A 55,846-nucleotide genomic window follows, 5' to 3' on the forward strand; every position below is an offset into this window, starting at 1 on the left:
TATTGCTGCTGCCACGCCTGCTTCGCGCTGCATGACGCCGGCTACGAATCCATCATGGTCAACTGCAACCCGGAGACGGTGTCGACCGACTACGACACCGCCGACCGGCTCTATTTCGAGCCGCTCACCGCCGAGGACGTGCTGGAGATCATCGCGAAGGAGCGCTCGAACGGCACGCTGCACGGCGTGATCGTGCAGTTCGGCGGCCAGACTCCGCTGAAGCTGGCGCGTGCGCTGGAAGCCGCCGAAGTGCCGATCCTCGGCACCTCGCCCGACGCCATCGACCTTGCCGAAGACCGCGACCGCTTCAAGCGCGTGCTCGACAAGCTGCGGCTGAAGCAGCCGAAGAACGGCATCGCCTATTCGGTCGAGCAGGCAAGACTCGTCTCCGCCGATCTCGGCCTGCCGCTGGTGGTGCGCCCGTCCTACGTGCTCGGCGGCCGCGCGATGCAGATCATCCGCGAGGAGAACCAGCTCAACGACTATCTGCTCGGCACGCTGCCCGAGCTGGTGCCGGCCGACGTCAAGGCGCGCTATCCGAACGACAAGACCGGGCAGATCAACACCGTGCTCGGCAAGAACCCGCTGCTGTTCGACCGCTATCTGTCCGACGCGACCGAGATCGACGTCGATTGCCTCTGCGACGGCAAGGACACCTTCATCGTCGGCATCATGGAGCACATCGAGGAAGCCGGCATCCATTCCGGCGACAGCGCCTGCTCGCTGCCGCCGCACTCGCTCGAGCCTGAGATGATCGAGGAGCTGGAGCGGCAGACGCGTGAGCTGGCGCTCGGCCTCGACGTCGTCGGCCTGATGAACGTGCAGTACGCGATCAAGGACGGCGAGATCTACGTGCTCGAAGTCAACCCGCGCGCCTCGCGCACGGTGCCCTTCGTCGCCAAGGTGGTCGGCACGCCTGTTGCCAAGATCGCGGCGCGCATCATGGCCGGCGAGAAGCTCGCCGACTTCAAGCTGAAGAAGGCGGACTTCAAGCATGTCGGCGTGAAGGAATCGGTGTTTCCGTTCGCACGCTTCCCCGGCGTCGACACGGTGCTCGGCCCCGAGATGCGCTCGACCGGCGAGGTCATGGGCATCGACAGCTCCTTCGCGGTGGCATTCGCCAAGAGCCAGCTCGGCGGCGGCACGCGGGTGCCGCGCAAGGGCACGGTGTTCGTCTCGGTTCGCGAGAGCGACAAGACGCGCATCGCCGAGGCCGTTCGCGAATTGCATTCGCTCGGCTTCAAGGTGCTGGCGACATCAGGTACGGCACGCTTCCTGACCGACCAGGGCATCCCGACCGAGAAGGTGAACAAGGTGCTGGAGGGACGGCCGCACATCGTCGATGCCATCACCAATGGCGACGTCCAGCTCGTCCTCAACACCACCGAAGGCCCGCAGGCGCTCGCCGACAGCCGTTCGCTGCGGCGCGCGGCCCTCTTGCATAAAGTGCCGTATTACACCACTCTTTCCGGGGCCGTGGCGGCCGCGCAGGGCATCCGCGCCTATCTGGGCGGGGACCTTGAGGTTCGTACCCTGCAGAGCTACTTTTCGGAAACCTGATCGCTAGCGGCGGCGAAGCCTCCGCTAAGTGATTGGCAATGAAGCCACAATGGCCGCAGGAACTGTCCGGCCATTGTGGCGGTTCTGTTCCGTTGCCAAGCCCATATCTGTCAGCTTCGGCGGCCCCACGCGTTGGGCTCCGGAAGACCGACGAATCAAGGTTGCGGCGCCCATCTGCGTTCTGGGGCGCACGATCGAAGGACGAGAGAGAAGATGGAAAAGGTTCCGATGACTTCGGCCGGATTTGCCGCGCTCGGGGAAGAATTGAAGAAGCGCCAGTCCGAGGACCGTCCGCGCATCATCGAGCATATCGCGGAAGCGCGTTCGCACGGCGACCTGTCGGAGAACGCGGAATATCATGCCGCGAAGGAAGAGCAGTCCCACAATGAAGGCCGCATCGCCGAGCTCGAGGACAAGCTCGCGCGCGCCGACATCATCGATATTTCCAAGCTGTCCGGCGACACCATCAAGTTCGGCGCCACCGTGACGCTGGTCGACGAGGACACCGAGAAGAAGACGGTGTGGCAGATCGTCGGCGAGGTCGAGGCCGACGCCAAGAAGGGCCGCATCTCCATCACCTCGCCGCTCGCGCGCGCGCTGATCGGCAAGAAGAAGGGTTCGACCGTCGAGGTCAACGCCCCCGGTGGCGCCAAGGCGTATGAGATCACCAAGGTGGAGTGGCGGTAAGGATTTGCCGCTGCGAGTGACGTTGAGAAAGAGGCCGCGCGGTGCGCGGCCTCTTTTGTGTCTGGGTGCTTTTAACCTCGCCCCGCTCGTCGCTGCGAGCGCAGCGCTGCGTCCGGAGCCGAGAGCGGAGCGAGCTAACGCCGCCCCTTCACATCCAGCGGCACCGCGGCCTCGTATTTCGAGTTATGCAGCACCAGCGAGGTCCGCACGTTGCGCACATGCGGCGCGGCGGTCAGGTGGGTGACGAAATCCTGGAAGGTCGCCATGTCAGGGGCGACGCATTTCAGGATGAAATCGACCTCGCCCGACAGCATCCAGCATTCCCGCACCAGAGGTTCGGCGCGGACGAACTCCTCGAAGGCGCGCAAATCCGCCTCGGCCTGGCTGGACAAGTGCACGGCGGCGAACACAGTGACGTCGAAGCCGAGCTTTCGGGCGTCCAGGAGGCCGCGATAGCCGTGGATATACCCCTCCTCCTCCAGCGCCCGGACGCGGCGCAGGCAAGGTGGCGGCGAGATGCCGACGCGCTTGGCCAGCTCGACATTGGTGATTCGACCGTCGGCCTGGATCTCGGTGAGAATCTTCAGGTCGATCTCGTCTAGGTTCCGCGACACGTGATTGGAACTCCTGGCCTTTGCGGCGGTATTGGTGGGTTTGCCGCAATCCTCATAGCCAGTCCGCAGCGATTGCGCAATTTTATTGCGCGTGCAGCGCAATCGACTTTTGTTCCCTGTTGGAAAAATCCGCCGACAGGGAATGCAATTCTTGCATAGCTCACCAGAAGGCTTAGATTAGCTCTTATATTTCAGCGCCTCCGCGAGGCCTCCCGGCACGTTCCGCGCCCGCGCTGCAAATCCCCCGTGAAAGGCGTCCATCGAAATGTCCGCTCCTGTTCATGCAAAGGTCGTGATTATTGGCTCCGGCCCCGCCGGCTACACGGCGGCGATCTACGCCGCGCGCGCGATGCTCGAGCCGATCCTGATCCAGGGCATCCAGCCGGGCGGTCAGCTCACCATCACCACAGACGTCGAGAACTATCCGGGCTTCGCCGACGTGATCCAGGGCCCGTGGCTGATGGAGCAGATGGAGAAGCAGGCGCTTCACGTCGGCACCCAGATCAAGACCGATCTGGTGGTCAAGCTCGATACCACGCAGCGGCCGTTCCGCCTCACCTGCGATAGCGGCGACGTCTATCTCGCCGACGCCGTCATCCTGGCCACCGGCGCCCAGGCGCGCTGGCTCGGGCTGCCGTCCGAAGTGAAATTCCAGGGCGGCGGCGTGTCGGCCTGCGCCACCTGCGATGGCTTCTTCTACCGCGGCAAGGAAGTCGTGGTGGTCGGCGGCGGCAATACGGCGGTCGAGGAAGCCCTGTACCTCACCAACCATGCCTCGCAGGTCACCATCGTGCACCGTCGCGATCACTTCCGCGCCGAGCGCATCCTGCAGGAGCGTCTGTTCAAGCACCCGAAGATCAAGGTGGTCTGGGACTCGGCGGTCGACGAGATCTGCGGCACCGAGAACCCGAACAAGGTCACCCATGTGCGACTGAAGAACGTCAAGACCGGTGCCTTGACCGATGTGCGGACCGACGGCGTCTTCATCGCCATCGGACACGCACCGGCGACCGAGCTCGTGAAGGGCCAGGTCAAGCTCAAGCCCTCGGGCTATGTCGAGGTCGCCCCGAACTCGACCGCGACCTCGGTGCCCGGCCTGTTCGCCGCCGGCGACGTCGCCGACGAGACCTATCGCCAGGCCGTCACGGCCGCCGGCCTCGGCTGCATGGCAGCACTCGAAGCCGAACGTTTCCTGGCCCTGCGCGCCAGCGAGCGCGCCGCAGCGGAATAAGATCATGCCTCGAACACGCGACGGATTTACGGATATGGATTGGGACAAGCTGAAGGTGTTTCACGCGGCGGCGGAAGCGGGCAGCTTCACGCATGCGGGCGAGCAGCTCGGCCTGTCGCAATCGGCGGTGTCGCGCCAGGTCTCGGCGCTGGAGCAGGAGCTCTCGGTCTCGCTGTTCCACCGCCACGCCCGCGGCCTGATCCTCACCGAGCAGGGCGACCTCCTGTTCCGCACCGCGCATGACGTGTTCATGCAGCTGCAGGCGGCGCGCGCCAAGCTGACCGACAGCCGCGAGCGGCCGAGCGGCGACCTCAAGATCACGACCACGCCCGGTGTCGGCATCAACTGGCTGATCCCGCGGCTCGGCGAATTCACCGCGCTCTATCCGGAGATCCGGATCTCGCTGATCGTCACCGACGAGGAGCTCGACCTGTCGATGCGCGAGGCGGACGTCGCGATCCGCACCCGCAAGCCGACGCAGCCGGATCTGATTCAGCGCAAGCTGTTCGCGATGGGCTTCCACGCCTATTGCTCGCCTGATTACATCAAGCGCTTCGGCACGCCGCGCACGCTCGAGGAGCTCGACTCCCACCGCATCATCACGCTCTCCGACGGCAGCTTCGCGCCGCATCTGCAGAACCGCAACTGGCTGATCGAAGCGGGACGCAACGGCTCGGGCCCGCGCGAAGCCTACTTCAAGGTCAACAACATCCTCGGCCTCGTCCGCGCCTGCCAGCAGGGCCTCGGCATCGCCGCGCTGCCGGATTATCTGATCGAAGAACAGAGCCGCCTCGTGCAGCTGTTCGGAGAATCGGATTCGATCCAGCTCGACACCTATTTCGTCTATCCCGAGGAGTTGAAGACGGTCGCGCGCGTGCAGGTGTTCCGCGACTTCGTGGTGAGCAAGGCGCAGCGCTGGCCGTCCTGATTTCCGCATGTCTGACATGCGGCCTCGGCTGTTGCTGCATGCCGCTCGTCAAGCTCATACTGCTTGCACGCTGAGCCTTCGCGTTGCGCATTTGTCCCCCTCCTCCAGTGGCGCGGGAGTTCAGTAATCCCTCTTGGAAGGTGATTGTGTCGGCCTCACGTGGCCAATACCTTAAGCCGGGCCCTCTGGGTCCGGCTTTTTTTCTGCCCTGTTCGGCCTTCGCGTTCCGCGTGTATTGACAGTTCCACGCATACCCCGCATCATTTAAGAATGATCACGAAGTCGTGCGCAATCGTCTCGAAAAAAGGCCCCCATCCCGGGGCCTCGGATTTTTGCGCGCGCTAATACAGCTTCGTCATCGCAAGCAAATCCCGAAAACCCCGCCGCCTGGACGGGGTTTTTTCATGTGCCCTCCGTCTCAGGTTTTTTTCCCGAGAAGGAGATGGAATATGACCGGACTACAGGAACATTTGCACGGGCTGTGGCTGCCGCTGGTGACGCCGTTTCAGGGCGGCGCGCTCGACGAGAGGTCGCTGCGACGGCTGACACGGCACTACTCCGGACAGGCCGTCGACGGCTTCATCCTGGGCGCCACCTCCGGCGAAGGCATGACGCTGCGCGAGGCTGAGCTCGAGCGGCTCGTCGCCATCGTGCGCGACGAGATGGCGGCGGGCCGCCGCAGCTTGCCGATCTGCCTCGGACTGTCGGGCGCGGATACGTCGCGGTTGAAGGACCGCCTCGACGAGACCGCGGACTGGCCGATCGACGGTTATCTGATCGCGAGCCCCTATTATGTGCGGCCCTCGCAGCGCGGCCTGTCAGCGCATTTCGAGGCGCTCGCCGATCACGCCGCCTGGCCGATCGCGCTCTACAACATCCCCTATCGCACCTCGGTGAACATCACCAACCAGACCATGCTGCGGCTCGCCGAGCATCCAAACATCATCGGGCTGAAGGATTGCGGCGCGAGCCGCGAGCAATCCATCGCGCTGCTGCGTGACCGGCCGAAGGGCTTTCGCGTGCTCACCGGCGAGGATGCGAACTACCTCGACGCGCTCACCGACGGCGCCGACGGCGGCATCGTGCTGTCGGCGCATGTCGAGACCGCGACGTTTGCGGCCGTGTATGCCGAGGTGAAGCGCGGCAATTACGATGCGGCGCAGACGCACTGGCACGAGGTCGCCGAGCTGACGCGGCTGTTGTTCACCGAGCCGAGCCCGGCGCCGGCGAAGTACTGGCTGTGGCGGTGCGGCCTCATCGACAGCCCCGAAGTGCGCCTGCCGATGGTCGAGATCGGCAGCGAGCTCGCAGCGACGATCGACCGCGAGATCGAGCGGCGGATGAAAGTCGCGGCATAGCCGCTTCCTCTCTTCACGCACGCGCTGCCCCTTCTCCTCTTTCTCGCCGCTAACGCGGCGAGCCACCCTCTCCCACAACAAGGGGAGAGGGAAGGCAGCGTCGTGTCCGCTCGACAACGTTTCGATTTTGGAAAGATCGACCTATGGGAATTCGTCAGTGGCTCGATGCCCTGAAGGCGGCATGGAACGGCCCGTCATGCGCGAGCGAGCTATCGGAGTGGCTGCGGCGCGATATCGGGCTGAACGCCGACGATTTGAAATCCCGTCCGCAGCACATCGACGAGATCAGAAGGAAATACAGCGGGTGGGTTTAGGCGATCGACCGATCGGCGCGGCGGGGAGTCTTCACTCCTCCCCTGGAGGCCCCCTCCAGGGGAGGGTAAGAGCCGCCGTAGTTAACCGCAGGCGAACGGCCTTCGCATCTGCCGCATGGCGCATCCACGGCTCGTTTACGCAATCGGGCCTATCGTTGCCGTTCAAGGTCTTTCGGAGGGGGAATTACCATGGGCCAACGCACCCGGCCTACGGCCGCGCGCCAATTCGCGCCCGCCGATCTCTTGCAGGGAATTCTGTTGGTGTCGTCATTCGGTTTCTGGGCGGTGATGCTCGGCCTGATGCCGGTGCTGCTGTTTCGTGTCTGGCTGGTCGGCTGACGCGCGCACCCGCGCGGATGGTTAATCCGTGGTAGCACCTGTGTTCGAATGCGCGCGAGATTGCGACGCGGAATCTTAAAACATCCCGCCTATCACTGACGTCGATTAAGCGAAGAAATCGCGGGGGCGTTTCGTGAATACTCAGAATGAAGTGGTGTCGCATTACGACGCCGGACAGCAGAGCTTTACCACCGAGGACATTCTCTGGGCCGCCGGCATCTGGTCGGTGATCCTCACCCTGTCGCCGGTCATCGTATTCTACATGCTGATGGTGGCGTAACTTTCATAGTGATCCCCCACAAACGCAAAACGCGCGACATTCGCGCGTTTTCCGTCCGGGGAATGAATTATGAAAATTATGCCGCCTGCTTGTGCATTGCGCCGGAAGCCGACGCCGTGCCGCGAATAGCCTTCACTGAACGCTCGATCGCCGCCCACAGCCTTGCGATTTCCTGGGCCGCACGGCTCTCGGCCTGATACTCGCGCGCGCCTTCGCCGTGGCTGAGCGCCATCAACAAATCAGAACGGTTGGTGATCTGGCCGCCCCACACCGGAGCGCGGAATTTCGCCAGCGCCTCACGGGCGATGGTGACGATCGGGCTTTCGGCCTCGTCGCGCTTGGCCGGCGCACCGTTGAGCACGACAGCGTAGGGCTTGCGCGCCGCGCGGCACATCTGGATGGTTTCCTGCACCGCGTTGACGTCGAACACGCCGGGCCGCGCCGGAATGACCACCATCGTCGCGTTCTTGATCGCGTCGTCGACGACGGCCGAGAGGTTTGGCGGCGTGTCGATCAACACCCATTCATAACCGTCGCGCTTGGCAGCGGAGACGATGCCGCTGACCGAGTTCACGGCAGCCTTGATCGGCGGCTCGTTGGTGCCGCGCAGCTTGTGCCACAGCGTGAGCGAGCCCTGCGGATCCGCGTCCACCAGCATGACCTGCTTGCTCGCCTTGATCTGCGCAGCAAGATGTGCGGCGAGGGTACTCTTGCCCGAGCCGCCTTTACGCGATGCGAAAACAATAACGTTCATACCCTTGGCCTCCAGATTGACCCCAGGCCGCGAAAATGAATCACCACGCTGATTCGGGAAAGAAAAATTTATCGGCAGTTGCCTTGCCGCCACGAAATAACAAGACGTGTTGGCTTTTGAGTCACACTGCTGTGAGCGACCGCGACACAAACTGCAATGAAACGCCGTTCACGCCGGTAATCGTGCGTTTTCCAGGCGGCAATGCGGGACAAAACGGCATGCAACCTCACCGCGCAAATCCTCTCGCAGCTCTCCGCCATCGAACGCGACCGTAATTGTCGCAAATGTCCGCATGGGAAGGCGAACAAAAGGAGTCCGGTGGCTGTCGCGTGGCTGATGCCCGAACATGCAAATGCCCGGGCCATCCTGCCCGGGCATGAGTTTCAGCCGAGGAACGCAGCGCCCCGCGCTCAGCCTTCGCTGGAGTTCTTCTTCCTGGCCGTCTTCGGCGCCGGCTTGGTGCTCTTCTTCGCGGACTTTGCCGGGGAGCTCTTGATGCTGGTCGGCTTGCCGGCGCGGACCTCGCCCCGCTCCGGTCCCGACCGGAAGAACGCCCGGCACTGCGGCGAGAGCTGCGACTTCTTCTGGATCATGCAGGCGGTGATGGCATCGACGTTCGGAACGAACTCGCCGCACAGCCGCATCGCATCCGGCGTGCAGGCCTGCTGCTCTTCCTGCGTGTAGGCAAAGCCGGCGCCGGGTTGGACCAGGACGGCCAAGCCAAGAGCAAGGGCAAGCGCAAGGGTAAGCGAACGGCTTGCAGCGGCCAAGGATTGCTTGAAGCGAAACGCCGGCATCGATCCCCCCAAATGTCGAGTCGGAGCGAATAGTGGGTGAACGGGCGTTCGTTGGCAACGAGGCTCGCGGCGAAAGCTCGGACGTGTGCGGTCTCGGCAACAGGCGGTCGGACTGGCACCAAGCCCGCTCAGCCCAGCGCCAGCGGCACTCTGCAGCCGTCATCACCCGCCTTGTGCGCAATTGCGCACAAGGCGGGTGATGACGGCTGTGGGCGGGGTAAGACCCGCCCTTCCAACAAAAAATGGGAAAACAACCCCATGCACAGTAGCCATGTCCCGGCAAACGCTACGGATTTCCAGGCGCTCTTACGGATTTTTCGAATCCGTTTTGACTCGTCGGGCAAAACAGGGGCATAATGCCATCGTTCGGAATTGCGCGGGGTGGTCAGCTTCCCCTTGAGGTGAGGGTCGCATGGCCACCGTGTTGATCGTCGCGCCGGTGTTCGCCCTGATCGCGGCCGGCTATGCGGCGGTGCTGTTTCGCTTCGTCACCGAGACCGCGCACAAGGGCATCTCCGAATTCGCCTTCAGCATCGCGATCCCTGCCCTGCTGTTCCGCACCATCGTCGTCTCGGAATTCCCCGACGTCAGCCCCTGGCGGATGTGGGGCAGCTATTACGGCGCACTGGCGATCACCTGGATCGCGGCGCTGGCTCTCTCAGTGCTGCTGCGCGCGCGGCGCGAGGATCGCGAGGACGGCGTCGTGTTCGCGATCGGCTCGGTCTACGGCAACATCGTGATGCTCGGCATTCCGCTCGTGCTCTCGGCGCTCGGCAACGAGGCGGCGGGGCCGATGGCGCTGATCCTGTCGGTGAACACGCCGCTGCTCTGGCTCTGCGGCATTTTGCAGATGGAGCTGGTCAGCCAAAAACGGACCGGCTCGCCGCTGTCGGTGATCCGCCCCGTGCTCGCCGACCTCGCGCGCAACCCGCTGATGCTGGCGATCGGCTTCGGCGTGGTCTGGCGCTTCACCGGCCTCGGCCTCAACCCGGTGGTCGACCGGACGGTCGAGCTGCTCGCCCAGGCGGGATCGCCGGCCGCGCTGATCGCGCTCGGCATCAACCTGTTCCGCTTCGAGGTGAAGGGCGAGAAGCTCAGCATCCTCGTGATGTGCGCGCTCAAGCTCGCGGCGATGCCCGCCGCCGCGTTCGTGCTCGCAAAGCTGCTCGGCCTGCCGCCGGTCGCAGCCGGCGTGATCGTGCTGTTCGCGGCGATGCCGACCGGCGCGAACGCCTACATCTTCGCGGCGCAGTATCAGCGGCTGGTGAACCCGGTGTCGGGCGCGGTGGCGCTGGGCACGCTGCTGGCGGCGCTGACGTTGCCGGTGGTGGTGATGGTGGTGAGGTAGGACGCCTGACGATGCCGAAACCGCTATTCGACGCGCTGGCCCACGCGCCAGCCCATCTCCCAGAAGTCCGCCTCGAGCCGGGTGGCTTCCTTGAAGATCGCAATCAGTTCGGCCTCGCGGGCCGGCGTGGCGTAGAGATCGGCGAGATGCTCCAGATGCGCCTGCGCCTTGGCAGCGACCTCCTGGTACGGCGCGCCGGCGTACTCGGCGATCCAGACGCGGTAGGCGTTCGTCGCGGCGTCCGCGCCGGGTCGCGCCGCAAGCCGCGTTGCAATCTCCGCGTACCCGATCACGCAAGGCGCCAGCGCCACCTTGAGTGCCAGCAGATCACCGCGCATTCCCGCGTCGAGCACGTAGCGTGTATAGGCCAGCATCTCGGCCGCCGGAGGAGCCTGTTCGAGGTCGGCCGGCGATAGACCCCAATCGGCACAGAGCTTCACATGCAGGTTCATCTCGACATCAAGGATGGCCGAAAGGCCGGCCGCTGCTTCCCGCATGTCGGCAAGTTTGGGCGACTTGTAGACCGCGAGCGCGTACGCGCGCGCAAACTCGATCAAGAACAGGTAGTCTTGAACGAGGTAGTGACGAAACGCAGCTTCAGGGAGCGAGCCGTCCGCCAATCCGTTCGTGAAGGGATGCTCGGTGTAAGCCCGCCACTCAACGGATGCTTCTGTCTTGAGACGCTCGAAGAAACTCACGATCTTTTTCGCCTGGCTTGCTGTTCCATGAACGTCGTTGGCTCGCTACCGATAACGCATTGCGAACCGGGGAGCTACGGGGACCGCGCACAAAATCGGCTTTGAGCGGCGTTGCGGATAGGGCCCTCCCCGCTTCGGGAGTTTGGTGCACTGTCATCGTAATCGTCGGCAATTGTGCTCGCCAAGTTGCTCGGCCTGCCGCCGGTTGCAGCGAGCGTGATCGTGCTGTTCGCGGCGACGCCGACCGGCGCGAACGCCTACATCTTCGCGGCGCAGTACCAGCGGCTGGTGAACCCGGTGTCGGGCGCGGTGGCGCTGGGGACGTTGCTGGCGGCGGTGACGTTGCCGGTGGTGGTGGCGGGGGTTAGGTAGGTCGGCCCGCCCTCTGCCCGAACAGCCGCTGGTCGTGGGGATAACGCGCCACATGCGACACGCGGATGCGCGCGGCGTCCTTGTGTCTCGGATTGATGATGTAGTTTTGCGAGAACGGCACGATGACCGATGGCACCGACACCATCGCCGTGCGTGCATCAACGAACCAAGGCCGCAACAAGCCGCGCGTCACTCTGGGATCATCAACCCAATCCGGTGATATTTTTTCGATATCGGTCAAGCCTACCGTTCCGACGGCGAGATCATCGGGCACGTCGATGCCGAGCAGCTGATAGCTGGTCGGCAGGTCCTCGACATCGATTTCCAGATGCACCATCACTTCGAGCAGCGCCGAAGCCGGATGATCCGCGGCGTAGACCACGTGCCGGCCGCGATCATGCCAGCGGCCGTCGGCCTTCAGGCCGCCGATGCCTGACAGATCGTCGAAATTGGAGATACGCCAGATCCTCACGCCAAATCCTCAGGCAAGGATGCCGTGATCGATCCTGTGCAACATCTCCTCGACGACACGCGCCCCCGCCTCCGTCGCGAGGTAGGCCAGCGGCGTTTCCCCGCGCAGTGCCTTCTTGGGCTTGCGCAGCCAGCGGTGCGCCTTCGCGGCCTCGCCGAAGACGTTCGCGGCCAGCCGATCGACCCGCGCCAACCGCACCGCCTTGTCGGTCTCCTCGACCGTCAGCGGCTCGCCATCCGACAGCCGCCGCGCCAGCGTACGCTTGGGCACGACGAGCGCGAAAATCTCGTCGTCGCTGTAGTTGGCAAGACGCTTGAGCGCAGCGGGCTCGATCCGAAACAGGCTGTTGGCGTCAATGACGACATTGAACAGCTCAGCCGAGGCCAGCTCTTCATCCGAGGCATCCCTGCTAAGCCCGAGCGACGGCGCATCGGTGACGGTGGAGAGCCCCGTGACCGCATCGAAATGCCCGCGCACGACGAGCGCGCCGGGGTGCTGTTCATAGGTCTGGTCCGGCTCGGCGGCGGACGGGCGTTCAATTGCCGCCCTGCGCGATTTGTCGGGTGGAGATTTGTGCGTCGGCTTCGATGACGGCTTGCGGTCAGGCCGCTGAGTCAGGGCTCCCGCCGCGATCGTCGTGATCTGTTTGTTGGTCAGCGAGCCGGGGGCACGAAGCCCGCGCGAGACTGTTGAACCAACGCCTTTGCCAGTCCGCTCGTTCTTTGCCATGGCAACCGCCGTAATGCCAAATGCCTAAAAAATTCGACCAAGTGGCATTTAAGCACATCGGTTGCCGGATTCAAGCGCGGCCCCGCGGATCGACAACGAGGAGTTTCGTGCACTGTCACCGCAATTCGAATTCGAAGATGCCGTCCGTCAGTTTTTGAAGGCGTTGCAAATCGCAGGAGTGGCCCTGCCTTCCGATTCGATCGAGAACATCGTCGACCTTTTCAAGAAGCGGACGTAGGGGCACGTCGCTACCTAAGTCCGCACCTCATAGGGAACGAACAATCGCGGTAGATTCCGGATGCTTGAAAAATCATTGGTACAGTTGGGTGGGCTCGAACCACCGACCTCCTGTTCCACAGACAGGCGCTCTAACCAACTGAGCTACAACTGCATCCTTGCGAGCCGCCCTCAAGGGCTGCCTGAAAAGGCCGTAAGGGGGCTGGACGGGGCGGAAACTAGGTGCAACGGCCCGGTTTGGCAAGGCCGTAACCGACCTAAAATCCGGCGGAAATCACCTTATTCCAGAACAAAACCCGGGCCTCGCGGCCCGGGTTTCTTATTTTAACCAACCGCCTGGATCAGGCGGCGGGCGGGTAGAGCTTCGAGGCGCTGGCCTTGATCGGCTCGGCGGTCTCGGCAGCGACGCGCTGGCCGATCTCGAACAGCTCCCTGGCCTGGGACTGGAAGGTCTCGAGCTGCTTGCGGGAATGGTTGGACCACAGCGAAAACGCCTCCGACGGCGACTTCACGCCGAACAGCTCCTGGGCGAAGTCGAGGTGGGCACTGCTGTTGGCCTTCATGAACTCCACCAGCTTGGCGGTGTACTCGCTCGCGCCCTTGTTGGCGGAGGTGAACACGGCTTCGACGGTGCCGTTGTGGCTCTCGGCGGCGTCCTTGAACTTGGCGTAGCTCTCACGGGCCTGCGACACGCCCTTTTCGGCGAACGCACGCATCTGCTCGGGAACCTCGAACGGGATGATCGAGGCAGAAAACGGATCAGTCGCAGCTGTCATGGTTGGTCCCTCACGCTAATGAAAAATGGAGTGAGCCTTCTGGCGCTGCCCGCCGGCCCCGACCTAGGCCTCAAATTCAGCGGGAACGAAGACTGGAAACGCGAAACAAACGAATGGCTCGTCCAGCGCCCAGGAGTATCGCTGCCTAACATGTCAACATTGTGCACCGCAATGTGATCGGGGCGGCGGCGAGAAAATTTAATCCCGGGGAGGGTGAGGTTCCCGGTCAAGGGAACCGGGGGTTGAGGTATGCCGGTGCGGAAAACGTGGAGAAGGCGGCGCTCGCTGGCGTCTTACCCTCCCCTGGAGGGGGAGGGTCGATCGCGCGAAGCGCGAGCGGGGTGGGGTGATCCCTCCACCCAGGCGGCGCATCCGGGGAGAGACTGTCACCCCACCCCGTCTCGCATCTCGCTGCGCTCGATACGAGCCGACCCTCCCCCTCCAGGGGAGGGTGCAGATCGCGTCGCCTCGGCAAGCCGGTTTGACAAGCCCCGCCAGCGAATCCTGCGGATGCAATCGATGTGCGGCTTGCGGGGTCAGCCGGATTAAGGTTATCGCGGCTTAGGGCCGGTTGCCGGGACCGGGGCCGTGGACCTGCCCGCGCCCGCGCGCGATACTAACCCTTTCTTAAGGCTGTCATTCCGGCGGCCTTGCACAATGATGCTGACAAGCGAGACTTGAAGCCGGTCGGATGACGAGTTCGGATTTCCAGTTGCGAGGCGTGGGCGATCCCCGGCTGGCCGTGCACGCGACCTCGCCGCTGCCCGCCTGGCTCTGGTCGATCGACGGCACGCGCGTGCTCTGGGCCAATCCGGTCGGCGCAAGACTGTTCGGCGCGGCCAATGCCACAGCCCTCGCGGACAGGACCTTTGGCCCGGCGGACAGCCATCGCCGTCAGGTCGCCCGGCTCGCCCGCCAGCTACCGGCGAACGGCGCCGTCAGGCTCGAACGTCTGCGCGGCTTCGGCGCCCGCCTCGGCACGCTGATGACCTGCGCCTGCGCGCGCCTCGAATTTGCCGATGGCCAGCATGGTCTGCTCGTCACCGCGATGGACCCGACGCTGCGCGCCATGCCGCTGGTCGAGCGGCTGCACCGCCTCGTCGACGGCGCCAAGGTGCCGATGGCGGCGTTCGCGCGCGACGGCCTGTTCGTCGGCGCCAGCGAAGCCGCCCATTCCCTGCTCGGCTTTCGCGATCTCGGCGATGCCGACCTCGACCAGACCCGCAGCGATGCGCTGACGAAAGGCCGCGCCGAGACGCCGATCGGCATCGGCAAGATGGTGCTGCAACGGGTCGGCGTGGGTGCCGATGTCGGCCTGGTCGCGTTGATCGAGCCTGCGGCGCCTGCCGAACCAGCGCCCGAGAGCACGCCGGATGCCGCAGCTGAAGCGCCGGTTGAATCCGCGCCGCACGCCGCGGCGATGCCGGGCGCGCCGCCGCCATCCGCAGCGGTGCCGGCCGGGATCGCATTGTTCGACGCCTTCGCCGATCCCATCGAAGAGACCGCACAGGCACCGGAGCAAGAGCCGGAGCAGGAAGCGCTCGCCCAGGCCGCCGACATCGTGCCGAAAACTCCGGTTGAAAACTTGGCCGAAGCCATCGTGTCGCCGCAGGCCGCGCCAATCACCTCACACATGGTCGAACCGCCGCCGGGCCACGCAGAGCCGCCCGCACCGCGTCAGCATCCGCTGCGCTTCCTGTGGCAGATGGATGCGGACGGTCGCTTCGTGCTCGCAACCGGCGAGTTCATCCACCTGATGGGCGCGCACACGGCCGCCGGCTTCGGCCGCCCCTGGCGCGAGATCGCCGACGAATTTGCGCTCGACCCCGAGGGCCGCGTCGCGCAGGCGCTGGCCAGCCGCGACACCTGGGCCGGGATCACCGTGAACTGGCCGGCCGATGGCGGCGAGCATCTGCCGGTCGAGCTTGCAGGCCTGCCGGTCTACGATCACGCGCGCAATTTTGCGGGCTTCAAGGGCTTTGGCGTCTGCCGCGATCTCGACGGCCTCAACCGGCTCGAGGCGCTCCGGCGCTTCGAGCAGCTCGCCGCGCCGGCCGCGCAGCGCGGCCTCTCCGCCGACGTCGTCGCGCCCGATCCCGAGCCGGAGCCCGTGGCGGAGGCCCCGCCTCCACCGAGCGAGCCGCCCGCAGCCAAGCCCGAGCCGACACCTGAAGCTGACCTGCCCGCCCCCGCCCCCGACGCGAATTCACACCCAACCGATCCGGAAACGCCAGTGGAAACGCCTCCCAATGTCGTGCCGTTCCGTCCGCCCGGCGATGTCAGATCACTCAGTGATCAGAGATCGCCGACGCTGACCCCGGTCGAGAACAGCGCGTTCAACGAGCTCGCCCGGCAATTGTCCGAGCGGCTAGAGCGCGAGCGCGAGACGATCGCAGCCGGCACGTCCGAGCCGCCGGCCGCGGAGAATGCTCCCGAGCCGCCGCTGCCCGAGCCCGAGGCGCCGCAGCCGCCGGAATGGCTGGCCGAGCCGGCGCCGCCCGCGCACGGTCACAGCGTGCGCGACCGCGCGCTGCTCGACCTGTTGCCGACGGGCATCCTGATCTACCGGCTCGACCGGCTGCTCTACGCCAACCCCGCCTTCCTCGCGCGCATGGGCTATGCCGATCTGGGCGCGCTGGAATATGCCGGCGGGCTCGATGCGCTCTATGTCGAGCCGGGCGTATCGTCGGCGAGCAGCACGTCGCAGGCCGGCACGCCTGTCACGATCAGCGCGACGGTGGCGAACGGCGAAGCGCCGCTTCCGACCACCGAAGCGCACCTGCACACGATCGACTGGGACGGCGAGAGCGCGCATGCGCTGATCTGCGCGCTGCCGCAGGCTGCAACGGTGCTCGCTGTCGCTGCGCCGCCCGTCGTCGCCGAGCCTGTTATTGCCGGAGCTGCCGTCGTCGCGGAGTCCTTCCCCTACGCGCCCACGCTCGAGCCCGAGGCCGGCGATGCCGACGCCGAGGATCTCGCCGCGATCCTCGACACCACGGCCGAGGGCATCGTCATGTTCGATGCCGAAGGCAACATCCACGCCTGCAACCGCAGCGCCGAGGCGCTGTTCGGCTATGACGGCGCAGCGCTGATGCAGCAGACCCTGATGACGCTGTTCGCGCCGGAGAGCCAGCAGATCGTCGCCGACTATCTCGAACACCTCAAGAGCCAGGACATATCGAGCCTGCTCGACCACGGCCGCGAGGTGCTGGGCCGCGAGAAGAAGGGCGGCGTCATTCCGCTCGCCATGATCATGGGCCGCACGCGGCCCGACGGCCCGAACTTCTTCGCCGTGTTCCGCGACCTCTCGCAGAGCAAGCAGGGCGAGAGCGAATTGAAGCAGGCGCGCCATCTCGCGAACGGCGCGGCGAATGCCAAGGCCGACATGCTGGCGCGGATCAGCCACGAGATCCGCACGCCGCTCAACGCCATCATCGGCTTCGCCGAGGTGATGATCTCCGAACGCTTCGGCGCGCTCGGCAACGAGCGCTACGGCGAATACATGAAGGACATCCGCGCCTCCGGCGAGCGCGTGATCACCATCATCGACGATCTGCTGGAGCTGTCGCGGATCGAGACCGGCAAGCTCGACCTCTCCTTCGCCAACCTCAACCTCAACGACCTCGTCGAAGCCTGTGTCACGGTGATGCAGCCGCAGGCCAATCGCGAGCGCATCATCATCCGCACCTCGCTCGCGCACGCGCTGCCGCAGGTGAGCGTCGACGCGCGCGCGATGCGGCAGATCACGGTGAACCTGATCTCGAACTCGATCCGGCTCGCCAGCGCCGGCGGCCAGGTCATCGTCTCGACCGCGCTGTCCGATCGCGGCGAGATTGCCTTGCGCATCCGCGACACCGGCCACGGCCTCAGCGAGCGCGAGGTCGCCGCGGCGATGGAGCCGTTCCGCACCCCGCCGCCGGGCGATGCCGCGGACAGTTCGGCGCTCAGCCTGTCATTGACCAAGGCCCTGGTCGAAGCCAACCGCGCCCGGTTCAACATCAAGAGCGCAGCCAATTCCGGCACGCTGATCGAAGTGGTGTTCGCGCCGGCGCTCGCGGGGGCGTGAGGGGTTAATCGCGGCAACGCGCGGCGGCGCTCAGGGATATCCGCGCGCCGCCGTGGATTCGCCGAACCATCGCGCCACGGCCTGAGCGACCTCCTCATGGTCGGGTGCGCCGTCACTGGCCCAGGCCACGAAGCCGTCGGGGCGCACCAGCACGGCGCTCAAGCCCAGCCGGTCGCTGACGTCATCGGTGACATAATTGACCCGATCGCTCCAGCGGCTAGCAAGCGCCTGAAGCGGTGCACGCGCGTCGAAGTCCAGCAACATGCCTTTCGCCGTCCTGAGGCGTTCACCGACCGTCGTGCCGTCAGACAATTCGAAATCGGGAACACTGCGGCCTACAAGCGGAAGGCGGCCGCCGAGATCGTAGCGGAGCGAAACGCCGCGCACGCGCTCGGCGAAATAGGTCGCGCCGTCCCGGGTCCCGATGAGATCGCGAATGATGGCCTGCAGCGCGCGCGTGCTCGGCGTCGGCCGCATGATCGCGACCTGCGCGCGCGACCAGTCGAGGATCTGCGCACCGGCAGGATGCCGCTCGCGCGAATAGCTATCGAGGAGATCCGCCGGCGCCTCGCCGCGGCTCGCAGCAGCCAGCTTCCAGCCCAGGTTCATCGCGTCGCCAAGACCGAGATTGAGGCCCTGGCCGCCCAGCGGCGAATGGACGTGAGCGGCATCGCCCGCCAGCAGCACGCGCCCCTTGCGATACGTCGTTGCCTGATGCGCCCGATCCGTCCAGGTCGCGGCAAGCCGAAGGGCGATGACGGTGACGTCCGTGCGGGAGACGCGGCGCAAGACGCTCTGCACATGCTCGCGCGTGATCGGCTCGGTTCGATGGAAGGCACCACCGTCGAAATCGACCATCGCGATCGTCCCTGATGGCGCGTAGGTGTACATGCCCGTGGGCGTATGGTTGCGACCCGGGCCAAGCTTGTCCGGGTCGGCCAGTTCGACGTCGATGGAATAGCCCGTGAATTCGGGATCGGTGCCGACGAAATCGAATCCGCTCAGCTTGCGCACCGCGCTGCGGCCGCCGTCGCAACCGACCAGCCAGCGTCCGCGGAAGGTCTCGCCAGCCGCCTGCGCCGTCACATCTTCGTCTGAAGCGGTGATGGCATTGACGCCGAAGCCGCGCCGGATCTCGACGCCCAAGCTGCATGCGCGCGCGGCCAGAACGGATTCGAGGGTTTCCATATCGACCGCGATGCTGGCATCCGCCGGCGTCGGCAAATGCCAGGGCCACTTCGCGGCATCGATGTCGTCCTGATAGAACTGAATGCCGGCGAAATGACCTGCGGGCCGGCGCGCCTGCTGCATCCAGTGGGCCGCACTCGTGATCGCACCTGAGCTTGCGCGCTGCGCGATCACGATCTCGTCCAGCAAGCCACGCCGGTAGAAGGCCTCGACTGTCGGAACCGAAAGGCCACGCAGGCCGAACGGAAGTTGCTTCAGGGCCGAATGCGGATTCCGTGATTGCTCCAGCACCAGGACCGAGAGACCCGCGCGCCGCAGTTCGCACGCGAGAAACAGGCCGACGGGGCCGGCACCGGCAATGATGACGTCGTATGGATTCGAGGATTGCAGATTCGGGGATTGGGTTTGCATGAGACGCTCCTGTGGTCGATGTTCGACCGGAGCGTTCCCTGAAACCCGAGAATCACACGGACGAACGATTGGGCGCCTGCGTGGCGTCCGACGTTCGTCGCGGGGATCTCGTGCACAAGGCCAAAGACCAGAGCTTTCGTTACCGAAAGGACTTGGGCTTACCAGACCAAGTCTGCCTTTTCCGACACGAGACGTATAGTTGCGTGACGATTGCTGCGCAACGAAAAAGGCACGGCGCTTGCGACGCCGTGCCTTTCACATTCACGTGGCCTAGATCAGCTGTAGATCTCGAACAGGCCGGCGCCGCCCTGGCCGCCGCCGATGCACATGGTCACGACGCCCCACTTGGCCTTGCGGCGCGCACCTTCCTGGAGGAGGTGACCGGTGAGACGCGCGCCGGTCATGCCGAAGGGATGGCCGATCGCGATCGAGCCGCCGTTGACGTTGTACTTGGCGGGATCGATGCCGAGCTTGTCGCGCGAGTAGAGGCACTGGCTGGCGAAGGCCTCGTTGAGCTCCCACAGATCGATGTCGTCGATCTTCAGGCCGGTGCGCTTCAGCAGCTTCGGGATCGCGAACACCGGGCCGATGCCCATCTCGTCGGGCTCGCAGCCGGCGGTCGCCCAGGCGACGAAGCGGCCGAGCGGCTTGAGGCCGCGCTTCTCGGCATCCTTGGCTTCCATCAGCACCACGGCGGCGGCGCCGTCGGAGAGCTGGCTGGCATTGCCGGCGGTGACGAACTTGCCGGGGCCCTTCACCGGCTCGAGCTTGGCGAGGCCCTCCAGCGTGGTCTCGGGCCGGTTGCACTCGTCACGGTCGACGACGTAATCGACGATCGATTCCGCCTTGGTCTGCTTGTCGACGACCTTCATCTTCGTCTTCATCGGGACGATCTCGTCCTTGTACTTGCCCGCCTGCTGGGACGCAGCCATGCGGCGCTGCGATTCCAGCGAGAACTCGTCCTGGTATTCGCGGCTGAGCTTGTAGCGCTCGGCGACGATGTCGGCGGTGTCGATCATCGCCATGAAGATATCAGGGGCGACCTTGAGCAGCTCCGGATCGATCGATTCCTTCGGCGTCCCGCCGCCCGGCATCGAGATGCTCTCGACGCCGCCCGCGACGATGCAGTCGGCGCCGTCGGAGCGGATCGAGTTGGCGGCCATCGCGATGGTCTGGAGGCCCGAGGAGCAGAAGCGGTTCACCGAGACGCCGGCCGTGGTCTTCGGCAGCCCGGCGAGCAGCGCGGCCTGGCGGCCGATGTTCGGCGCGCCGTGGGCGCAATTGCCGAGATAGCAGTCCTCGACATAGTCCTTCTCGACACCGGCGCGATCGACCGCGTGCTTGATGGCATGGGCCGCGAGCGACATCGGCGGCGTGATGTTGAACCCGCCGCGGCCGGATTTCGCGAGGCCCGTGCGCGCATAGGAAACGATGACGGCTTCACGCATTGTTTTCTCCCTTTCGACGATGGTACGGAGGCGTTGGTACGAGACGTTCTGGGCGCCATTGGTACACAAAGTCCGGCGGTCGCGGGAAAAATAAAAACGCCGCCTCCGGTGAGGGAGGCGGCGTTGTTCCGCGGGTCGGAATATGTCGATGTCTCAGAAATTCAGCGCCTTGACCTGCTTGACCTGCGGCAGGGCCTGCACCTTGGCGAGCAGCTCCGCCGGCACTGTGCCGTCGACCTCGATCAGCGCGATGGCATCGCTTCCCGGCGCGACGCGGCCGAGATGGAAGGTCGCGATGTTGATCTTGGCATCGCCCAGCAGGCTCGCGAACTTGCCGATGAAGCCCGGCTTGTCTTCGTTGGTGACGTAGATCATCGACTTGCCGAACTCGGCGTCGACGCGGATGCCCTTGACGTCGACCAGTCGCGGCTTGCCGTCATGGTACACGGTGCCGGAGACCGAGCGCTCCTGGCGCTCCGTCGCCACCGTGACGGTGATCAGGCTTTCGTAGTCGCTCTGCGCGGCGCGCACGATCTCGTCCACCACCATGCCGCGCTCCTTGGCCACGACGGGGGCGGAGACGACGTTGACCTCGCCCAGCATCGGCCGCAGCAGGCCCGACAGCACCGCGGAGGTGATCGCCTTGATCTTCATCTCGGCGACGTGGCCCTCATAGGTGATGGTGACCTTCGAGATACCGGTCTCGGTGAGCTGGCCTGCGAACGAGCCGAGCTTCTCGGCGAGCGTGATGAACGGCTTCAGCTTCGGCGCTTCTTCCGCCGTGATCGAGGGGAAGTTGACCGCATTCGAGATCGCGCCCGACAGCAAATAGTCCGACATCTGCTCGGCGACCTGGAGCGCGACGTTCTCCTGCGCTTCGGTGGTGGAGGCGCCGAGATGCGGCGTGCAGATCACGTTGGGATGGCCGAACAACACGTTCGCGTTGGCGGGCTCCTCGACGAAGACGTCGAAGGCGGCGCCGGCGATGTGCTTGGAGTTGAGCGCGTCGACCACGGCCTGCTCGTCGACGAGGCCGCCGCGCGCGCAGTTGATCAGGCGCACACCCTTCTTCATCCTGGCGATCGCGCCGGCGTCGATGATGTTTTTGGTCTTCTCGGTCAGCGGGGTGTGCAGCGTGATGAAGTCGGCGCGCTTGAGCAGATCGTCGAGCTCGACCTTCTCGACGCCGATGTCCTTGGCGCGCTCCGGCGACAGGAACGGATCGAAGGCGACGACCTTCATGCGCAGGCCGAGCGCGCGATCGGCGACGATCGAGCCGATGTTGCCGCAGCCGACGACGCCGAGCACCTTGCCGGTGATCTCGACGCCCATGAAGCGGTTCTTCTCCCACTTGCCGGCCTGGGTCGAGGCGTCGGCCTGCGGGATCTCGCGGGCGAGCGCCAGCATCAGCGTGATGGCGTGCTCGGCGGTCGTGATCGAATTGCCGAACGGCGTGTTCATCACGATGATGCCCTTCGCCGTGGCGGCGGGAATCTCGACGTTGTCGACGCCGATGCCGGCGCGGCCGATCACCTTGAGCCTGGTCGCCTTCTCAAGGATCTTGGCGGTCGCCTTGGTCGCGGAGCGGATCGCAAGGCCGTCGTAATTGCCGATGATCTCGGCAAGCTTGTCCTTGTCCTTGCCGAGGTTGGGCTGAAAATCGACCTCGACGCCGCGGTCCTTGAAGATCTGCACGGCAGCGGGAGAGAGCGCGTCGGAAATGAGAACTTTGGGCTTGGTCATGGGATGTGTCCTTCACATCCTCCCCTAGAGGGGGAGGGTCGGCGCGAAGCGCCGGGGTGGGGTGAAGCTGCAATCTCGAATTTCGCCGGTGCGCCGCGTGGAGAGATCACCCCACCCCGCCGCACCTGACGGTGCGTCGACCCTCCCCCTCCAGGGGAGGGTCAGAACATCACGCCGCCTTGGCGAGCGTGGCCTTGGTCTCGGCGAAGGCCCAGTCGATCCACTGCGTCAGGATCTCGACGTCCTTGGCCTCGACGGTGGCGCCGCACCAGATGCGCAGGCCTGCCGGCGCATCGCGGTAATACGCGAAGTCGTAGCCCGCGCCTTCCTTCTCGATCAGCGCGACCAGCTTCTTGCTGAACTCGGCCTGCGCGTCCTCGGAGAGCGAGGTGATCGCGGGATCGGTGAACTTCAGGCACACCGAGGTGTTGGAGCGGATCGCGGCGTCCTTGGCCAGGAAGTCGATCCACGGCGTCTTCGCCTTCCAGTCGGCGAGCACCTTGGTGTTGGCGTCCGCACGCGCGATCAGCGCCTTCAGGCCGCCGATCGACTTGGCCCAATTCAGCGCATCGAGATAATCCTCGACGCAGAGCATCGAGGGCGTGTTGATGGTCTCGCCGACGAAGATGCCTTCGTTGATCTTGCCGCCCTTGGTCATGCGGAAGATCTTCGGCAGCGGCCAGGCCGGCTTGTAGGTCTCGAGCCGCTCCACCGCGCGCGGGGAGAGGATCAGCATGCCATGCGCGGCCTCGCCGCCGAGCGCCTTCTGCCAGGAGAAGGTGACGACATCGAGCTTGGCCCAGTCGAGCGGCTGCGCGAACGCGGCCGAAGTGGCGTCGCAGATGGTCAGGCCTTCGCGGGTCGCGCTGATCCAGTCGGCGTTCGGCACGCGCACGCCTGAGGTGGTGCCGTTCCAGGTGAAGACGACGTCGCTCTTGGGATCGACCTTGGAGAGGTCGGGGATTTCACCATAGGCCGCGTTGAGCTTGGTGACGTCCTTGAGCTTCAATTCCTTGACGATGTCGCTGACCCAGCCCTCGCCGAAGGATTCCCAGGCGAGCGTGGTGACCGGACGTGCACCGAGCAGCGACCACAGCGCCATCTCGACCGCGCCGGTATCGGACGCCGGCACGATGCCGATGCGGTAATCGGCGGGCACCTCGAGCACTTCACGCGTCAGATCGATCGCGAGCTTGAGCTTGGTCTTGCCGACCTTCGCGCGATGCGAGCGGCCGAGCGCTGCGTCCTTGAGATTTTGGGCGTTCCAGCCGGGGCGCTTGGCGCAGGGGCCGGAGGAGAAATGCGGCACGTTCGGCCGCGAAGCGGGCTTCGCTACGGTCATGATCTACCCTTCCAGATAGTAAGCCTCCCGTTGGGGGGAGGTGTCCCGCCGCGGCTGATACGGGAATCGGGTAGACCAGTCAAGAAACTTCCGGCGGCTCACGGCGGAGTGAAGGCAATTCCGGCACGATATCGGGGGATTCCACGGCAGCGAGCGCGTTCAGCAAGTCCGTGGCATCGCTGATCAATTGCGCCGCACGGCGACGGCTGCCGACCTTCAAAATGCACTTGTCGTTGGCCTGCACAACGTAATCGTTGCCGACCTTGATCATCGAATAACTTGTCATCGAAATCCCCGAACCGACCGAGCCCGGTGTCCTGACGCTGCGTAGCACCCTTCGTTCCCCAATCAACGTGAACGACGAACGGGTAGTTTATCAGCTCTTAAGATGAACGAACGCGCGATCCGATTTCGCTGATCGCACAACGCTCGCAATGAACTGCCTCAAAACGCGCCGCCTCAAAAGCGGACAGTCATGCCGACATGGCTCGATGTGAATCCGAGTCGCTTGTAGAAGCGCTGCGCATCGACGCGCGTCTGATGCGTCAGCAGTTCGACCAGATTGCAGCCGCGCGCTTTCGCTTCCGCGACAGCCCATTGCACCAACTGCTCGCCGATGCCGCGGCTGCGACAATCGGAAGCAACGCGAACGTCTTCGAGCAGACCGCGGATACCGCCTTGCGAGCTGATGCCCGGCAGGATCGCAAGTTGCAGGCAGCCGACCACCCTGCCCTCGCTCTCGGCGACCACGAGCGTGAGATTTTGATCGCGCTCGACCCGCTCGAACGCTTCGTAATACACGGCAGGCAGCGGATCCTCGATGCGCTCGCGGGCGCGACCGAGATGATCGTCGGCCAGCATGGCGACGATCGCCGCAACGTCCTCGCGGCGCGCGGGACGGATGGAGACGGACTTGTCGTTCATGTCGGGAAACTCCAGGCTCAGCGCGCCGGCGGAAGGCCGAGCCAGGCTTCGACCTCGCCGATCCAGCGGCGGACGGCTGCATGGCGGCCAAGATCGAAACCGCCTTCATGCGCGAGGCGCGTATAGGCGAGCAGCGAGACGTCGGCGAGCGAAACCTCCTCGCCGGCGAAGAAGCGGCTCGCCGCAAGATGCTGCTCCATGCGGTCGAGCGCCGCATAGCCGCGCTTGACCTTTTCCGCGTCGAGCTCGGATGTGTCCTTGCCGAGATAGACGATCTGGAAGCGGCACACCGCGATATAGGGCTCGTGGCTGTACTGTTCCCAGAACAGCCATTCATCCATCTTGGCCGCGGCGAAGGCGTCGCGCGGAACGAGCGCACTGTCGCGCGCGAGATAGCGGATGATGGCATTGGACTGCGCCAGCGTGCGGCCGTCGTCGAAGGCGACGGTGGGCACCTGGCCGGCGCCGTTCATCTTGAGGAATTGCGGCGTGCGCGTCTCGCCCTTGCGGGTGTCGATTTCGATCCACTGGTAAGGCAGCGCGAGCTTGTCGCAGACCCACTTTACCTTCAGGCAATTGCCGGAATTCGTGTCGCCGTAGATCTGCATCGCTGCCGCCCCGCTTTGGAGCGACAGAGCATCAGGACTGACAAGGCCTGTCAATCACCCCCGGCGTACAAGATCAGAACTTGTAGCCGAGGCCGGCGCGGACGGTGTTGATGCTGGTGTCGACCGCCGAGGTAAAGCGGATGTATTCGTACTCGGCCCGCATGAACACGCCACCGACCAGGTTGATGTCGACGCCGAGGCCGGCGCTGTAGCCGTAGATCAGATGGTTGTGCTGCGCGTCGGTCGCGGAGACCGGCCCCTGCAGAACGCCGGCCGGAGTCACATAATCCTGAGCGCTCACCGTGCGAACGATATCGGCATTGCCGAGCGCGAGCCCGCCGAACATGTAGGGCAGGAAGCATCCCCATGCATAGCCGGCCCTGCCGCGAAATGTTGCCATGTCCTTGATCGCGATCGAGGACGTCGAGCTCGCCGTGACGGAGTGCACGTTGCCGTCGGACAGCTGGTTGCTACGGGCTTCACTGGCTGACGCCGATCCACCGAAGGAGCCGTGGAGATAGCTTGCTTCCAAGCCAAGCACGACGTCGTCCCACTGGGCATTGTAGCCGCCGAACACGCCGTAGCCGGTGGTGCGACGGGAAGCCTTGCCAAGGCCCAGATTCCACTGCGAGACGCCCATTTCCGACTCGATCAGGGTATCGGCCAGCAACGCCGCCATCATGTTGCTGGTCGAGCCCCTGAAATTCTCGTCGGAAGAGCCGTACCCGACCTGGCCACCGGCATAGAAGCCTTCCCAACTGACGTAGGATTTGCTCAAGCCGTCGGTGAAGCTGCCGCGCAGGATGGGAAGATCGGAGAGATCGGCCGCATGCGCGGCAGACACCGTCCCCAGCATCGCCACCGCCAACAAAAGCCTACGCATCCCGACGCTCCATCGAACTCGAACTTTTCGCTCTTGATCATGGCCCGTTAACCTTAACCAATGGTTGCGCCGACCGCTTTCGTCGCCACTCGCCATGAAAAATACGCAAAGCAAAACGGCGCGGGATGATCCCGCGCCGTTAAGAAGTCCTAAGCGATGAGGCCTGTCAGCCGATAAGGCTTGCGATCAGCCCTTGGTGACGAGCGGCGGCGGCATGTAGGCCGGCGGGCTGTTGAGATCCCAGCGCACGCCGAGCTTGACGTCGTGCGAGGTGATTTCCCTGACCCTGATCGAGGTCGGGCCCGAAGCGCTGTTGTCGAACAGGCGGTAGTTGCCGGGCGCCCCGTCGCCGAGATTCATGTAGCTGTAGGCCAGTTCGACGGTGAACCCGGGATTGACCTTGTAGGCGAGACCGGCGTGAGCGGCCCAGGCGAAGTTCCACTTTCCGTTGTCGCCGAAGTAGGCGACGCTGTTGTTGAGACCGGGGCTGTACGACACGCCATCGTCGCGGAAGCCGCTGATCTTGTTGTAGGAGCCGCCGACGCCGGCGCCGATGAACGGCGTGATGCACCACCAGGTGCCGAGGTCAACATAGGCGTTGGCCATCACGACCCACTCGGACTTGCTGCCGCTGTAATTGTTGACGCCGACGAAGCCGGGTCCAACGACGTTGTCGCTGCCGTGCAGAGTGGCTTTGCCCCGGTACTGGCCGATCACGTCCGTACGGAACCAGTTGTTGAAGCGGTAGCCAACGCCGAGATCGAACAGGGGCGAAGAGTCGAAGCCGATCCCCTCCGTCGTCTTCGAATACCCAACCGGCAGGGCGCTGTCGATGCGCTTGGCGCTCTGGTTGGTCATGCCGATGTCGCCGCGGAGATACCAGCCGCCAAAGTCGGCGGGCGGAGCCGGCGGCGCGTACATGGGAGGCGGAGCCGCGATCGGCATGTCGGCGGCAAACGCCATCGACGAGATCAGGGTAGCCGCACCCGCGGCAAGGAGAGACTTAACGCTACGCATTGGCTTCGTCCTTATGGCCGGTGAGGCAAAATACGAGCGCCTCACGTTCTGGAAACTCACGGGAGGACGATGGCACCAAATGCTTAAGCGCCACTTAACCCTAATTTTTAAGGTTGATTTTTTCTGACTACACACGCGGATGCGGTGCAAGCGTTGCAAAATTGCAGCGCCCGGAGCTCTGCCGTCCCCGCAATTGCTAACGATGTATGAAGCCGCGTTGCGGCGAAACAGGATCTGTTAACGCGCGTGCCGCGGCAGCCTGGGCAGGAACACCGCAAGCAGGCCGATCGCCGGCAGCCAGGCGCAGACCTGGTAGACGAACTCGATCGAGGTGTGATCGGCGAGCTTGCCGAGCACGGCGGCGCCGAGGCCCCCGATGCCGAACGCGACACCGAAGAACACGCCGGAGATCATGCCGAAGCGGTGCGGCACCAGCTCCTGCGCGAACACGATGATCGACGACGTCGTCGAGGAGATGATCAGGCCGATGATGACCGACAGCACCGCGCTCGCATGGAGCCCGGCATAGGGCAGCGCCAGCGTGAAGGGCAGCGCGCCCAGAATCGAGATCCAGATCACGATCTTGCGGCCGAAGCGATCGCCGAGGGGACCACCGAGAAATGCGCCGACCGCATTCGCGGCGAGGAAGATGAAGAGATAGATCTGCGCCGCCTGCGTCGACACGCCGAAACGATCGATCAGATAGAAGATGTAGTAGCTCGACAGGCTCGCGACGTAGAGCTGCTTCGAGAACAGCAGCGCCACCAGCACGGCAAGCGCGACCGCGACGCGGCGCGAGGTCGGTGCGTCGGGATGGGCCTGAACCGCCGCCGTCTTCTTCGCCTTGATCTGCGGCTCATACCAGCGGCCGATGCGCCAGAGGATGAGAATCGCGAGGAACGCGATCGAGGAGAACCAGGCGATGCTGCCCTGCCCGAACGGCACCACGATCAGCGCGGCCAGCACTGGCCCCATCGAGGTGCCGAAGCTGCCACCGAGCTGGAACACCGATTGCGCAAAGCCGTAGCGGCCGCCGGAGGCCAGCCGCGCGATCCGCGCCGATTCCGGGTGAAACACCGCTGAGCCGAGCCCGACCAGCGCGGCGGCGACGAGGATGACGAGATATTGGTGTGCGGCGCTGAGCAGCAGCAGGCCGAAGAAGGTCGAGGCCATGCCGATCGATAGCGAGTAAGGCTGCGCCTTCTTGTCGGTGTAGTGCCCGACCACCGGCTGGAGCAGCGAGGCCGTGAACTGGAAGGCCAGCGTGATCATGCCGATCTGGGTGAAGTCGAGCGCGTAGGTGTCCTTCAGGATCGGATACACCGAGGCGATCAGGGACTGCATGGTGTCGTTGAGGAAGTGCGAGAAGCTGATGCCCACAAGCACGACATAGGCCGGCCCTGCCGCTGCCGTGGCGGCGGGCGCAACGTCGCTGACGACGACGGGCTCGGTCAGCGTTTCCTCGGAGACGACGACAGGCTTGTTCAATGGGGCGATCCGGCGCGGCGAACCGCCGCATCCGTTTGTTACGATGCAAGCGGCGGTGGAACCACCGCCAATCGCCCATGGCTGGGATGCGCGGGTCCGATTTGCTGCGAAGCAACGCGGCCTGCATGGTTCGAGACGCCCGCTGTGCGGGCTCCTCACCATGAGGGTTTAGGATTTCGCCGAGAAGCACGACCTCATCCTGAGGAGCCCGCGAAAGCGGGCGTCTCGAAGGATGGCCGCAAGCTCAGGCCGCCGCATGTCCGAGCGCGGAGACGATGGTGTCGACGACGTCCTCGACCAGGAGGCGGTCCTCGCCCTCGCCCATGACGCGGATCACCGGCTCGGTGCCGGAGGAGCGGATGAGGAGGCGGCCGTGGCCGTTGAGCCGCTTCTCGCCGTCGGAGATCGCCGATTTGACGTCGGAATCGTCGAGCGGCTTGCCGCCCTTGTGGCGCACGTTCTTCAGGATCTGCGGCAGCGGATCGAAGCGGTGGCAGACTTCCGACACCGGCCGGCGCAGCTTCTGCACCACGGCCAGCACCTGGAGTGCGGCAACGAAGCCGTCGCCGGTGGTGGCGTAGTCGGACAGGATGATGTGGCCGGACTGCTCGCCGCCGAGATTGTAGCCGCCGTTCAGCATCTGCTCGAGCACGTAGCGGTCGCCGACCGGCGTGCGCACGAGATCGAGCCCGTGCCCCTTGAGGAAGCGCTCGAGCCCGAGATTGGACATCACCGTGGCGACGATGCCGGGGCGCGACAGCCGCCCGTCTTCCTTCCAGCTCTGCGCGATCACCGCGAGCAGCTGGTCGCCGTCGACGAGATGGCCGCGCTCGTCGACCAGGATGACGCGATCGGCATCGCCGTCCAGCGCGATGCCGATGTCGGCGCGCATCTCGCGCACCTTCTTCGACAGCGCTTCCGGCGAGGTCGAGCCGCATTCCTTGTTGATGTTGAAGCCGTCGGGCTCTACGCCGATCGGCACGACGTCGGCGCCCAGTTCCCACAGCGCCTCCGGCACCACCCTGTAGGCGGCGCCGTTGGCGCAATCGACCACGACGCGCAGACCATCGAGCGAGAGATCGCGCGGCAGCGTGCGCTTGGCGAATTCGATGTAGCGGTCATGCACGCCGTCGATACGGCGGGCGCGGCCGAGGCTGGCACTTTGTGCCAGCCGCTTGTCGAGGGATTCGTCGAGCAGCTGCTCGATCTGCTTCTCGACGTCGTCGGAGAGCTTGAAGCCCTGCGGGCCGAACAGCTTAATGCCATTGTCCTCGAACAGATTGTGCGAGGCCGAGATCATCACGCCGAGATCGGCGCGCATCGACTTGGTCAGCATCGCGACCGCCGGCGTCGGCATCGGGCCGACCAGCAGCACGTCCATGCCGACGGAGGTGAAGCCCGCGACCATCGCGTATTCGATCATGTAGCCGGACAGGCGCGTGTCCTTGCCGATCACGACCCGGTGGCGGTGGTCACCGCGCTGAAACGCAAGGCCTGCGGCCTGGCCGACCTTGAGCGCCAGCTCCGGCGTGATCAGTCCGTTGGCGCGGCCCCGAATCCCGTCAGTCCCGAAATATTTGCGACTCATATCGTCCCCCACGCAACAACCAGAGATCCCCTTACAACTACGGGATGCCCGAAAAGGCCCCGCATCCCTGATTTGCTGAGTTCTTATAAAGCCTTCGCGGCCAACTTGGCTTCAAGAAATATGATGAATCATTACGGAACCGGGGACAACTACCCCGGTAACTTATTGTTAACACTATATTTCCTGCTGATATAGCGGAACCTGGCGGAACCCGCCCTAGCCGGAGCGCTTCACGTGGCCGTCCTGGCGGCTCGGCGGCGGCTGGGTGACGTTGACCGGATCGGAGCCCGGGAAGGTCTCTTCCAGGCCCTCCTCCAGCGCTTCGTCGAGATCCTGCTTCTCCTTGATCTCTTCCGGCGTCGGCTCGCTGCGTGGCCTGGTCATGACGCCCTCCTCTCAAACGATTTGGCTGTGCATCCAACCATGCTAGATGACCCCTCGATCTTCCGATGCAAGACTCTTGGGTACAAGACGGGCCGGGGAAACCTTCATGAAGCACATCACCTGTATCGACGATCTTCGCACGCTGCATCAGCGCCGCGTGCCGAAGGCGTTCTTCGACTATTGCGACCGCGGCTCCTATGCCGAGGAAACGCTGCGCGCCAACCGCGAGGACATGCAGGCGATCAAGTTCCGCCAGCGCATCCTGGTCGACGTCTCCAAGCGCGATACATCGACCACGATCCTCGGCGAGCCCTCGACCATGCCGCTGATGCTCGCGCCTGTCGGCCTGCTGGGCATGCAGCATGGCGACGGCGAGATCCACGCCTGCCGCGCCGCGCAGGCCGCCGGTATCCCGTTCACGCAGTCGACGATGTCGATCTGCTCGATCGAGGACATCGCCGCCAATGTCGAGAAGCCGTTCTGGTTCCAGCTCTACGTGATGAAGGACCGCGGCTTCATCAAGGCGCTGATCGAGCGCGCGATCGCGGCGAAATGCTCGGCGCTGGTGCTGACCGTCGATCTCCAGGTGATCGGACAGCGCCATCAGGACATCAAGAACGGCATGACGGTTCCGCCGGAATGGTCGCTGTCGAAGCTGATCGATTTTGCCACCAAGCCGGCCTGGGTGTCGGGCGTGTTGCAAGGCAAGCGCCGCACCTTCGGCAATCTTGCCGGTCATCTGAAGGTCAGCGACGACATCACCTCGCTGTCGACCTGGATCAACTCGCAGTTCGACACCGCGCTGAACTGGAACGACATCGACTGGATCCGCTCGATCTGGCCCGGCAAGCTGATCCTGAAGGGCATTCTCGACGTCGAGGACGCCGAGCTCGCCGCGAAGACCGGCGCGCAGGCGATCGTGGTCTCCAACCATGGCGGCCGCCAGCTCGACGGCGCGCCGTCCTCGATCGAGGTGCTGCCCGAGATCGTCGATGCCGTCGGTGACAAGATGGAGATCATGTTCGACGGCGGCATCCGCTCCGGCCAGGACGTGATGCGCGCACTCGCGCTCGGCGCAAAGTCCTGCATGATCGGCCGCGCCTACGCCTATGGCCTGGGTGCCGGCGGCCAGGCCGGCGTCGCCAAGGCGATCGACATCATCCACAAGGAGCTGCTCACGACCATGGGCCTGTGCGGCGTTAACAGGATCGACGAGATCGACGATCATATCATCGCGGTCTAGCCACAACGGCGGTGCCGTAGGGTGGGCAAAGCGTCAGCGTGCCCACCATTTCCGTCTCGCTCGTTGAAGGATGGTGGGCACGGCGCAAGCGCGCCTTTGCCCACCCTACGAGTTCAGCGCTCAATCCCTCACATCGGCGGCGTGATGCCGTCGCGGCCGACGTTCACCCGGTTCGCTTCCAGTGAACCATCGTCCTTCTTGGCCGCGCCGAAAATGATCAGCTTGGCGCCGGGCTTGATCTCGGATTTGTCGCTGGCGACGAAGGTGACGATCGGCGTGTCCGGCGGCACCACCACCTTCTTCTCGCCGTCCTTGTACTTGACCGTGATGTTCTGGCCGTCGGTGCCCTCCACCGTCTGCGCCACGGTCGCGTTGGTCATGGTCGAGTTGGCGCGCGCATCCCAGGGACGAAAGCCTTCGGCCGCGCCGCGCTGGTTCTCGGGGAAGATGTGCACGGCGATCGCCTTCTGCGTCCCGTCGGGCTGGGGCATGCCGGTCACGCCGATATAGGATCCTTCCTTGATCTCGGCGAGCGAGGTCTTCACCACGGCGAAGACCGCGACGTTGTCGGTCATGTGCACCTTCACATCGCTGCCTTCGCGCGTCTTGATGCCCAGCGTGTTGCCGTCGACGCTCTCGATGGTGCCGCGGATGCGGACCGTCGGCGCCTGCTGCGCCGAGACCGATGAGGCGGCAATGCAGGCGGCGAATGCGGCCACGACGACACGTGGCATCAGATAGCTCAGCTTCGGCATGACGGTCCTCTCCAGGGTGGTTGCGGCGATCACTACGGCAACCCCGCATGACCACCGCTATTCCCGGCTGCAGCGTTCACATCGGCGGCGTCAGGCCATCACGGCCGACGCTGACGCGGTTGGTCTCGAACGAGCCGTCCGGCAGCTGCTTCAGGAACGCAATCACCTTGGCGCCGGCCTTCAGGTCGGATTTGTCGCCGGGCACGAAGGTCACGACCGGCGTGTTGTCGGCGACGAAAACTTTCTTCTCGCCGTCCTTGTACTTCACCAGCAGCGTATGGCCGTCATTGCCGACCACGCTCTCCGACACCGTGGCGTTGGTCATGCTGGAGTTGGGCTTGAGGTCATAGGGCCGCGAGCCCTCGCCGGTGCCGCGCATGCTTTCCGGAAATACGTGCACTTCGACCGCGTTCTGGCCACCGTCCGGCCCCGGCACGGTAGTCGCACCGACGAAGGAGCCGACCTTGATGTCGGCGAGTGAAATCTTGGTAATGCCCGACACGTTCACGTCAGGGGCGATGTGGAGCTTGACGTCCTCGCCGCTGCGCGACTTAACCTGCATGGTGTCGCCATTGACGCTCTCGATCGTGCCGCGCACGCGCGTCGGCACCGGCGCCTTCTGCGCGACGGCATAGAGGGTGGAAGCAGCCACCATCGCGACGGCGATGAGCGGGCGCATTAAAGTTACGCGTTGAATAGCCATGACGGTCTCCGATTGTCCCCACGGGGATAGAACTCCGGAGATGGTGTGCTATTCGCGATTATTCGCTCAAGTCTTTGTGAGGTCGGCCTCGACCAGCGCGCGCAGCTCGGCCGTGACTTGCGGCCGCCGGCCGAACCACAGCTCGAAGCCGCGCACCGCCTGGTGCAGGAGCATGCCGAGACCGTCGGCGGTGTTCAGGCCGCGCGCCGTTGCGGCCGCCAGCAGCGGCGTCACCAGCGGAACGTAGACGAGATCGGCGACGACCGCCCCGTCCGGCAGGCGCGCCACGTCGACATCGAGCGACGGCTGGCCGTGCATGCCGAGCGAGGTCGTGTTCACGAGAAGCTTTGCGCGCGGCAGCACGTCGTTGATGCCGTCCCAGGGGATCGGACGCACGTTCGGTCCGAACTGTCTGGCCAGCGTCTCGGCGCGCGCGATGGTGCGGTTGGCGAGGTGGATGCGCTTGATGCCGCGTTCGAGCAGGCCGAACACGACCGCGCGCGAGGAACCGCCCGCCCCGAGCACCAAGGCTTCTTCCGCCCTGTCCCAACCGGCCGCGGCGGCGTCGAGATTGCCGATGAAGCCTTCGACGTCGGTGTTGGTCGAGCGCAGCTCGCCGTCGGCAAACCACAGCGTGTTGGCAGCGCCCACGGCCCTGGCGCGCGCATCGGGGGCGGACAGCGCCAGCACGCCTTCCTTGTGCGGGATTGTGACGTTGGCGCCGACGAAGCCGCGCAGCGACAGCCGCAGCACGAAGTCTCTGAGATCATCGGGCGGAACCGCCTCGATGACATAGCCGCCCTCGATCCCGAGCGTGCGCAGCCAGTAATGATGGATCAGCGGCGAGCGCGAATGCGCGGCGGGCCATCCGATCAAGCAGGCTGCGGGAGCTTTGGACGCGGTCATCTATGCCTCGGGTCGTGGTCGAGGGCGATCCATTTCGCGTCCCGTCGGTCCTGTCAAGCAGGCGGGAGCAGCACCGCGGATCCGCTCGCGGCGGGGGCCGCCTTGATATCGGCGACCGCACGCTCGATGGTCTGCCGATAACGCGCGTGCCGCGGGCTCACACCGTGCGTGAGCAGCGCGCGGCGGACCGTGGGCGAGGCCCCGGTGATGAACAGCCGGATTCCCTGGCGGTGAGCCTTGGCGGCGACGCGGCCGAGCACGTTGGCCGCCGTCGAATCCAGGAACGGGACCGCGGCGAAATCGACCACGAAGGCCTTGCGCCCGTCGGCGACGCCGTCCAGGACGCCGCCGATCGCCGAGGCCGCACCGAAGAAGAACGCGCCCGTGATGCGGTAGACCAGCACGTCGCGATCGACCGCGAGCGCGGAATCGTAAGGAACGCGCTCGCCATTGCCGTCATCGGGACGATCGGCGGCCACGAGCGGCGTGCGCTCCTCGATGCCGGTCATCTCCGACATGCGGTGGATGAACAGCACCGCGCCGAGCGCGAAGCCGACCAGGATGCCCTCGGTCAGGTCGCGGAAGATCGTGAGCAGGAAAGTGGCGAGCAGCACGACGGCATCGCCCCAGGACGAGCGCAGCAGCGTCGCGAATTCGTGCTTCTCCGCCATGGTCCAGGCGACGACGACGAGCACGGAGGCGAGCGCGGCGAGCGGGACGTAGCTCGCGAGCGGCGCCGCGGTCAGCATGAACAGCAGCAGGAACACCGAATGCAGCATCCCCGCCAGCGGCCCGCACGCGCCGGCGCGGATGTTGGTCGCGGTGCGCGCGATCAGGCCGGTGACGCAGATGCCGCCGAACAGCGCCGAACCGATATTGGCCGCGCCTTGCGCCACCAGCTCGCAATTGGAGCGGTGACGGCGTCCGGTCATGCCGTCGGCCACCACCGCCGACAGCAGCGATTCGATCGCGGCCAGCAGCGCGAACGAGATCGCATCCGGCAGCACCGCTTTCGCCTTCGCAAGCGAGAAGGCGGGCAGCGCCGGCGAGGGCAATTCGCGGGGGATGCCGCCGAACCGGCTGCCGATGGTTTCCACCGGCAACGAGAACACCGCACACACGACGGCCGCGAACACGACCGCGACCAGGATGCCGGGCCAGGATGGCCGCCAGATCCGCAAGGCAGCGATGATGGCGATGCTCACGAGCGCAACGGCAACCGCTGACGGATTGATGGTGTGCAGGCCCCCGGCGAGCGCAATGAGCTTCGGAACGAACTCGCTGGGCTCCTTCCCCGCCAGCGTGATCCCGCCGAGATCGCGGAGCTGGCTGGCGAAGATGATCACGGCGATGCCCGCGGTGAAGCCGACCGTGACGGGATAGGGAATGAACTTGATGTAGGTGCCGATGCGCAGCAGGCCCGCGGCGATCAGGACCAGGCCCGCCATCATCGTGGCGAGGATGACGCCGTCGACGCCGTGCCGCTCCGCGGTCACCGCGACCAGCACGATGAAGGCGCCGGCGGGTCCGCCGATCTGAAACCGGCTGCCGCCGAGCAGCGAGACGATGAAGCCGCCGACGACGGCGGTGTAGAGCCCGCGATCCGGCGTCACGCCCGATGCGATCGCGATCGCCATCGATAGCGGCAGCGCGACGATCGCGACCGTGAGGCCCGCGAAGATATCAGCGCGGAAGTCGGCGGCGCCGTAGCCTTCGCGCCAGACGGTGATGAGCTTTGGCAGATACAGTTCGGTAAAGGTCGGCCGACGCAACTGATGCAGGCCGCCTGCCCGCTCGCTGGTAGTGCTCATGCTCCGCTGCCCCACAATGCTCCACTGCATCGTGCGGCCGCGATCGGACGCGACGGTGCGTTAGCTCATCTGCCTTGCGGGCACGATCATCGCAGCGATCATGCCCCGACGCGGCGCGGCGGCCCCGGTTCCTTCAAGCGAACGCCCCGCCCGCCGCTGTCGCTGCGCGCCTGCTCGCCGATCAGCTCCACCCCGGCCCGGTCGAACGCCTCGACCACCTTGATCAAGGTCTCGACCACCCCGCGAACGTTGCCGGTCGAGGCCTCCATCCGCTGGATGGTCGGGAGCGACACGCCGGCAAGCTCGGCCAAGGTTTTCTGGTCAATGCCAAGCAGCGCGCGGGCTGCCCTCATCTGGAACGACGTGATCACCGCGCCCTCACGTATCAGAGTTTATAAGTGATATTATAAACATATACAATGATGTAAAATACATCATTCGCAAGCGGACACAAGAGGGGCGCGCATCGGTCTCCTCCGTCATTGCGAGGAGCGCAGCGACGAAGCAATCCAGAATCCCACCGCGGAAAGACTCTGGATTGCTTCGCTGCGCTCGCAATGACGGGTGGCGACTAAACAAAGAACCGCGCGCGTGCAAAGGCGCCCCCTCACCACTCCCTCTCCCCGTGAAGAACGGGGAGAGGGAGTGAGAGAGTGGCGCCTTCCTGACTACGCGATGCGCTAACCGATCACGCCGCGTGCTGATGCGCGGCGATGATCTGGTCGGCGGCGCGGCCGGTGACTTCGGCCATGTGGTCGAACTGGCGGGTGAAGCTGCCGGCTCCTGCCGTGGCCGAGCGCAATTCGACGATCAATTCGCCGATCTCCGCTTCCGGCATCATGGCGCGAACGCAGTCCCAGCCGCTCCAGCCGTCACGCGTGTCGAAGCCGAGGATCTGGCCGCGCCGCGCCGACAGGATCGCGTTGATCTTGGCGGTGGCGTCGGTCGGGCAGACGATCTCGACCACGTGGATCGGCTCCAGCAGCACCGACTGGCATTGCGGCAGGCCCTCGTTGAGCCCGACCCGCGCCGCCGTGCGGAAGGCGAGGTCGGAGGAGTCGACGCTGTGATAGGAGCCGTCGGTCAGCGTCACCTGCACATCGGTGACGGGGAAGCCGAGCGGACCGCGGGTCAGTCCGTCGACAACGCCCTCTTCCACCGCACCGATATAGTTGCGCGGCACCGCGCCGCCGACGACCTTTTCGGCGAACTTGAACCCCTCGCCGCGCGGCAGCGGCTTGATGTCGAGCACGACGTCGCCGAACTGCCCGTGGCCACCGGACTGCTTCTTGTGCCGGCCGCGCTGGACGATCGGCTTGCGGATGGTCTCCTGGTAGCCGATCGCGGGCGGATGCGAGGTGATCTTGACGCCGAAGCGATCGCGCAGCCGCTCGCTCGCGACGCGCAGATGCATCTCGCCCTGGCCCCACAGCACGGTGTCGTGGGTCTGGGCGTTCATCACGATGCCGAGCGAAGGATCCTCCTCGTGCAGCCGCGCAAGCGCCTGGCCGAGCTTGACGTCGTCCTTGCGGTCGGTGGCGGCAACCGAGATCGCGAGCACCGGCGGCGTCGGCTCCGGGGCCATCAGCGCAGCCGGCGGAGACTTGCCGCTCGTGACCGTGTCGCCGGTCTTGATCGGGTCGACCTTGGCGAGCGCGACCGTGTCGCCGGCTTCGGCCGCGGCACGCTTGGTGTCGTAGGCGCCGTTGACGGCGAGGATGCCGGAGATGCGGCCGCTGCCGCCGGAGGCGGATTGCAACGTGGCTCCGTCGTCGAGATGGCCGGCAAGCAATCGCGTCAGCGACAGCTTTCCGCCGTGCTGCGAATGCAGCGTCTTGAAGACGTAGCCGAGCGCCTCCTTGCCGGCTGGCACGCCGAGACGCTTGGCGGTCTCCTCGATGCCCGGCGCCTCGTGGCGCAGCGCCTTCATCAGGCGCAGCACGCCGTTTTCGCGCGCGGCAGCGCCCAGCAGCACGGGGCAGATCTGCCCCTCGCGCAATTCGCGCGCGAGATCGTCGAACACCGCATCGCGCGGCGGCTGGATGTCCTCGAGCAGTTGCTCCATCAGCGCATCGTCGTGATCGGCGAGCTTCTCCAGCATCGAGAAGCGGGCCTCCTTCTCGCGATCGAGATTTCCGCCTTCGAGCGCGACCACTTCGGAGGCCTTGTGCTCGCGGTAGATGAACGCACGTTCCAGCGCGAGATCGACGAAGCCCTCGATCAGCTCGTCCTTCCAGATCGGGATCTGGCGCAGCACCAGCGGCACACGCGAGGCGGGCTGCAGAATTGCGAGCGTCTCGCGGATGCGCTTGTTGGCGCGGTCGATCTTGTTGAGGAACAGGAAACGCGGGATCTTCAGCTCCTCCAGCTCGCGCAGGATGATCTGAAGCTGCGGCAGCTTCTTCTCATCGGCCTCGCAGACCACGACTGCGGCATCGACCGCAGGCAGCGCGGCGCGCATGTCGTGGGCGAACTCGACGGAACCGGGACAATCGATGAAGGTGTAGCTGTCGCCCATGAAACTCGTGGTGGCGGCAGTCAGCCCGACGGTCATCTTGTGATGACGGGCCTCGGGCGTGGCATCGCCGACGGAAGTTCCGGCGTCGACGCTGCCGGCGCGGGGGATCGCGCCCGTTCGCGCCAATATTGCTTCGAGAAGTGTGGTTTTACCGCTTTGGAAAGGGCCCACCAGTGCTATGCACCGTGGACCTCGGGGACTTCTGACGTCTTGTCCCATTCGCCGCCTCCTTGGTGTGGAGCTCGGCCCATGATTGGGTCGGCAAACGCCGATGCTCTGCCCGTCCCCGAGATTTAGCAAGCATCAAAACGTCGCTGCGGTGCGTCGTTGCCGCGATCGCGTCGGACCGACGCGATCTGCACACGCGGAATTGTCAACGGCCCGGACGGAGTTCCAGGCTCTCGAGGCCGGCAGCGACGTTGAGGCCGACCTGGCCCTGCACGCTGAGTGGCTGAAGCGCGATCGAGTTGTTGGAGCCGCCGACCAGCACGTTACCGCCGAGGCCGACGCCGACCGACGCGCTGCCCTGCGCGCCCGCGTAATTGCCCGAGAGGTCGCCGGGGCCGAGCCGGTCGACCGGCGCGAACACGCCCCACGCCAGCGCCGTCTCCTGGGTGATGCCGATGTCGAGACCGACTTTGCGGATGGTCGCGACGTAGCGATCGTCCGGCAAGCCGTCGGCGCGCAGCACGCAGCCGAGATGGGTCACCGAGCCCACGATGAAGCCGACGCTGGCGCCGCCGCGGCATTCGAGCACGCCGACCCGCGCCATCCGCTGCTGCGCGCTGCTGTTGGCGACGGAGGCCACGAGGCTCGCGACAGTGAGCCCGGCGAGGAGGAGTGAGCGGCGCATGAATATCTCCGGCGATGAATGTGATGCGAGCAGAGCGGCGCGCCTGCAAGCGGTGCGCGACGTTCTATGCCACAAGAGTTTTGGGCGTGCCAGATCGCGCGCGGCAAATAAAAAGGCCCGCCGGAGCGGGCCTTTTCGATGTCTGTCGCGACAGACTTACCGCAGATTGCCGCAGAAGCGCTGGATGCGCTTGCAGGCGTCTTCGAGGTCCGAGGTCTTGGTCGCGTAGGAGATGCGGAACGCCGGACCGAGGCCGAAGGCCGAACCCTGCACCACGGCGACGCCTTCGGTCTCGAGCAGCTCGGTGACGAAGGTCTCGTCATTGTCGATCACCTTGCCCGACGGCGCGGTCTTGCCGATGGTGCCGGCGCAGGACGGATAGACGTAGAAGGCGCCCTCAGGCCGCGGGCACTCGATACCCTTGGCCTGGTTGAGCATGGAGACCACGAGGTCGCGACGCTCCTTGAACACCTTGTTGTTGGCGGGGATGAAGTCCTGCGGACCGTTCAGCGCTTCCACCGCGGCCCATTGTGCAATCGACGACGGGTTCGAGGTCGACTGCGACTGGATCGTCGACATCGCCTTGATGAGCTGCGCCGGGCCGCCGGCGTAACCAATGCGCCAGCCGGTCATGCAATAGGCCTTCGACACGCCGTTCACGGTGAGCGTGCGGTCATAGAGTTTCGGCTCGACCTGCGCGACCGTGGTGAACTGGAAGTCGTCATAGACGAGGTGCTCGTACATGTCGTCGGTCATCACCCACACATGCGGATGCTTGACCAGAACGTCGGTGAGCGCCTTCAGCTCGGTCTTGGTGTAGGCCGCGCCGGTCGGGTTCGACGGCGAGCACAGGATCACCCATTTGGTCTTCGGCGTGATCGCACGATCGAGCGCCTCGGCCTGGAGCTTGAAGCCGGTCGCGGCAGTGCAGACCACCGGCACCGGCTCGCCGCCGGCGAGCGCCACCATCTCGGGATAGCTGACCCAGTACGGCGCGGGGATGATCACCTCGTCGCCCGGATTGATGGTCGCCATCAGCGCGTTGTAGAGCACCTGCTTGCCGCCGGTGCCGACGATGATCTGGTTCGGCTTGTAGACCACGCCGTTCTCGCGCTGAAACTTGCCGATGATGGCTTCCTTCAACTCGGGAATACCGTCGACCGCGGTGTACTTGGTCTTGCCGGCTTCGATGGCGTGGATCGCGGCCAGCTTGATGTTGGCGGGCGTGTCGAAGTCGGGCTCGCCGGCACCGAGGCCGATGACGTTGCGGCCCGCCGCTTTCAGCGCACGTGCTTTATCCGTGACCGCGATGGTCGCGGACGGCTTCACACGGTCGAGCGCAGCGGCAAGGAAGGACATCGTCATCTCCTGACAAGCGTCGTGAACCCTTTGGCCTCACGACTCCGATTGTGGGAATGAGCCACCCTAAAACGTGTGCCGCTGCACCGCAAGAAACTTCGGCCCGATCTCGAAAAAGTTTACGGATCTGGAGCGTTTCAAGGCTGGATTCCCCGCAATTTTCCGCAACTTTGCCGCGCAAACCCCTCATATCCGGCAAGGCTTGTCCTCGGAGCAATTTTGCGCGTTTAGAACGTCGTGAAATCAGATCGCCGTCATGCCCGGGCTCGTCCCGCCTGCGGGCCGAAGCCGCATCGGCGAGGCGAAGGCCGGGGCATGACGATGCGGAGGTATTTTGCGTCCAAACTCCGATCGCTCTGCCCGTTCACACCAACGCACGGCGCAAGGCGTCCGCGCGTTGACGCAAGCGTGATCTGAGTTACAGCGCCGCACGAAAATGATCTTCCGCGGCATTGCAGTGCGGTAGGGTTTTCGAGTTTTTCTATAGCGCGGCCCTTGCGGCGGATTCGCATCGGCATCATTGTTTAGCCGCGACGCATGGCAGGATGCGCCGCGCCTTCCCATCTGCCGGAATCATCCTCAGAATGTACAAGCTCTATTCGATGCAACGCTCCGGCAACAGCTACAAGGTCCGCCTTGCGCTGGCGCTGTTGAACGTGCCTTACGAAGCGGTCGAGGTGGACATTCTGCGCGGCGAGAGCCGCACGCCGGACTTTCTGACCAAGAACCCGTCGGGCCAGGTGCCGCTGCTCGAAGTCGGCGACGACCGCTATCTCGCGGAGTCCAACGCCATCCTCTGGTACGTCGCGGTCGGCACGCCGCTGGCGCCGGAGAACCGCATCGACCGCGCCGAGGCGCTGCAATGGATGTTCTTCGAGCAGCACGCGCTCGAGCCGAACATCGGCGCCGCCTATTTCTGGCTGTCGCTGGTCAAGGGCGGCCGCGATCTCCAGACCCACTCCCTGGAAGACTGGATGGAGCGCGGCTATGGCGCGCTCCAGGTGATGGAGAACCACCTCAAGACCAACGCCTATTTCGCCGCCCGCCAGCTCACGGTCGCTGACATCGCGCTCTACGGCTACACCCACCTCGCCGACCGCTGCGACTTCGACCTCTCGACCTTCCCGGCGATCCGGGACTGGCTGAAGCGCGTGGAAGCTGCGCCCGGCTTCGTGGCGATGGATTGGCGGCCGGCCGACATCGACGATCCCGCCAGCATCGCGGCGGGCGCCTGACGGCGCGACCCGCTCCGGCGAATAGCGGGTATAAGGGGTGCTCTTGCCGCAATCTCGCCATCTTCGGCGCGACGGCCGCCGCAATGTTGCCTGTTGAAACAGGGAAATTGTTCGAGTCGCGGGTGATTCGCTCGCACGTTGAAGGATTTAGACCCATGACTCGGGCGTCCGGTACGGCAGGCTTTCAGGGCCCAACCGCCTCCGTTTCGTCTTCCCGGCTGACCAACGCGGTCGCGGCCTCGCTCGCCGTCGCCGCGCTCTCGCTGTGCCTGATCGTCACCCTGACAGTGCTGTCGACCAAGGCGACCATGGCGATGGGCCTGCCGGTCTGATCCCCGTTTCATCCTGGACCATCCTTCAAGGTGCCGCGCGGCCCGCGCCGACCGGCATCGCGACAGGACCTCGATGAAATCACCTGTGGTAGTCGTTGCAATCACACTGACTGCGGCCATCCTGGTCGCAGCATCGCTGCTGATTTTCACCGGCATGCGCAAGAGCCCCGGGACGTCGACGCTGAACGCGCCGGCGCTGCAACAGCGTCTGAGGCACGCGCATTTGGCCTAAAATCATCCGAAAGCTTGGCGCGCCGGCACAACCTCCCCTTAAGCGTTCCGCACGAATTCGCACCGCACCAGCGCAACGATCAGCCAGTGTTGCGGCCTAAACTCGTTCAGGGAGGAACGAGACAGGCCCATGCGGTTCGGATGGCGTGCGATCTCCGGTCCGGTGCTGACTGCAGCGATTGCGCTGCTGGCGATGCTTCTCGATCGCTTTGTCCCCACGCCCTCGCCTGCCCCCCTGTTCGTCTGCATCGTGGCGCTCGCCGGCTCGCTGTCGGGTCTCGCTTCCGCCATGACGAGCGCCGCCGTCGCGGTGATCGGCGCGGCGCTGTTCTTTCTGAACCATCGCGCCCTGCCGGGCTATGCGGCCGCGGATCTGGTCCGGCTCGGCCTCCTGGCCGCGACGACTGCCGGCACCGCCGCCATCACCGGCCTGATGCGCGAGCGGCTGCTTGGCACATTCGCCGCCGAGCGCCAGAGCCACGCCACCGCCGCGCGGCTGTCGGCCGCGCTCGACCAGGTCGATATCGGCATCGTGCTGCTCGACGCCGAGACCCGTGCCGAATTCATCAACCGCGCATTCCGCGACTATTTTGCGCTGCCGGACGAAGTGGCCGACGGCAAGCCGCCTTTCATCGCGCTGATGTATCACGGCCGCGACACCGGCGCGTTCGAGCTGCCCGAGGATGAGCTCGGCACCTTCATCGCGCAGCGCATGGAAATGGTGCGGATCGGCGATGCCACGCCGATCAACATCGCCTTGCGCAACGGCGAGGTGCTGCGCTTCGTCTGCGCTGCGCTGCCCGACGGCGGACGGATGCTGAGCTACACGCCCGTGACCGACCTCGTGCGCCACACCGATGCGCCCGCGAGCGCCGACTACTACCGCTCGCTGCGCGATCCCGCGGGCCGCAGGCTGATCCGCTATTTGCGCATCGCCGAGTAGGCGCGATTGATCAACACGCCCGTCATCCCGTATGAAGGACGCCTCATCGATCGCGGAAATTGACATGTCGCTCACCATTCGCTCCGTCGCCAAGCAGGACTACGAACAATGGCTGCCGCTGTGGGACGGCTACAACGCCTTCTACGGCCGCTCCGGCCCGACCGCGCTGGCGCCCGAGATCACTGCGATGACGTGGCAGCGCTTCTTCGACGCCTACGAATCAGTGCACGGGCTGGTCGCCGAGAGCGACGGCAAGCTGCTCGGCATGACGAACTATCTCTTCCACCGCAGCACCACCGCGATCGCGCCGTCCTGCTATCTGCAGGATCTGTTCACGACGGAGGCCGCCCGCGGCAAGGGCGTCGGCTCGGCGCTGATCCACGGCGTCTACGAGCGCGCAAAGCTCGCGGGATCGCCGCGCGTCTACTGGCAGACCCACGAGACCAACGTCACCGCGCAGCGCCTGTACGACAAGGTCGCAGAGCGCTCCGGCTTCATCGTCTACCGCAAGCTGTTCTGATCCCCGCACGCAGCCTGTGGATAACTTCGCGTGTCACCCGCGCGTAACATAGCGGGACTACGCTGCGCCTGCGTCTGATCAGGCCCCCCGTCACCGATCAAGCGCCCCAAAGCGGTCCCCGTCAGTCGCCGCGTCTGACAGGGGCCGCATTTTTTTGTCCGCTCTGTCGGCATGGCAGCAGCGCGGCGAGCGGCTTGCTGGCGCAGCGCAGCGCGGCCACAATGCAACGCCGCTCATCTGACAGGATCTCCCATGGAAATTCGCAATCTCGGCGCCTCCGGCCTTCGCGTGTCTGCGGTCGGGCTCGGCTGCAACAATTTCGGCCAGCGCACGGACCTGGAGACCTCGCGCAAGGTGATCCATCGCGCGCTCGATCTCGGCATCACGCTGTTCGACACCGCCGACATCTATTCGAACATGGGCGGCTCGGAAAACGTGCTCGGCGCTGTCCTGGGCGATCGCCGCAAGGACATCGTGCTGGCGACGAAATACTCCAAGCCCATGGCGGAGGACGGCACCAAGCAGGGCGCCTCGCGCCGCTACATCATGGACGCCGTGGAAGCGAGCCTGAAGCGGCTGAAGACCGATTACATCGATCTCTACCAGCAGCACGATTATGACCCGCTGACGCCGATCGAGGAGAGCCTGCGTGCGCTCGACGACCTCGTGCGGCAGGGCAAGGTCCGCTACATCGGCAATTCGAACTTTCCGGCCTGGCGCATCGCCGAGGCGGAGTACGTCGCACGCGCGATGAACGTCAGCCGCTTCGTCTCCTGTCAGGACGAATATTCCCTCGTCGTGCGTGACATCGAGAAGGATCTGTTGCCGGCCGCGCAGGAGTACAAGCTCGGATTACTGCCGTTCTTCCCGCTCGCGAGCGGACTGCTGACCGGCAAATACAAAAAAGGCGAAGCCGCGCCGGGCGACACCCGCTTCGGCCAAACTCCGCGACTGCGCGACCGTTACGTCACCCCGCGCAACGAGGTGATCGTCGAGAAGCTGCAGGCCTTTGCGACATCGCGCGGCCACAGCATGCTCGAGCTCGCGTTTTCCTGGCTCGCCGGCCGCCCGCAGGTGTCGAGCGTGATCGCCGGCGCCACGCGCGTCGAGCAGATCGAGCAGAACGTCAAGGCGATCGCGTGGAAGCTCAGCGCCGAGGAGATCGCGGAGATCGACAAGATCACGCAGGGCTGATCTTTACGACGCGGCGCTATTTCGCGCCGCGTCCCACCGTCTGCATCACCTCAAAGCCTTCAAACTGGGGATGGCCGAGATAAAGCGGCTTGTTGTCGCCGGCGCGCTGATGCGCCGCACGGAACGCTTCCGACTTCGTCCACGCCTCGAACGCCGCGTGGTTGGCCCACACCGTGTGCGAGGCGTACAGTGTGTGGTCCTCGAGCTCGGGGCCGCGCAGCAGATGGAATTCGACGAAGCCCGGCACCTTGTCCAGATGGGTGTCGCGCGAGAGCCAGACCTGCTCGAAGGCGGACTCAGAGCCCTTGGCGACGCGGAAGCGGTTCATGGCGATGTACATGCGGGTCTCTCCTGATGCTCGGCTCATCATGTCGTCATTCCGGGACGCGCCGCAAGGCGCGGGTCCGGAATGACGGCGGCAGCCGTTAAGCCACCAGCCCCTTCATCGGGCGCGCGGCGGCGCTGTCGGGGAACACCGTTTCCGCGAGCACGCGATCGGACAGACCGAACTGGCCTTGCAGCACGCCCTTGATCACGGAGCGCAAGTCCGTGGTGGGCTTGAGGTCGCGGCCTTCATGGAGGTTGGCGAGCTTGAGGCCGGACCAGTCGGAGATGACGCGGCCGCCTTTCACCGCGCCGCCGGCGAGCAGTGCGACGGTAGCCGTGCCGTGATCGGTGCCGTCGGTGCCGTTGATGCGCACGGTGCGGCCGAATTCGGTGGCGACGACAATTGCGGTGTCGCGCCAGCGCTCACCCAGGCCGCTTTCGAATTCGGCGAGCGCGCCATCGAGCCCGCCGAGCAGGAAGGCGAGACGTCCCACGGGGCCGCCTTCGTTCGCATGCGTGTCCCAGCCGTCGAAGGCGAGCGCGGCGATGCGCGGGCCGTCGTCGGCCGCCATCAGCTTTGCCGCGCCGCGCGCCACCTGACGCATCTGCGCGACCGCATTGCCGGGCTTGCGCTTCATGTCGTCGCCGCTCGCGGCTTTCTCTAATTGAAGGCCCTGCGACAAGGCCGAGGCCAGCGCGGGATCGCGGTGACGATAGAGATCGACCAGCCGCATCGCGGTGTCGTCGTCGGCCTGCGGCAGCGCGACCGGCGCCCAGCCGACGGTCGGCGCATTGCCGCGCAACACCAGCGGCGTGGTGGGTCCGACCGCAAGTCCGCTCGACACGCGCTCGCCCCGCGGCAGCGCTTCCAGCGCGCGATTGAGCCAGCCGGATTGCACCCGGCCGGGGCCGGCATAGCCGCTTTCGAGCACGTCCTGGCCATCGAAATGCGAGCGGTCGCGATAGGGCGTCGCAACCGCATGGATCACTGCGGCGTGCGTCTCGCGGTACATGCGGGAAAATTCCGGCATCGCCGGATGCAGCGCGAAGAAGGTATCGAGCATGATCGCGGGATGCGCGCCGTCGGCGGCGAGCGCGATCGATCCGTGCAGGCCGGCATAGTCGGGATCGCCGACCGGCGCGACGGTAGAGAGCCCGTCGAGCGCGCCGCGCAGGATCACGACGATCAAGCGGGGATCGCGGCCGTCGGCGGCGCGCGCGAATTTCGGCAAATAGGCCCAGGCCGCGAAGGATGCGCCGCCGAGCAGCAGGCCGCGGCGCGAGGTGAGGAGCCGGTTCTCGACGCAGTCGATCATCTTCATCTCCTCTGCATTTCCGGCGACATCAACAGCAGCGCCAACGCCTGCTGACGCGATTCCGCGCGCTCGATGGTTTTGCGCGTTTCGACGGACGCCGCATCCGCCGCCGCGAATTCCAGCAGGTCGAGCGGGTCGATGTTAGGCCCAAGCCGCGCCCCCATCTGCGCGGCGATGTCGAGCCTCAGCTTCATGCCCTCAGGCGCAGCCCAGGCGGCACTGGTATCGGGGAAACCATTCGGCCCCGCCGGCGACCACAGCGGCTGGCCCAGCAGATTGAGGTTGTTGAGATAACCGCCGGGATCCTCCGGCACGCGCGCGAGCAGCCGGCCACTCGCGACAAGGAAATCGTAAGGCGAGCGCATCTTGGTGAGCGGCGCGCGCCAGGCCTCGTCGGAATCGACCAGCGCCGTCGCAAGCGCCTTGAGATCGCCGTCGGTCTTGACGAAGGTTTCGCGCAGCCGCGCAACGAGCGCCGGCGGCGGATCATCGGCGACAAAGTGGCGGACGAATTTGGTGGCGATGAAATTCGCGGTCGAGGGATGGCGCGCGATGTCGGCGAGCGCGGCCTCGCCCTGCGCAAGCCCGGTCGGCTCGTAGGTCTTGCCGAGCAGCACTTGCGGGCCTGGCTGGTGCGCATTGGTGTTGAACACGAAGGAGCCGGGCGTCCCGAGCTGCCCTTGCCTTCCGGCAAAGGTCCAGCCCGTGATGATGCGTGCGAGCGAGGTGACGTCGTCCTGCGTGTAGCCGCCGCCGACGCCGAGCGTATGCAGCTCCATGATCTCGCGTGCGAGATTCTCGTTCAGCCCGCGCTTGCGATTTTGGCCTGCGCGCGAGTCCGGCCCGAGCGATTGCTGGTTGTCGAGAAAGAACAGCATCGCCGGATGCTGCTCGACGGATTTGAGCATGTCGGCGAAGCGTCCGAGCACATGTGGTCTGATCGCCTCGCGCTCGAACGCGCCGGCCCACATCCGCGCCAGCTCGCCCTTGCTCGCGGAGATGCAGAAATGGTTGGACCAGAACACCACGAGCCGCTCGGTGAAGCCGCACTCGACCAGCGTCGCGCGCTGCAACCGCGCCAGCGCCTCGGCGCGAAATGTTTTCTGGATGACATTGAGCGGCTGCGGCGCGGGTTTTGCGGCGGGCGGCGCGGCGGCATTGGGCTGCATCGTTGCGTTGTCGGCCGGCTTCGCCTCGGCCATAGGGCCGGCGATCTCGGTGGCGGCCGCATTCAGCGAGAGATTTCTGCGCGGGCCGGGCTTCTGATCGGCCGGTGCCTGCGCCGGCGCTTCAGCGGGCGCGGCGGCCTTCGCGGCCTCGCGCGCCTGCTTGACCTGGTCCTGATAGGCGAACACGGCCTGCCCGAGTTGCGGCGTCGATTGCAGGCCGGGCGCCTCCAGCAACACGCCGTTGGGACGGGCGAGCTCCGCCTTCACGAAGCCGCGCGGATCGGAGGCTGCGTTGATCAGATCGCCGGACGCCCCGCCGCGGGCTCCGAAGCCGAAGCGGTTGAGCGCGACCAGGGCGGCTTGCGAATCGCGGGCCATCGATATGTCCTTCGCGCGTTGCCAACCGCTTTCCGAGTCCCTGCGCGAGGCCTAATATACCGTAGCGACAGATGAACCCGGCATGAAAATGACGGCAAGGCTTTTGCGTAAATCATGACAAATCCGAAAGAATCCCCGACGCCGGAACCGCGCCGCCTCGCCTGCTCCCGCTGCGGCGCCGAATTCGGCTGCGACCTCTCGGGCACCTGCTGGTGCGCGGAGGAAACGGCAAAGCTGCCGATGCCGGTCGAGGGCGAGGATTGCCTGTGCCGGGAGTGTCTGAGGAAGGCTGCGGCGGACGCGGGGCGTAGCCCGGATGGAGCGCAAGCGTAATCCGGGAGTCTTTCCGCGGCACCGGCCCCGGATTTCGCTTGCGCTCCATCCGGGCTACGAAGCTTACACCGCATGCCCCGGCGATTTCCGTGCCATGCCGTCGAACGCGTCGAGCAGTTTCTCGCGCCATGCATGAACGGGATCATCGACCTCCAGCAGCTTGAACGGGCTCGTCACGCGCGCCCACTGGAAACCGCCGAACACGATGTAATCGGCATAGTTCGGCGCGCTGCCGCCGATGAAGGGCTGCTTCTTCAAGGTCTGGCGCATCACCTCGAGCGACTTGCGGAACGCGGCCACGGCAGTGTCGCGGCTCGCCATCACGTCCTCCAGCGTCTTGCCGCCGAAACGCGCCTCGCGCGACTGGCGGAAATAGGCGGCATCGACCTCGGCGAGGTTTTGGGGGATATCGGCGACGATCAGCGGAAAGATGCCGCCGACGATGGCGATGTCGCCCCAGGCATTGAGCATGCGCGCCATGGCGCGGCCGCCCTCGCCGCCGAACAGCGACGGCTGGTTTGGGAAATTATCTTCGAGATAATTCGCGATCGCCCATGAATCGACCACCGGCCTGTCGTGATGCAGGAGCACCGGAACCTTCTCCGAGCCATGCGGCGCGATCGCGCTCTTCTCAGTGAAGCGCCAGGGCAGCGATTCCGCAGAGAGTCCCTTATGCGCAAGGGCCATCCGCGTGCGCCAGCAATACGGGCTGAAGGGGCGCGCGGCGTCGGTGCCGACGAGTTCGAAGAGTTTGAGCGACATGCAAGGCGACTCCTGCGAGACCCTCATCCTGAGGCGCGCGGAACACGCGTCTCGAAGGATGAAGGCCCGATCTCGGCCTCGCCCTTCGAGACGCGCGCAAGATGCGCGCTCCTCAGGGTGAGGATCTCCCATTCTGGATTGCTTCGCTTGCGCTCGCAATGACCATGTGGAGGCGGAGGTGTGTGTCAGCGTCCGCTCGTCCGCAACAATCTCTCGCCGCCTTCCGTCACCGCGATGATCAGCCCGACACCGGGCAGTGTCTCGCGCGTGACATAACCGCGCTCGGCAGCGTCTTCCCATATGGTGAGGCGCGGGCACGAGGTCTTCCAGGTCGCAATCACCTCGGCATAGGCGCGCGGCTCCCGCGCGACCCATTCGACGAAGTCCAGCACCAGCGGATCGGCCGTCTCGCTCATTGCAAACCTCCCTTGTCGAAGGCCGCCAGCACCGGCGTACGAACCAGGAGCCAGCCGCCATAAGCCATGTAGTAGCAGGCGATGGTGGTGATCAGCTTGTTCGACCACGCCACGAATTGCTGGTCGGTCATGGCTTCGAGGATGCGCCGCGCCAGCGTCGTCCCGAGCATCGAGGCAAGGATCGCGACGCCGGCGAGCACGGGATCGAGGCTCGCGGCCTGGTCGATCACCCCGCCGAAATAGATCAGCTTGGTGAAATGGCTGACGAGCTGGCACATCGCCTTGGTCGCCACCTTCTCGCGCCGGCCGAAATCGCCGCCGAGAAAGAAGGTATCGAGCAGCGGGCCGGAGACGCCGGTCATCAGCATCAGGCCCATGCAGATCGTGCCGTAGACCGTGCCCTGCCAAAGACGATCCGGGTCCGGCTTGATGTTCGCGGGCAACAGGCGCGCCATGAACGGGGTGACGCCGAGCAGCAGCAGCGCCATCGGCTTGTCCGGCACGTAGCGGGTGATCGACCATGCCGCGAGCGCGACGGCAGCGCCGACCATATAATTCGCGACCGGCCGCCAGCGGATATGCGCCCGCCACAGCAGCGCGCGCCAGCCGTTCGACGCCATCTGGGTGATCGCGTGCAGCACCATCGCGGTCGGCAGCGGCATCAACGCCAGCAGCACGCCGATCAGGATCAGCCCGCCCGCCATGCCGAACAGCCCCGACAGGAACGCGGTGGCGACCATCAGCAATCCAAGGGCAGCGATCATGATGGGCGTCACGAGGGGGCTCTCCTATGGGCTCGGCAAAGTAAGGGACGCAAGCTGCCTGCACTCCCTCGCCCCGCTCTTGCGGGGAGAGGCGAAGGGCGGCGGCCGCCCCGAAACACAACTTGGAATGACTCTCAATTCTTGTGCCTCCCTTGCCCCGCCTTCGCAAACTGAGTTATCTTGGCCTTGCATCAGCTTTCCTGAGGGTCGGGCATTTGCGGCGGCTGCTGTTTCTCAACGGCATCAAGGCATTCGAGGCGGCGGCACGGACCGGCAGCTTTGCCGCGGCCGGGCTCGAGCTCAGCGTGTCCGCGGCTGCCGTCAGCCGCATGGTGCATCTGCTGGAAGAACGTCTCGGCGTCGCCCTGTTCGAGCGCAAGGCCAACAAGCTGGTGTTGACACAGGCCGGCCGCGCCTATCAAAGCGGGCTGACGCCGATCTTCGATGCGCTGGCAAGCCTCACCGCACAGGTGACGGCGCCCTCGAGCGTGCGCGTGCTCACCATCGGCGTCGGCCACACCTTTGCGATGCGCTGGCTGATCCCGCGCCTGTCGGAGTTTCGCAGCGAGGAGCCCGACATCGAGGTGCGCTTCACCACCGGCGGCGCATCGGTGCCGTTCGGCGAGGACTGGAGCTGCGGCATCAAGCTCGGCACCGGCGACTGGCCGGGCCTGGTCGCCGAGCCGCTGTTCGCCGGCGACCTCACGCCGGTCTGCGTGCCCCGCCTCGCCGCCTCGTTGAAACGTCCGGCCGACCTCAAGGGCCCCAGCCTGATCCGCGTCGCACATTCGCCGGAGGACTGGCCGATCTGGCTGAAGGCCGCGAACCTCACCCGCATCAACGCGCGCGGACCGGAGTTCCAGTTCTACGGCCAGGCGCTTCAGGCCGCCGCCGACGGGCTCGGCATCGCCATGGGCATCCGGCCCTATATCGACGACGACCTCGCCGCCGGCCGGCTGGTCGCGCCGTTCGATCTCTCGGTGCCCAAGGGCATGCGCTGGTACCTGCTCTATCGCAGTTTTCAGACCGAGCAGCGCGACTTCGCCGCGTTCCGCCGCTGGATCATGCGCGCGGCATCCGAGCCTGCCGCCCGGCCGGTGAAGCGGATCGGCCGTACCGCCACGCGGAACTGACACCCGTTCAGCAAGGCCTCTGGCAAAAAAGCCGACCGCTTGTGAACGGCTTCACATTCTGAAATCTGCAAACGTGGTCCCCTGACCCTCCAACAAGACACTTACGGAACACTTCACTTACGGAACACTTGGGGACTGCAATGACGACCCTCTACGACGGCTTTGACATTGAATCCTTCGAGGCCGGCAAAGGCCTCTGGCATGCCCGCATCCGCCGCGCCGATCTCAGCCCCGTCGCCATCGACGGCGTGCTGTTTCCGGCCATGGAAGTCGGTTTCGCCTGGCCCGATCAGAATGCGGCGATCGCCGATGCCAAGCACCACATCGATCGCTTCCGCCGGCGGGCCGACGACGGCGACGACGAATAAGCGAGCGGGACTGCAAGCGAAGCAAGGGACAGCGCGGCGCAAGAGGGGGAACCGGTCATGTCAGTCATCGAATTCGAGGACACGCCGCGGCCGAGGATTTACGCCCGCAATGTGCTGTCGAAATGCCCCGAATGCGACGGCGATCTCGCGGTGCTCCGCGTGATCGGCGGCCGTGCCGGATGCGAGTACTGGACCATGCGCTGCACCGATTGCGGCGGGATCCATCTCGACATCCTGGAGCCGTATCGGGCGGCTGGGGACGACGACGGCCCGCTGCCAGCGGCATGAGCCTCTCGCCTGCGCGTCGTTTGACATGGCTGATGCCCTGTCAAACCCGGCTGATGACGATGTAGACGAAGCAGATATACAGCACCAAAAGCCATGTGCGTTCCGCCGTAGGGTGGGCGATCAGGAACCCGAGTCCCAGGATCACGGTCGCAAGGAAGACCAGCAGTCCCGTCGAGCAACGGCCCAGTATCTTGATGAGGGTGCTCTGCTCCTCGGCGTCCTTCTTCGGCAGATCTCCCGATACGATAAACCTGGCGATGTCCGCCCAGTGGCGCTCCTCGTGGCCTGCACCATGTGAGCCCGCAATGTAGCTGACCTGTTCGACGGCGCCGGTGGCGGCATCGCAAAAGCCGTCGTGCCCGGCGCTGCCCAGATCGAACCGGCGGAAGGGCTGCATGCCCTTCGGGAGATCGCAACGACCCAATCGCCCGTCGCGACATAGTTGAGCACCTTCTCGACCCGCTTGCCGACGAGATCGTGCCAGCGGTAATCGCGGCGCACCACGCTGCCGGCGAGCACGATGCGCTTGAATCTTGCGGCCGGGTAGTCGCGCAGGGCCCGGGCGACCAAGTAAGTTCCGTTGGAATGTCCAACATAGGAGAAGTCTGCGCGCGGATAATGCGCTCTCGCTTCCGCATATTGGTCCATCAGCCATTCCGCCTTCTGCTTTCTGACCCACCACAGGACGAAAGGCGCCATGGCGAAATAGCCGTAGCTCGTGGTCACCGAGCGGAAATCCTTCTTGCGGCCCGCCGCTTCCTGCTTGATCGCGCGTGCGATCTTCTGCGTCCAGAACCCCTTGTCGCGGATGCCGTGAATGACGAACACGAGGTCGGTCACGTCCCAATTGGGCGGCCTCGGCAGGCTATCCATCATTTGTTCGCGGTTCACCGTGCAAGGATCCGCAGCGAGGCTGGCCGGCGAATTGCACAGGGCGCGGCGGAACACGACGTATCGCTGTTCGTCGCAAATCTGCTTGAATGCCTTGGCCGATTGCCCGGGCTGCCTTGCCGTGACGAAATTGTCTCTAGCGATCTCGGCTTCGACATTTCGAGGCCGCTTCAGCCGGACAACGTCGGCGTGGCCCGAATTCGGAACCTCCAGGTAGAAATAGGACTTCTCGCGACCGTCGCCCTCCTCCTCGTTGGAGGTGTCCACGGCATAGTCGACGCTGTCGTCGGGCGAGACGATATCGTCCACGGTCCCGAGCAATTGCGTGACGACGATGTCCGGACGGCTGCCGCGACGCTCGCGCTCGTAGTGCATCAGCGCCAGCCACTGCAACCGGGTCTGAATCGAGAATACCGCACCCTGCCTTATATCGAAGATGATCGGGAATCCGCCGAACAGGGTTTCGCCGACCCAGATGCCGACGTTCCATTTGGTCGAGGTCCACCAATCCATCGCCGACGACGGCGTCCAGCCGCGATTCATCCCGGCGATCAGCACGATCCGGCGGATCTTCTTCGCCCAGGGACGCGGCTGCAGATACGCACGGAAGGCGGGCTCGAAGGGAGCGGCGAGCGTCGGACAGTCGCTGCGATCCGGCTGGCCATGCGCGACGATCGCGACCTTGCGCGCCATGACGGCGCCCATGCTGTGCCCGATCAGGATGATCGATTCATATTCGCCGGGATCGTCCTGCCCGGCGCCGCCGGCCCGGTCCTGGCTCCGCAGCTCGATGATTTTCTCGATGTGCTTGATGATGTCGACGACCACCTCGGTCGCATCGCGCGTGCACAGCCACCCCCAGGGCCCGGCAAACGGCAAAATTGGCGCGTAGATATCGGCGTCCGGATAAGTGTCCCGGACCGCGTCCTTCACCGGCTTGAGGGCCTTCGGGCTTTGACAGAATGCGTGCAGCAGGACGATCAGCTCACGATGCTTCCCTGCCCGCTCCAATCTCGATTGTTGCATATGGACTCGCCAAAAATTGAAGTTTCGAAATATCGGGGAAGCTAGCAGGACCACCCTGGATTGCAATCGACCGTTCCGGCAATGTGACGACGCGACGCTGCGCCCTGCTGCCAACCTGCTGTCAGCAGGCTGCATCCGGACCGGCATTCGCCCTTTTCTGAGCCGCGGACTCGTCCCATATTCGGGGCATGGCGAAGAAACCTGCTCCCCCGAAATCCCCCAGATCCAAGGCCCCGAACTCGAAGGCACATCGGCCTGACGTGCAGCCGATCGGGCCGGCGCTGGCCGAGCTGCTCAATCCCGCGATCAATCGCGGCGATGCCGGGCTTGGATCGGGCACCGGGCTGCAGCCGCCGCCGGACAATTCACGCGATCGCCGCTCCGGGGGCGAAGCCGCGGCGCATCGCGCGCGCGCCTCGACGCCGAAGGAGTTTCCGCAGGACACCGCGCGGCCGATGCCGCTGCGCCCCAACCCGCAGCCGCCGGGTGGCCGTGCATCGACCGAGGGCTTCGACGAGGCGCCGCAGGCCAATTACGGCACCGCGGCTACGATCCCGACGCTCGACCCGGAACTGGCGCGGCAGCTCGGGCTGCCGACGGAAGAGGACGACGCCGAGGCGCTGGCACGCCCTCCGCGCAGCAAGATGGAGGCGCTCGGCGTCAAGGCCACCGCGGACGCGCTGGAGTCGCTGATCCGCGAGGGCCGTCCGGAGTTCCGCAAGGACGACGGCTCCATGAAGGTGTGGACGCCGCACCGTCCGCCCCGCCCGGAAAAGTCCGAAGGCGGCGTGCGCTTCGAGATCAAATCGTCCTACGAGCCGCGCGGCGACCAGCCGACCGCGATCGCCGAACTGGTCGAGGGCATCGACCGCAACGACCGCTCGCAGGTGCTGCTCGGCGTCACCGGCTCCGGCAAGACCTACACCATGGCCAAGGTGATCGAGGCGACGCAGCGCCCGGCCCTGATCCTGGCGCCGAACAAGACGCTCGCCGCCCAGCTCTATGGCGAGTTCAAGAACTTCTTTCCGGAAAACGCGGTCGAGTATTTCGTCAGCTATTACGACTACTACCAGCCGGAAGCGTATGTCCCTCGCACCGACACCTACATAGAAAAGGACTCCTCGATCAACGAGCAGATCGACCGCATGCGCCATTCGGCAACGCGCGCGCTGCTCGAACGCGACGACGTCATCATCGTCGCATCGGTGTCCTGCATCTACGGTATCGGCTCGGTCGAGACCTACACCGCGATGACGTTTGCGCTGAAGAAGGGCGAGCGCATCGACCAGCGCCAGCTCATCGCCGACCTCGTCGCGCTCCAGTACAAGCGCACCCAGGCCGACTTCACCCGCGGCACCTTCCGTGTCAGGGGCGACGTCATCGACATCTTCCCGGCGCACTATGAAGACCGCGCCTGGCGCGTGAACCTGTTCGGCGACACCATCGAGACCATCGAGGAGTTCGATCCGCTCACCGGCCACAAGCAGG

57 protein-coding genes and 1 tRNA gene (2 of these 58 running past the window's edge) are annotated in these 55,846 nt (G+C 65.3%); 23 read left to right on the top strand and 35 right to left on the bottom strand.

Annotated elements, in window-relative coordinates; genetic code table 11:
- A protein-coding gene (gene carB, locus NLM15_RS38585) for a carbamoyl-phosphate synthase large subunit (protein ID WP_254123195.1) crosses the window boundary here: on the top strand, window positions 1-1,560 show its end. 1,905 nt of this gene lie to the left of the window's left edge; the window shows 1,560 of its 3,465 coding nt (coding positions 1,906-3,465); its start codon lies off the left edge, out of view; its stop codon occupies window positions 1,558-1,560.
- 213 nt (window positions 1,561-1,773) lie between these two features.
- Window positions 1,774-2,247 (top strand): transcription elongation factor GreA, encoded by a 474-nt coding sequence (gene greA / locus NLM15_RS38590; RefSeq protein WP_027547666.1) that lies wholly within the window; start codon window positions 1,774-1,776, stop codon window positions 2,245-2,247.
- Between the two features lie 134 nt (window positions 2,248-2,381).
- On the opposite strand, the gene NLM15_RS38595 is transcribed toward greA, so the two are convergent.
- Window positions 2,382-2,861, bottom strand: coding sequence for an Lrp/AsnC family transcriptional regulator (locus tag NLM15_RS38595; protein WP_027547667.1), 480 nt, complete (start codon window positions 2,859-2,861; stop codon window positions 2,382-2,384).
- A 265-nt stretch (window positions 2,862-3,126) separates the two neighbouring features.
- Between NLM15_RS38595 and trxB the strand changes: the two genes are divergently transcribed.
- The 6 genes from trxB to NLM15_RS38625 all read left to right on the top strand — a co-directional run bounded on the left by trxB (window position 3,127) and on the right by NLM15_RS38625 (window position 7,311).
- On the top strand, window positions 3,127-4,092 hold the full coding sequence (trxB, locus tag NLM15_RS38600) for a thioredoxin-disulfide reductase (protein WP_254123196.1): 966 nt from the start codon (window positions 3,127-3,129) through the stop codon (window positions 4,090-4,092).
- Between the two features lie 4 nt (window positions 4,093-4,096).
- Window positions 4,097-5,020, top strand: coding sequence for a LysR family transcriptional regulator (locus NLM15_RS38605; RefSeq protein ID WP_254123197.1), 924 nt, complete (start codon window positions 4,097-4,099; stop codon window positions 5,018-5,020).
- A gap of 449 nt (window positions 5,021-5,469) precedes the next feature.
- A complete protein-coding gene (locus tag NLM15_RS38610; protein WP_254123198.1) occupies window positions 5,470-6,378 on the top strand; it encodes a 4-hydroxy-tetrahydrodipicolinate synthase in 909 nt (302 codons plus the stop codon).
- 143 nt (window positions 6,379-6,521) lie between these two features.
- The gene (locus tag NLM15_RS38615) at window positions 6,522-6,692 is read left to right on the top strand and encodes a hypothetical protein (protein ID WP_254123199.1); all 171 of its coding nucleotides are present in this window, start codon (window positions 6,522-6,524) and stop codon (window positions 6,690-6,692) included.
- A gap of 189 nt (window positions 6,693-6,881) precedes the next feature.
- Entirely contained in the window at window positions 6,882-7,031 is a 150-nt protein-coding gene (locus NLM15_RS38620; protein WP_254123200.1) for a hypothetical protein, read from the top strand.
- 133 nt (window positions 7,032-7,164) lie between these two features.
- Complete coding sequence (locus tag NLM15_RS38625) at window positions 7,165-7,311, top strand: hypothetical protein (protein WP_254123201.1); 147 nt, start codon at window positions 7,165-7,167, stop codon at window positions 7,309-7,311.
- 76 nt (window positions 7,312-7,387) lie between these two features.
- On the opposite strand, the gene NLM15_RS38630 is transcribed toward NLM15_RS38625, so the two are convergent.
- Both NLM15_RS38630 and NLM15_RS38635 read right to left on the bottom strand, forming a co-directional pair.
- Window positions 7,388-8,065 (bottom strand): ParA family protein, encoded by a 678-nt coding sequence (locus NLM15_RS38630; protein WP_025032179.1) that lies wholly within the window; start codon window positions 8,063-8,065, stop codon window positions 7,388-7,390.
- A gap of 410 nt (window positions 8,066-8,475) precedes the next feature.
- Window positions 8,476-8,862 (bottom strand): hypothetical protein, encoded by a 387-nt coding sequence (locus NLM15_RS38635; RefSeq protein WP_254123202.1) that lies wholly within the window; start codon window positions 8,860-8,862, stop codon window positions 8,476-8,478.
- Between the two features lie 412 nt (window positions 8,863-9,274).
- Here NLM15_RS38635 and NLM15_RS38640 point away from each other — a divergent pair, with 412 nt between their 5' ends.
- The gene (locus tag NLM15_RS38640) at window positions 9,275-10,210 is read left to right on the top strand and encodes an AEC family transporter (RefSeq protein ID WP_254123203.1); all 936 of its coding nucleotides are present in this window, start codon (window positions 9,275-9,277) and stop codon (window positions 10,208-10,210) included.
- 23 nt (window positions 10,211-10,233) lie between these two features.
- Here NLM15_RS38640 and tenA read toward each other — a convergent pair whose 3' ends face one another.
- Complete coding sequence (gene tenA / locus NLM15_RS38645) at window positions 10,234-10,908, bottom strand: thiaminase II (RefSeq protein WP_254123204.1); 675 nt, start codon at window positions 10,906-10,908, stop codon at window positions 10,234-10,236.
- A gap of 174 nt (window positions 10,909-11,082) precedes the next feature.
- On the opposite strand from tenA, the gene NLM15_RS38650 reads away from it, so the two are divergent.
- Window positions 11,083-11,280, top strand: coding sequence for an AEC family transporter (locus NLM15_RS38650; protein ID WP_254123205.1), 198 nt, complete (start codon window positions 11,083-11,085; stop codon window positions 11,278-11,280).
- On the opposite strand, the gene NLM15_RS38655 is transcribed toward NLM15_RS38650, so the two are convergent.
- The 4 genes from NLM15_RS38655 to NLM15_RS38670 all read right to left on the bottom strand — a co-directional run bounded on the left by NLM15_RS38655 (window position 11,273) and on the right by NLM15_RS38670 (window position 13,494).
- Window positions 11,273-11,752 carry an RES family NAD+ phosphorylase gene (locus NLM15_RS38655; protein ID WP_254123206.1) on the bottom strand — a complete coding sequence of 160 codons (480 nt, stop codon included), beginning with the start codon at window positions 11,750-11,752 and terminating at the stop codon, window positions 11,273-11,275. The two genes, NLM15_RS38650 and NLM15_RS38655, sit on opposite strands and share 8 nt — an antisense overlap.
- Window positions 11,753-11,761: 9 nt before the next feature.
- A complete protein-coding gene (locus tag NLM15_RS38660) occupies window positions 11,762-12,481 on the bottom strand; it encodes an antitoxin Xre/MbcA/ParS toxin-binding domain-containing protein (RefSeq protein ID WP_254123207.1) in 720 nt (239 codons plus the stop codon).
- Window positions 12,482-12,795: 314 nt separating this feature from the next.
- Window positions 12,796-12,872: transfer RNA gene (locus NLM15_RS38665), tRNA-His, on the bottom strand.
- A gap of 187 nt (window positions 12,873-13,059) precedes the next feature.
- Window positions 13,060-13,494, bottom strand: coding sequence for a phasin (locus tag NLM15_RS38670; RefSeq protein ID WP_254123208.1), 435 nt, complete (start codon window positions 13,492-13,494; stop codon window positions 13,060-13,062).
- A gap of 691 nt (window positions 13,495-14,185) precedes the next feature.
- Here NLM15_RS38670 and NLM15_RS38675 point away from each other — a divergent pair.
- Window positions 14,186-17,560, top strand: coding sequence for a PAS domain-containing protein (locus tag NLM15_RS38675; protein WP_254123209.1), 3,375 nt, complete (start codon window positions 14,186-14,188; stop codon window positions 17,558-17,560).
- Between the two features lie 30 nt (window positions 17,561-17,590).
- On the opposite strand, the gene NLM15_RS38680 is transcribed toward NLM15_RS38675, so the two are convergent.
- From NLM15_RS38680 to NLM15_RS38735, 12 genes are all read right to left on the bottom strand, one after another.
- On the bottom strand, window positions 17,591-19,159 hold the full coding sequence (locus NLM15_RS38680; protein ID WP_254123210.1) for an FAD-dependent oxidoreductase: 1,569 nt from the start codon (window positions 19,157-19,159) through the stop codon (window positions 17,591-17,593).
- A 275-nt stretch (window positions 19,160-19,434) separates the two neighbouring features.
- Complete coding sequence (locus tag NLM15_RS38685) at window positions 19,435-20,607, bottom strand: thiolase family protein (protein WP_063687393.1); 1,173 nt, start codon at window positions 20,605-20,607, stop codon at window positions 19,435-19,437.
- A 153-nt stretch (window positions 20,608-20,760) separates the two neighbouring features.
- Entirely contained in the window at window positions 20,761-22,350 is a 1,590-nt protein-coding gene (gene serA / locus NLM15_RS38690) for a phosphoglycerate dehydrogenase (protein WP_254123211.1), read from the bottom strand.
- A gap of 169 nt (window positions 22,351-22,519) precedes the next feature.
- Complete coding sequence (locus tag NLM15_RS38695; protein WP_254123212.1) at window positions 22,520-23,692, bottom strand: phosphoserine transaminase; 1,173 nt, start codon at window positions 23,690-23,692, stop codon at window positions 22,520-22,522.
- 79 nt (window positions 23,693-23,771) lie between these two features.
- Entirely contained in the window at window positions 23,772-23,963 is a 192-nt protein-coding gene (locus tag NLM15_RS38700; RefSeq protein WP_254123213.1) for a hypothetical protein, read from the bottom strand.
- A gap of 188 nt (window positions 23,964-24,151) precedes the next feature.
- Entirely contained in the window at window positions 24,152-24,616 is a 465-nt protein-coding gene (locus NLM15_RS38705; RefSeq protein ID WP_254123214.1) for a GNAT family N-acetyltransferase, read from the bottom strand.
- 17 nt (window positions 24,617-24,633) lie between these two features.
- Entirely contained in the window at window positions 24,634-25,224 is a 591-nt protein-coding gene (locus tag NLM15_RS38710) for a glutathione S-transferase family protein (RefSeq protein WP_254123215.1), read from the bottom strand.
- Window positions 25,225-25,297: 73 nt separating this feature from the next.
- Complete coding sequence (locus NLM15_RS38715; protein ID WP_254123216.1) at window positions 25,298-26,107, bottom strand: outer membrane protein; 810 nt, start codon at window positions 26,105-26,107, stop codon at window positions 25,298-25,300.
- 186 nt (window positions 26,108-26,293) lie between these two features.
- A complete protein-coding gene (locus NLM15_RS38720; protein ID WP_254123217.1) occupies window positions 26,294-27,124 on the bottom strand; it encodes an outer membrane protein in 831 nt (276 codons plus the stop codon).
- A 237-nt stretch (window positions 27,125-27,361) separates the two neighbouring features.
- Complete coding sequence (locus tag NLM15_RS38725) at window positions 27,362-28,612, bottom strand: MFS transporter (protein ID WP_305887443.1); 1,251 nt, start codon at window positions 28,610-28,612, stop codon at window positions 27,362-27,364.
- Window positions 28,613-28,856: 244 nt separating this feature from the next.
- Window positions 28,857-30,200 (bottom strand): phosphoglucosamine mutase, encoded by a 1,344-nt coding sequence (gene glmM / locus NLM15_RS38730; RefSeq protein WP_254123218.1) that lies wholly within the window; start codon window positions 30,198-30,200, stop codon window positions 28,857-28,859.
- A 216-nt stretch (window positions 30,201-30,416) separates the two neighbouring features.
- A complete protein-coding gene (locus NLM15_RS38735) occupies window positions 30,417-30,584 on the bottom strand; it encodes a hypothetical protein (protein ID WP_254123219.1) in 168 nt (55 codons plus the stop codon).
- Window positions 30,585-30,690: 106 nt separating this feature from the next.
- Here NLM15_RS38735 and NLM15_RS38740 point away from each other — a divergent pair, with 106 nt between their 5' ends.
- Window positions 30,691-31,827 carry an alpha-hydroxy acid oxidase gene (locus NLM15_RS38740; protein ID WP_254123220.1) on the top strand — a complete coding sequence of 379 codons (1,137 nt, stop codon included), beginning with the start codon at window positions 30,691-30,693 and terminating at the stop codon, window positions 31,825-31,827.
- A gap of 128 nt (window positions 31,828-31,955) precedes the next feature.
- On the opposite strand, the gene NLM15_RS38745 is transcribed toward NLM15_RS38740, so the two are convergent.
- From NLM15_RS38745 to NLM15_RS38780, 8 genes are all read right to left on the bottom strand, one after another.
- Window positions 31,956-32,582 carry a hypothetical protein gene (locus NLM15_RS38745; RefSeq protein WP_254123221.1) on the bottom strand — a complete coding sequence of 209 codons (627 nt, stop codon included), beginning with the start codon at window positions 32,580-32,582 and terminating at the stop codon, window positions 31,956-31,958.
- Window positions 32,583-32,658: 76 nt separating this feature from the next.
- A complete protein-coding gene (locus NLM15_RS38750) occupies window positions 32,659-33,285 on the bottom strand; it encodes a hypothetical protein (protein ID WP_254123222.1) in 627 nt (208 codons plus the stop codon).
- A gap of 66 nt (window positions 33,286-33,351) precedes the next feature.
- Window positions 33,352-34,191, bottom strand: coding sequence for a shikimate dehydrogenase (locus NLM15_RS38755; protein ID WP_254123223.1), 840 nt, complete (start codon window positions 34,189-34,191; stop codon window positions 33,352-33,354).
- A 53-nt stretch (window positions 34,192-34,244) separates the two neighbouring features.
- Window positions 34,245-36,002 (bottom strand): SulP family inorganic anion transporter, encoded by a 1,758-nt coding sequence (locus NLM15_RS38760; RefSeq protein ID WP_254123224.1) that lies wholly within the window; start codon window positions 36,000-36,002, stop codon window positions 34,245-34,247.
- Window positions 36,003-36,100: 98 nt separating this feature from the next.
- Window positions 36,101-36,373 (bottom strand): helix-turn-helix domain-containing protein, encoded by a 273-nt coding sequence (locus tag NLM15_RS38765; RefSeq protein WP_008566993.1) that lies wholly within the window; start codon window positions 36,371-36,373, stop codon window positions 36,101-36,103.
- A gap of 317 nt (window positions 36,374-36,690) precedes the next feature.
- A complete protein-coding gene (locus NLM15_RS38770; protein WP_254123225.1) occupies window positions 36,691-38,739 on the bottom strand; it encodes an elongation factor G in 2,049 nt (682 codons plus the stop codon).
- Between the two features lie 154 nt (window positions 38,740-38,893).
- Window positions 38,894-39,373 carry a DUF992 domain-containing protein gene (locus NLM15_RS38775; RefSeq protein WP_254123226.1) on the bottom strand — a complete coding sequence of 160 codons (480 nt, stop codon included), beginning with the start codon at window positions 39,371-39,373 and terminating at the stop codon, window positions 38,894-38,896.
- 156 nt (window positions 39,374-39,529) lie between these two features.
- On the bottom strand, window positions 39,530-40,732 hold the full coding sequence (locus NLM15_RS38780) for a pyridoxal phosphate-dependent aminotransferase (RefSeq protein ID WP_254123227.1): 1,203 nt from the start codon (window positions 40,730-40,732) through the stop codon (window positions 39,530-39,532).
- Between the two features lie 584 nt (window positions 40,733-41,316).
- Here NLM15_RS38780 and NLM15_RS38785 point away from each other — a divergent pair.
- The 6 genes from NLM15_RS38785 (at window position 41,317) to NLM15_RS38810 (ending at window position 45,187) form a co-directional block, all read left to right on the top strand.
- Entirely contained in the window at window positions 41,317-41,967 is a 651-nt protein-coding gene (locus tag NLM15_RS38785) for a glutathione S-transferase family protein (RefSeq protein ID WP_254123228.1), read from the top strand.
- A gap of 155 nt (window positions 41,968-42,122) precedes the next feature.
- Window positions 42,123-42,299, top strand: a complete 177-nt coding sequence (locus NLM15_RS38790) for a hypothetical protein (RefSeq protein WP_254123229.1) — start codon at window positions 42,123-42,125, stop codon at window positions 42,297-42,299.
- An 85-nt stretch (window positions 42,300-42,384) separates the two neighbouring features.
- Entirely contained in the window at window positions 42,385-42,531 is a 147-nt protein-coding gene (locus NLM15_RS38795) for a hypothetical protein (RefSeq protein ID WP_254124769.1), read from the top strand.
- Between the two features lie 129 nt (window positions 42,532-42,660).
- A complete protein-coding gene (locus tag NLM15_RS38800; protein ID WP_254123230.1) occupies window positions 42,661-43,473 on the top strand; it encodes a PAS-domain containing protein in 813 nt (270 codons plus the stop codon).
- 64 nt (window positions 43,474-43,537) lie between these two features.
- The gene (locus NLM15_RS38805; RefSeq protein ID WP_254123231.1) at window positions 43,538-43,993 is read left to right on the top strand and encodes a GNAT family N-acetyltransferase; all 456 of its coding nucleotides are present in this window, start codon (window positions 43,538-43,540) and stop codon (window positions 43,991-43,993) included.
- A gap of 252 nt (window positions 43,994-44,245) precedes the next feature.
- Window positions 44,246-45,187: an aldo/keto reductase gene (locus tag NLM15_RS38810; protein WP_254123232.1), complete on the top strand. Its 942-nt coding sequence runs from the start codon at window positions 44,246-44,248 to the stop codon at window positions 45,185-45,187.
- Between the two features lie 16 nt (window positions 45,188-45,203).
- On the opposite strand, the gene NLM15_RS38815 is transcribed toward NLM15_RS38810, so the two are convergent.
- The 3 genes from NLM15_RS38815 to NLM15_RS38825 all read right to left on the bottom strand — a co-directional run bounded on the left by NLM15_RS38815 (window position 45,204) and on the right by NLM15_RS38825 (window position 48,377).
- Complete coding sequence (locus NLM15_RS38815) at window positions 45,204-45,527, bottom strand: antibiotic biosynthesis monooxygenase (protein ID WP_254123233.1); 324 nt, start codon at window positions 45,525-45,527, stop codon at window positions 45,204-45,206.
- 85 nt (window positions 45,528-45,612) lie between these two features.
- Window positions 45,613-46,830 (bottom strand): DUF1501 domain-containing protein, encoded by a 1,218-nt coding sequence (locus tag NLM15_RS38820; RefSeq protein ID WP_254123234.1) that lies wholly within the window; start codon window positions 46,828-46,830, stop codon window positions 45,613-45,615.
- A 2-nt stretch (window positions 46,831-46,832) separates the two neighbouring features.
- Complete coding sequence (locus tag NLM15_RS38825) at window positions 46,833-48,377, bottom strand: DUF1800 domain-containing protein (RefSeq protein ID WP_254123235.1); 1,545 nt, start codon at window positions 48,375-48,377, stop codon at window positions 46,833-46,835.
- A gap of 114 nt (window positions 48,378-48,491) precedes the next feature.
- On the opposite strand from NLM15_RS38825, the gene NLM15_RS38830 reads away from it, so the two are divergent.
- On the top strand, window positions 48,492-48,710 hold the full coding sequence (locus NLM15_RS38830; protein WP_254123236.1) for a cysteine-rich CWC family protein: 219 nt from the start codon (window positions 48,492-48,494) through the stop codon (window positions 48,708-48,710).
- 63 nt (window positions 48,711-48,773) lie between these two features.
- Here the strand turns inward: NLM15_RS38830 and NLM15_RS38835 are convergent, their stop codons facing one another.
- From NLM15_RS38835 to NLM15_RS38845, 3 genes are all read right to left on the bottom strand, one after another.
- Window positions 48,774-49,472 (bottom strand): glutathione S-transferase family protein, encoded by a 699-nt coding sequence (locus tag NLM15_RS38835; protein ID WP_254123237.1) that lies wholly within the window; start codon window positions 49,470-49,472, stop codon window positions 48,774-48,776.
- 185 nt (window positions 49,473-49,657) lie between these two features.
- Window positions 49,658-49,888, bottom strand: a complete 231-nt coding sequence (locus NLM15_RS38840) for a hypothetical protein (protein ID WP_254123238.1) — start codon at window positions 49,886-49,888, stop codon at window positions 49,658-49,660.
- The gene (locus tag NLM15_RS38845; protein ID WP_254123239.1) at window positions 49,885-50,664 is read right to left on the bottom strand and encodes a TSUP family transporter; all 780 of its coding nucleotides are present in this window, start codon (window positions 50,662-50,664) and stop codon (window positions 49,885-49,887) included. Before NLM15_RS38845 ends, NLM15_RS38840 begins: the two co-directional genes overlap by 4 nt.
- 203 nt (window positions 50,665-50,867) lie before the next feature.
- Between NLM15_RS38845 and NLM15_RS38850 the strand changes: the two genes are divergently transcribed.
- The 3 genes from NLM15_RS38850 to NLM15_RS38860 all read left to right on the top strand — a co-directional run bounded on the left by NLM15_RS38850 (window position 50,868) and on the right by NLM15_RS38860 (window position 52,441).
- Complete coding sequence (locus NLM15_RS38850) at window positions 50,868-51,785, top strand: LysR substrate-binding domain-containing protein (protein WP_254123240.1); 918 nt, start codon at window positions 50,868-50,870, stop codon at window positions 51,783-51,785.
- A gap of 140 nt (window positions 51,786-51,925) precedes the next feature.
- Window positions 51,926-52,153: a hypothetical protein gene (locus NLM15_RS38855; RefSeq protein WP_254123241.1), complete on the top strand. Its 228-nt coding sequence runs from the start codon at window positions 51,926-51,928 to the stop codon at window positions 52,151-52,153.
- A 57-nt stretch (window positions 52,154-52,210) separates the two neighbouring features.
- Window positions 52,211-52,441, top strand: a complete 231-nt coding sequence (locus tag NLM15_RS38860; RefSeq protein WP_254123242.1) for a hypothetical protein — start codon at window positions 52,211-52,213, stop codon at window positions 52,439-52,441.
- Between the two features lie 141 nt (window positions 52,442-52,582).
- Here NLM15_RS38860 and NLM15_RS38865 read toward each other — a convergent pair whose 3' ends face one another.
- The gene (locus NLM15_RS38865; RefSeq protein WP_254123243.1) at window positions 52,583-54,358 is read right to left on the bottom strand and encodes a lysophospholipase; all 1,776 of its coding nucleotides are present in this window, start codon (window positions 54,356-54,358) and stop codon (window positions 52,583-52,585) included.
- A 188-nt stretch (window positions 54,359-54,546) separates the two neighbouring features.
- Here NLM15_RS38865 and uvrB point away from each other — a divergent pair, with 188 nt between their 5' ends.
- A protein-coding gene (gene uvrB, locus NLM15_RS38870) for an excinuclease ABC subunit UvrB (RefSeq protein ID WP_305887444.1) crosses the window boundary here: on the top strand, window positions 54,547-55,846 show its beginning. 1,658 nt of this gene lie beyond the right edge of the window; only the first 1,300 of its 2,958 coding nucleotides appear in the window; its start codon is at window positions 54,547-54,549; its stop codon lies off the right edge, out of view.

It is taken from the genome of Bradyrhizobium sp. CCGB20, from assembly GCF_024199855.1.
In the GTDB taxonomy this organism is placed as follows: Bacteria; Pseudomonadota; Alphaproteobacteria; order Rhizobiales; family Xanthobacteraceae; genus Bradyrhizobium.

Excerpts from the sequence above, each read along its gene's own strand:
- NLM15_RS38750 (WP_254123222.1), bottom strand. The coding sequence starts at position 33,285 with ATGGCTATTCAACGCGTAACTTTAATGCGCCCGCTCATCGCCGTCGCG.
- NLM15_RS38840 (WP_254123238.1), bottom strand. The coding sequence starts at position 49,888 with ATGAGCGAGACGGCCGATCCGCTGGTGCTGGACTTCGTCGAATGGGTC.
- NLM15_RS38755 (WP_254123223.1), bottom strand. The coding sequence starts at position 34,191 with ATGACCGCGTCCAAAGCTCCCGCAGCCTGCTTGATCGGATGGCCCGCC.
- NLM15_RS38720 (WP_254123217.1), bottom strand. The coding sequence starts at position 27,124 with ATGCGTAGCGTTAAGTCTCTCCTTGCCGCGGGTGCGGCTACCCTGATC.
- NLM15_RS38710 (WP_254123215.1), bottom strand. The coding sequence starts at position 25,224 with ATGCAGATCTACGGCGACACGAATTCCGGCAATTGCCTGAAGGTAAAG.
- NLM15_RS38660 (WP_254123207.1), bottom strand. The coding sequence starts at position 12,481 with ATGGCAAAGAACGAGCGGACTGGCAAAGGCGTTGGTTCAACAGTCTCG.
- NLM15_RS38790 (WP_254123229.1), top strand. The coding sequence starts at position 42,123 with ATGACTCGGGCGTCCGGTACGGCAGGCTTTCAGGGCCCAACCGCCTCC.
- NLM15_RS38675 (WP_254123209.1), top strand. The coding sequence starts at position 14,186 with ATGACGAGTTCGGATTTCCAGTTGCGAGGCGTGGGCGATCCCCGGCTG.
- NLM15_RS38635 (WP_254123202.1), bottom strand. The coding sequence starts at position 8,862 with ATGCCGGCGTTTCGCTTCAAGCAATCCTTGGCCGCTGCAAGCCGTTCG.
- NLM15_RS38810 (WP_254123232.1), top strand. The coding sequence starts at position 44,246 with ATGGAAATTCGCAATCTCGGCGCCTCCGGCCTTCGCGTGTCTGCGGTC.
- NLM15_RS38630 (WP_025032179.1), bottom strand. The coding sequence starts at position 8,065 with ATGAACGTTATTGTTTTCGCATCGCGTAAAGGCGGCTCGGGCAAGAGT.
- NLM15_RS38605 (WP_254123197.1), top strand. The coding sequence starts at position 4,097 with ATGCCTCGAACACGCGACGGATTTACGGATATGGATTGGGACAAGCTG.
- NLM15_RS38855 (WP_254123241.1), top strand. The coding sequence starts at position 51,926 with ATGACGACCCTCTACGACGGCTTTGACATTGAATCCTTCGAGGCCGGC.
- NLM15_RS38615 (WP_254123199.1), top strand. The coding sequence starts at position 6,522 with ATGGGAATTCGTCAGTGGCTCGATGCCCTGAAGGCGGCATGGAACGGC.
- NLM15_RS38685 (WP_063687393.1), bottom strand. The coding sequence starts at position 20,607 with ATGCGTGAAGCCGTCATCGTTTCCTATGCGCGCACGGGCCTCGCGAAA.
- NLM15_RS38680 (WP_254123210.1), bottom strand. The coding sequence starts at position 19,159 with ATGCAAACCCAATCCCCGAATCTGCAATCCTCGAATCCATACGACGTC.
- NLM15_RS38670 (WP_254123208.1), bottom strand. The coding sequence starts at position 13,494 with ATGACAGCTGCGACTGATCCGTTTTCTGCCTCGATCATCCCGTTCGAG.
- NLM15_RS38835 (WP_254123237.1), bottom strand. The coding sequence starts at position 49,472 with ATGTCGCTCAAACTCTTCGAACTCGTCGGCACCGACGCCGCGCGCCCC.
- NLM15_RS38620 (WP_254123200.1), top strand. The coding sequence starts at position 6,882 with ATGGGCCAACGCACCCGGCCTACGGCCGCGCGCCAATTCGCGCCCGCC.
- NLM15_RS38760 (WP_254123224.1), bottom strand. The coding sequence starts at position 36,002 with ATGAGCACTACCAGCGAGCGGGCAGGCGGCCTGCATCAGTTGCGTCGG.
- NLM15_RS38715 (WP_254123216.1), bottom strand. The coding sequence starts at position 26,107 with ATGCGTAGGCTTTTGTTGGCGGTGGCGATGCTGGGGACGGTGTCTGCC.
- NLM15_RS38820 (WP_254123234.1), bottom strand. The coding sequence starts at position 46,830 with ATGATCGACTGCGTCGAGAACCGGCTCCTCACCTCGCGCCGCGGCCTG.
- NLM15_RS38775 (WP_254123226.1), bottom strand. The coding sequence starts at position 39,373 with ATGCGCCGCTCACTCCTCCTCGCCGGGCTCACTGTCGCGAGCCTCGTG.
- NLM15_RS38780 (WP_254123227.1), bottom strand. The coding sequence starts at position 40,732 with ATGTCCTTCCTTGCCGCTGCGCTCGACCGTGTGAAGCCGTCCGCGACC.
- NLM15_RS38640 (WP_254123203.1), top strand. The coding sequence starts at position 9,275 with ATGGCCACCGTGTTGATCGTCGCGCCGGTGTTCGCCCTGATCGCGGCC.
- glmM (WP_254123218.1), bottom strand. The coding sequence starts at position 30,200 with ATGAGTCGCAAATATTTCGGGACTGACGGGATTCGGGGCCGCGCCAAC.
- NLM15_RS38745 (WP_254123221.1), bottom strand. The coding sequence starts at position 32,582 with ATGCCGAAGCTGAGCTATCTGATGCCACGTGTCGTCGTGGCCGCATTC.
- serA (WP_254123211.1), bottom strand. The coding sequence starts at position 22,350 with ATGACCAAGCCCAAAGTTCTCATTTCCGACGCGCTCTCTCCCGCTGCC.
- NLM15_RS38705 (WP_254123214.1), bottom strand. The coding sequence starts at position 24,616 with ATGAACGACAAGTCCGTCTCCATCCGTCCCGCGCGCCGCGAGGACGTT.
- NLM15_RS38740 (WP_254123220.1), top strand. The coding sequence starts at position 30,691 with ATGAAGCACATCACCTGTATCGACGATCTTCGCACGCTGCATCAGCGC.
- NLM15_RS38695 (WP_254123212.1), bottom strand. The coding sequence starts at position 23,692 with ATGACCGTAGCGAAGCCCGCTTCGCGGCCGAACGTGCCGCATTTCTCC.
- NLM15_RS38800 (WP_254123230.1), top strand. The coding sequence starts at position 42,661 with ATGCGGTTCGGATGGCGTGCGATCTCCGGTCCGGTGCTGACTGCAGCG.
- NLM15_RS38785 (WP_254123228.1), top strand. The coding sequence starts at position 41,317 with ATGTACAAGCTCTATTCGATGCAACGCTCCGGCAACAGCTACAAGGTC.
- NLM15_RS38865 (WP_254123243.1), bottom strand. The coding sequence starts at position 54,358 with ATGCAACAATCGAGATTGGAGCGGGCAGGGAAGCATCGTGAGCTGATC.
- greA (WP_027547666.1), top strand. The coding sequence starts at position 1,774 with ATGGAAAAGGTTCCGATGACTTCGGCCGGATTTGCCGCGCTCGGGGAA.
- NLM15_RS38700 (WP_254123213.1), bottom strand. The coding sequence starts at position 23,963 with ATGATCAAGGTCGGCAACGATTACGTTGTGCAGGCCAACGACAAGTGC.
- NLM15_RS38770 (WP_254123225.1), bottom strand. The coding sequence starts at position 38,739 with ATGGGACAAGACGTCAGAAGTCCCCGAGGTCCACGGTGCATAGCACTG.
- NLM15_RS38610 (WP_254123198.1), top strand. The coding sequence starts at position 5,470 with ATGACCGGACTACAGGAACATTTGCACGGGCTGTGGCTGCCGCTGGTG.
- NLM15_RS38735 (WP_254123219.1), bottom strand. The coding sequence starts at position 30,584 with ATGACCAGGCCACGCAGCGAGCCGACGCCGGAAGAGATCAAGGAGAAG.
- trxB (WP_254123196.1), top strand. The coding sequence starts at position 3,127 with ATGTCCGCTCCTGTTCATGCAAAGGTCGTGATTATTGGCTCCGGCCCC.
- NLM15_RS38805 (WP_254123231.1), top strand. The coding sequence starts at position 43,538 with ATGTCGCTCACCATTCGCTCCGTCGCCAAGCAGGACTACGAACAATGG.
- NLM15_RS38860 (WP_254123242.1), top strand. The coding sequence starts at position 52,211 with ATGTCAGTCATCGAATTCGAGGACACGCCGCGGCCGAGGATTTACGCC.
- NLM15_RS38825 (WP_254123235.1), bottom strand. The coding sequence starts at position 48,377 with ATGGCCCGCGATTCGCAAGCCGCCCTGGTCGCGCTCAACCGCTTCGGC.
- NLM15_RS38830 (WP_254123236.1), top strand. The coding sequence starts at position 48,492 with ATGACAAATCCGAAAGAATCCCCGACGCCGGAACCGCGCCGCCTCGCC.
- NLM15_RS38815 (WP_254123233.1), bottom strand. The coding sequence starts at position 45,527 with ATGTACATCGCCATGAACCGCTTCCGCGTCGCCAAGGGCTCTGAGTCC.